The sequence below is a fragment of the Labrenzia sp. VG12 genome, from assembly GCF_002237595.1.
Classification (GTDB): Bacteria; Pseudomonadota; Alphaproteobacteria; order Rhizobiales; family Stappiaceae; genus Roseibium.
Genome location: NZ_CP022529.1, coordinates 4,600,687 through 4,658,072, shown reverse-complemented (window position 1 = coordinate 4,658,072; position 57,386 = coordinate 4,600,687). Strand labels below are relative to the sequence as shown.

At 58.3% G+C, this 57,386-nt stretch carries 53 protein-coding genes and 1 tRNA gene (1 of these 54 running past the window's edge); 23 read left to right on the top strand and 31 right to left on the bottom strand.

All coding sequences use genetic code 11. The annotated features are described in order from the left end of the window. Positions 1-101: 101 nt before the first annotated feature. The 20 genes from metK to dnaK form a co-directional block, all read right to left on the bottom strand. The gene (gene metK, locus CHH27_RS21575; protein WP_094073421.1) at positions 102-1,274 is read right to left on the bottom strand and encodes a methionine adenosyltransferase; all 1,173 of its coding nucleotides are present in this window, start codon (positions 1,272-1,274) and stop codon (positions 102-104) included. Between the two features lie 113 nt (positions 1,275-1,387). Next, positions 1,388-1,792: a helix-turn-helix domain-containing protein gene (locus CHH27_RS21570; RefSeq protein WP_094073420.1), complete on the bottom strand. Its 405-nt coding sequence runs from the start codon at positions 1,790-1,792 to the stop codon at positions 1,388-1,390. Positions 1,793-1,981: 189 nt separating this feature from the next. Beyond that, a complete protein-coding gene (lnt, locus tag CHH27_RS21565) occupies positions 1,982-3,595 on the bottom strand; it encodes an apolipoprotein N-acyltransferase (RefSeq protein WP_208988320.1) in 1,614 nt (537 codons plus the stop codon). A gap of 105 nt (positions 3,596-3,700) precedes the next feature. Continuing rightward, a complete protein-coding gene (locus CHH27_RS21560) occupies positions 3,701-4,900 on the bottom strand; it encodes a CBS domain-containing protein (protein ID WP_094073419.1) in 1,200 nt (399 codons plus the stop codon). 35 nt (positions 4,901-4,935) lie between these two features. Beyond that, a complete protein-coding gene (gene ybeY / locus CHH27_RS21555) occupies positions 4,936-5,448 on the bottom strand; it encodes an rRNA maturation RNase YbeY (protein ID WP_094073418.1) in 513 nt (170 codons plus the stop codon). 15 nt (positions 5,449-5,463) lie between these two features. After that, positions 5,464-6,525 carry a PhoH family protein gene (locus CHH27_RS21550; RefSeq protein ID WP_094074923.1) on the bottom strand — a complete coding sequence of 354 codons (1,062 nt, stop codon included), beginning with the start codon at positions 6,523-6,525 and terminating at the stop codon, positions 5,464-5,466. An 88-nt stretch (positions 6,526-6,613) separates the two neighbouring features. Continuing rightward, a complete protein-coding gene (miaB, locus tag CHH27_RS21545; RefSeq protein WP_094074922.1) occupies positions 6,614-8,080 on the bottom strand; it encodes a tRNA (N6-isopentenyl adenosine(37)-C2)-methylthiotransferase MiaB in 1,467 nt (488 codons plus the stop codon). 123 nt (positions 8,081-8,203) lie between these two features. Beyond that, on the bottom strand, positions 8,204-9,070 hold the full coding sequence (locus CHH27_RS21540; RefSeq protein ID WP_094073417.1) for a 1-acyl-sn-glycerol-3-phosphate acyltransferase: 867 nt from the start codon (positions 9,068-9,070) through the stop codon (positions 8,204-8,206). After that, positions 9,063-9,512, bottom strand: a complete 450-nt coding sequence (locus CHH27_RS21535; protein ID WP_094073416.1) for a Fur family transcriptional regulator — start codon at positions 9,510-9,512, stop codon at positions 9,063-9,065. The genes CHH27_RS21540 and CHH27_RS21535 overlap by 8 nt, the downstream gene beginning before the upstream one ends. Before the next feature lie 44 nt (positions 9,513-9,556). Then, positions 9,557-10,045: a ribosomal protein S18-alanine N-acetyltransferase gene (gene rimI, locus CHH27_RS21530; protein ID WP_094073415.1), complete on the bottom strand. Its 489-nt coding sequence runs from the start codon at positions 10,043-10,045 to the stop codon at positions 9,557-9,559. Next, positions 10,042-10,719 carry a tRNA (adenosine(37)-N6)-threonylcarbamoyltransferase complex dimerization subunit type 1 TsaB gene (tsaB, locus tag CHH27_RS21525; protein WP_094073414.1) on the bottom strand — a complete coding sequence of 226 codons (678 nt, stop codon included), beginning with the start codon at positions 10,717-10,719 and terminating at the stop codon, positions 10,042-10,044. Before tsaB ends, rimI begins: the two co-directional genes overlap by 4 nt. Positions 10,720-11,093: 374 nt before the next feature. After that, positions 11,094-11,651, bottom strand: a complete 558-nt coding sequence (locus CHH27_RS21520) for a NifU family protein (RefSeq protein ID WP_094073413.1) — start codon at positions 11,649-11,651, stop codon at positions 11,094-11,096. A 206-nt stretch (positions 11,652-11,857) separates the two neighbouring features. Beyond that, on the bottom strand, positions 11,858-12,352 hold the full coding sequence (locus tag CHH27_RS21515; RefSeq protein ID WP_094073412.1) for a universal stress protein: 495 nt from the start codon (positions 12,350-12,352) through the stop codon (positions 11,858-11,860). Positions 12,353-12,442: 90 nt separating this feature from the next. Further along, positions 12,443-13,747: an ATP-dependent protease ATPase subunit HslU gene (gene hslU, locus CHH27_RS21510; protein WP_094073411.1), complete on the bottom strand. Its 1,305-nt coding sequence runs from the start codon at positions 13,745-13,747 to the stop codon at positions 12,443-12,445. A 3-nt stretch (positions 13,748-13,750) separates the two neighbouring features. Then, the gene (locus CHH27_RS21505) at positions 13,751-14,269 is read right to left on the bottom strand and encodes a GNAT family N-acetyltransferase (RefSeq protein WP_094073410.1); all 519 of its coding nucleotides are present in this window, start codon (positions 14,267-14,269) and stop codon (positions 13,751-13,753) included. A 6-nt stretch (positions 14,270-14,275) separates the two neighbouring features. Continuing rightward, a complete protein-coding gene (gene hslV, locus CHH27_RS21500) occupies positions 14,276-14,836 on the bottom strand; it encodes an ATP-dependent protease subunit HslV (RefSeq protein WP_094073409.1) in 561 nt (186 codons plus the stop codon). A gap of 108 nt (positions 14,837-14,944) precedes the next feature. After that, positions 14,945-15,523 carry an NADPH-dependent FMN reductase gene (locus CHH27_RS21495; protein WP_094073408.1) on the bottom strand — a complete coding sequence of 193 codons (579 nt, stop codon included), beginning with the start codon at positions 15,521-15,523 and terminating at the stop codon, positions 14,945-14,947. A 429-nt stretch (positions 15,524-15,952) separates the two neighbouring features. Beyond that, the gene (locus CHH27_RS21490) at positions 15,953-16,615 is read right to left on the bottom strand and encodes a class I SAM-dependent methyltransferase (RefSeq protein WP_094073407.1); all 663 of its coding nucleotides are present in this window, start codon (positions 16,613-16,615) and stop codon (positions 15,953-15,955) included. 127 nt (positions 16,616-16,742) lie between these two features. Beyond that, the gene (gene dnaJ / locus CHH27_RS21485) at positions 16,743-17,873 is read right to left on the bottom strand and encodes a molecular chaperone DnaJ (RefSeq protein ID WP_094073406.1); all 1,131 of its coding nucleotides are present in this window, start codon (positions 17,871-17,873) and stop codon (positions 16,743-16,745) included. 160 nt (positions 17,874-18,033) lie between these two features. Continuing rightward, positions 18,034-19,953 carry a molecular chaperone DnaK gene (gene dnaK / locus CHH27_RS21480; protein ID WP_094073405.1) on the bottom strand — a complete coding sequence of 640 codons (1,920 nt, stop codon included), beginning with the start codon at positions 19,951-19,953 and terminating at the stop codon, positions 18,034-18,036. A gap of 291 nt (positions 19,954-20,244) precedes the next feature. Here dnaK and CHH27_RS21475 point away from each other — a divergent pair, with 291 nt between their 5' ends. The 3 genes from CHH27_RS21475 (at position 20,245) to CHH27_RS21465 (ending at position 22,148) form a co-directional block, all read left to right on the top strand. Next, positions 20,245-21,117: a hypothetical protein gene (locus tag CHH27_RS21475; RefSeq protein ID WP_208988319.1), complete on the top strand. Its 873-nt coding sequence runs from the start codon at positions 20,245-20,247 to the stop codon at positions 21,115-21,117. Between the two features lie 21 nt (positions 21,118-21,138). Next, positions 21,139-21,762, top strand: coding sequence for an alpha-ketoglutarate-dependent dioxygenase AlkB (locus tag CHH27_RS21470; protein WP_094073404.1), 624 nt, complete (start codon positions 21,139-21,141; stop codon positions 21,760-21,762). Positions 21,763-21,878: 116 nt separating this feature from the next. Continuing rightward, entirely contained in the window at positions 21,879-22,148 is a 270-nt protein-coding gene (locus tag CHH27_RS21465; RefSeq protein WP_157739031.1) for a hypothetical protein, read from the top strand. 105 nt (positions 22,149-22,253) lie between these two features. Here the strand turns inward: CHH27_RS21465 and CHH27_RS21460 are convergent, their stop codons facing one another. Both CHH27_RS21460 and CHH27_RS21455 read right to left on the bottom strand, forming a co-directional pair. Continuing rightward, on the bottom strand, positions 22,254-22,856 hold the full coding sequence (locus tag CHH27_RS21460) for a hypothetical protein (RefSeq protein WP_094073402.1): 603 nt from the start codon (positions 22,854-22,856) through the stop codon (positions 22,254-22,256). Between the two features lie 121 nt (positions 22,857-22,977). Continuing rightward, on the bottom strand, positions 22,978-23,448 hold the full coding sequence (locus tag CHH27_RS21455; protein WP_094073401.1) for an OsmC family protein: 471 nt from the start codon (positions 23,446-23,448) through the stop codon (positions 22,978-22,980). A gap of 87 nt (positions 23,449-23,535) precedes the next feature. Between CHH27_RS21455 and CHH27_RS21450 the strand changes: the two genes are divergently transcribed. Then, complete coding sequence (locus CHH27_RS21450) at positions 23,536-24,168, top strand: GntR family transcriptional regulator (protein ID WP_094073400.1); 633 nt, start codon at positions 23,536-23,538, stop codon at positions 24,166-24,168. A gap of 53 nt (positions 24,169-24,221) precedes the next feature. On the opposite strand, the gene ubiB is transcribed toward CHH27_RS21450, so the two are convergent. Continuing rightward, positions 24,222-25,802, bottom strand: coding sequence for a 2-polyprenylphenol 6-hydroxylase (gene ubiB, locus CHH27_RS21445; protein ID WP_094073399.1), 1,581 nt, complete (start codon positions 25,800-25,802; stop codon positions 24,222-24,224). 3 nt (positions 25,803-25,805) lie between these two features. Then, complete coding sequence (ubiE, locus tag CHH27_RS21440) at positions 25,806-26,555, bottom strand: bifunctional demethylmenaquinone methyltransferase/2-methoxy-6-polyprenyl-1,4-benzoquinol methylase UbiE (RefSeq protein WP_208988999.1); 750 nt, start codon at positions 26,553-26,555, stop codon at positions 25,806-25,808. Between the two features lie 229 nt (positions 26,556-26,784). Here ubiE and mutM point away from each other — a divergent pair, with 229 nt between their 5' ends. The 3 genes from mutM (at position 26,785) to rpsT (ending at position 29,033) form a co-directional block, all read left to right on the top strand. Continuing rightward, positions 26,785-27,678 (top strand): bifunctional DNA-formamidopyrimidine glycosylase/DNA-(apurinic or apyrimidinic site) lyase, encoded by an 894-nt coding sequence (gene mutM / locus CHH27_RS21435; RefSeq protein WP_094073398.1) that lies wholly within the window; start codon positions 26,785-26,787, stop codon positions 27,676-27,678. Between the two features lie 139 nt (positions 27,679-27,817). Continuing rightward, positions 27,818-28,591 carry an enoyl-CoA hydratase gene (locus CHH27_RS21430; protein ID WP_094073397.1) on the top strand — a complete coding sequence of 258 codons (774 nt, stop codon included), beginning with the start codon at positions 27,818-27,820 and terminating at the stop codon, positions 28,589-28,591. Positions 28,592-28,766: 175 nt separating this feature from the next. Then, complete coding sequence (rpsT, locus tag CHH27_RS21425) at positions 28,767-29,033, top strand: 30S ribosomal protein S20 (protein WP_094073396.1); 267 nt, start codon at positions 28,767-28,769, stop codon at positions 29,031-29,033. 151 nt (positions 29,034-29,184) lie between these two features. Here rpsT and CHH27_RS27775 read toward each other — a convergent pair whose 3' ends face one another. Then, on the bottom strand, positions 29,185-29,415 hold the full coding sequence (locus tag CHH27_RS27775) for a hypothetical protein (protein ID WP_157739030.1): 231 nt from the start codon (positions 29,413-29,415) through the stop codon (positions 29,185-29,187). A 263-nt stretch (positions 29,416-29,678) separates the two neighbouring features. On the opposite strand from CHH27_RS27775, the gene CHH27_RS21420 reads away from it, so the two are divergent. The 5 genes from CHH27_RS21420 (at position 29,679) to gyrB (ending at position 36,814) form a co-directional block, all read left to right on the top strand. Continuing rightward, entirely contained in the window at positions 29,679-30,119 is a 441-nt protein-coding gene (locus CHH27_RS21420) for a rhodanese-like domain-containing protein (protein WP_208988318.1), read from the top strand. A 154-nt stretch (positions 30,120-30,273) separates the two neighbouring features. Continuing rightward, positions 30,274-31,755, top strand: coding sequence for a chromosomal replication initiator protein DnaA (gene dnaA, locus CHH27_RS21415; RefSeq protein WP_094073395.1), 1,482 nt, complete (start codon positions 30,274-30,276; stop codon positions 31,753-31,755). Positions 31,756-31,923: 168 nt separating this feature from the next. Beyond that, complete coding sequence (gene dnaN / locus CHH27_RS21410) at positions 31,924-33,042, top strand: DNA polymerase III subunit beta (RefSeq protein WP_094073394.1); 1,119 nt, start codon at positions 31,924-31,926, stop codon at positions 33,040-33,042. Between the two features lie 37 nt (positions 33,043-33,079). Next, on the top strand, positions 33,080-34,228 hold the full coding sequence (gene recF / locus CHH27_RS21405; protein ID WP_094073393.1) for a DNA replication/repair protein RecF: 1,149 nt from the start codon (positions 33,080-33,082) through the stop codon (positions 34,226-34,228). A gap of 132 nt (positions 34,229-34,360) precedes the next feature. Next, complete coding sequence (gyrB, locus tag CHH27_RS21400) at positions 34,361-36,814, top strand: DNA topoisomerase (ATP-hydrolyzing) subunit B (protein WP_198338267.1); 2,454 nt, start codon at positions 34,361-34,363, stop codon at positions 36,812-36,814. Between the two features lie 324 nt (positions 36,815-37,138). Here gyrB and CHH27_RS21395 read toward each other — a convergent pair whose 3' ends face one another. Then, positions 37,139-38,035 carry a DMT family transporter gene (locus CHH27_RS21395; protein WP_094073392.1) on the bottom strand — a complete coding sequence of 299 codons (897 nt, stop codon included), beginning with the start codon at positions 38,033-38,035 and terminating at the stop codon, positions 37,139-37,141. A 111-nt stretch (positions 38,036-38,146) separates the two neighbouring features. Here CHH27_RS21395 and CHH27_RS21390 point away from each other — a divergent pair, with 111 nt between their 5' ends. After that, entirely contained in the window at positions 38,147-38,719 is a 573-nt protein-coding gene (locus tag CHH27_RS21390; RefSeq protein WP_094073391.1) for a TetR/AcrR family transcriptional regulator, read from the top strand. 740 nt (positions 38,720-39,459) lie between these two features. Beyond that, positions 39,460-40,185 carry a GGDEF domain-containing protein gene (locus tag CHH27_RS21385; protein WP_094073390.1) on the top strand — a complete coding sequence of 242 codons (726 nt, stop codon included), beginning with the start codon at positions 39,460-39,462 and terminating at the stop codon, positions 40,183-40,185. 64 nt (positions 40,186-40,249) lie between these two features. On the opposite strand, the gene CHH27_RS21380 is transcribed toward CHH27_RS21385, so the two are convergent. Beyond that, positions 40,250-40,774 carry a flavodoxin domain-containing protein gene (locus CHH27_RS21380; protein WP_094073389.1) on the bottom strand — a complete coding sequence of 175 codons (525 nt, stop codon included), beginning with the start codon at positions 40,772-40,774 and terminating at the stop codon, positions 40,250-40,252. Positions 40,775-41,373: 599 nt separating this feature from the next. Between CHH27_RS21380 and CHH27_RS21375 the strand changes: the two genes are divergently transcribed. Further along, complete coding sequence (locus CHH27_RS21375) at positions 41,374-42,567, top strand: pitrilysin family protein (RefSeq protein ID WP_208988317.1); 1,194 nt, start codon at positions 41,374-41,376, stop codon at positions 42,565-42,567. 1 nt (position 42,568) lies between these two features. Then, positions 42,569-43,948: a hypothetical protein gene (locus CHH27_RS28145; protein WP_208988316.1), complete on the top strand. Its 1,380-nt coding sequence runs from the start codon at positions 42,569-42,571 to the stop codon at positions 43,946-43,948. A 156-nt stretch (positions 43,949-44,104) separates the two neighbouring features. Here CHH27_RS28145 and CHH27_RS21365 read toward each other — a convergent pair whose 3' ends face one another. Next, entirely contained in the window at positions 44,105-46,198 is a 2,094-nt protein-coding gene (locus tag CHH27_RS21365; RefSeq protein WP_208988315.1) for a GGDEF and EAL domain-containing protein, read from the bottom strand. A 344-nt stretch (positions 46,199-46,542) separates the two neighbouring features. Between CHH27_RS21365 and CHH27_RS21360 the strand changes: the two genes are divergently transcribed. After that, on the top strand, positions 46,543-46,962 hold the full coding sequence (locus CHH27_RS21360; RefSeq protein WP_094073387.1) for a septal ring lytic transglycosylase RlpA family protein: 420 nt from the start codon (positions 46,543-46,545) through the stop codon (positions 46,960-46,962). Between the two features lie 362 nt (positions 46,963-47,324). Here CHH27_RS21360 and CHH27_RS21355 read toward each other — a convergent pair whose 3' ends face one another. Next, positions 47,325-48,881: a cryptochrome/photolyase family protein gene (locus tag CHH27_RS21355; RefSeq protein ID WP_094073386.1), complete on the bottom strand. Its 1,557-nt coding sequence runs from the start codon at positions 48,879-48,881 to the stop codon at positions 47,325-47,327. Positions 48,882-49,320: 439 nt separating this feature from the next. Here CHH27_RS21355 and CHH27_RS21350 point away from each other — a divergent pair. The 3 genes from CHH27_RS21350 to CHH27_RS21340 all read left to right on the top strand — a co-directional run bounded on the left by CHH27_RS21350 (position 49,321) and on the right by CHH27_RS21340 (position 51,020). Beyond that, positions 49,321-49,397: transfer RNA gene (locus tag CHH27_RS21350), tRNA-Arg, on the top strand. A gap of 98 nt (positions 49,398-49,495) precedes the next feature. Continuing rightward, positions 49,496-50,503, top strand: coding sequence for a site-specific integrase (locus tag CHH27_RS21345; protein WP_094073385.1), 1,008 nt, complete (start codon positions 49,496-49,498; stop codon positions 50,501-50,503). Between the two features lie 79 nt (positions 50,504-50,582). Continuing rightward, entirely contained in the window at positions 50,583-51,020 is a 438-nt protein-coding gene (locus CHH27_RS21340; protein ID WP_157739029.1) for a hypothetical protein, read from the top strand. Between the two features lie 2,070 nt (positions 51,021-53,090). Here CHH27_RS21340 and CHH27_RS21330 read toward each other — a convergent pair. Both CHH27_RS21330 and CHH27_RS27770 read right to left on the bottom strand, forming a co-directional pair. Further along, on the bottom strand, positions 53,091-53,573 hold the full coding sequence (locus CHH27_RS21330) for a thermonuclease family protein (protein WP_371681761.1): 483 nt from the start codon (positions 53,571-53,573) through the stop codon (positions 53,091-53,093). A gap of 222 nt (positions 53,574-53,795) precedes the next feature. Next, positions 53,796-54,683, bottom strand: a complete 888-nt coding sequence (locus CHH27_RS27770) for a hypothetical protein (protein ID WP_157739028.1) — start codon at positions 54,681-54,683, stop codon at positions 53,796-53,798. A gap of 141 nt (positions 54,684-54,824) precedes the next feature. Here CHH27_RS27770 and CHH27_RS28665 point away from each other — a divergent pair, with 141 nt between their 5' ends. The 3 genes from CHH27_RS28665 to CHH27_RS21315 all read left to right on the top strand — a co-directional run. Beyond that, positions 54,825-55,031, top strand: a complete 207-nt coding sequence (locus tag CHH27_RS28665; RefSeq protein ID WP_094073382.1) for a YDG/SRA domain-containing protein — start codon at positions 54,825-54,827, stop codon at positions 55,029-55,031. Between the two features lie 270 nt (positions 55,032-55,301). Further along, positions 55,302-56,822 carry a hypothetical protein gene (locus tag CHH27_RS21320; RefSeq protein ID WP_094073381.1) on the top strand — a complete coding sequence of 507 codons (1,521 nt, stop codon included), beginning with the start codon at positions 55,302-55,304 and terminating at the stop codon, positions 56,820-56,822. A 198-nt stretch (positions 56,823-57,020) separates the two neighbouring features. Beyond that, positions 57,021-57,386, top strand: the start of a protein-coding gene (locus CHH27_RS21315; RefSeq protein ID WP_094073380.1) for a hypothetical protein. The gene runs 780 nt beyond the window's last position; only the first 366 of its 1,146 coding nucleotides appear in the window; the start codon lies at positions 57,021-57,023; its stop codon lies off the right edge, out of view.

The window sequence follows — 57,386 nt, the reverse complement described above, 5'->3', positions numbered from 1 at the left end:
CTAGATTGAGCGGACATGCTCTAGCTACTTCAAAACAAAAGATCGCCGGCGCTGAGCCGGCGATCTGACTTTTTTACGGGAACAGCGTTCTGAAGCCGAGCTTATCCCGCAAGCGGGCGCAGCTCGTCAACCAGGTCGATCTTTTCCCAGGTGAAACCACCGTCGGCGTCCGGCTCACGGCCGAAGTGGCCATAGGCAGCGGTACGCTCGTAGATCGGATTGTTGAGCTTCAGGTGCTCGCGGATGCCGCGCGGGCTCAGGCCCATGACGTCGCGCAGCGCTGATTCCAGCTTGGCTTCGTCGCAGCGGCCCGTGCCGTGCAGGTCGACATAAACCGACAGCGGGTCGGAAACGCCGATCGCGTAACTGAGCTGGATCGTACAGCGGTCGGCAAGATCCGCAGCAACGACGTTTTTCGCGAGATAGCGTGCAGCATAGGCTGCAGAGCGGTCCACCTTGGTCGGGTCCTTGCCGGAGAAGGCACCGCCGCCATGGGGCGCAGCACCGCCATAGGTGTCGACGATGATCTTGCGGCCGGTCAGGCCGGCATCGCCGTCCGGACCACCGATGACAAAGGCGCCGGTTGGGTTGACGTGCCACACGGTCTCGTCGGTGATCCAGCCGTCCGGCAGCGCATCGGTGATGTAGGGCGCGACGATCTTGCGAACGTCTTCGGAGGTCAGGGCCGGATCGAGGTGCTGGGTCGACAGCACGATCGATGTGGCCGCGACCGGCTTGCCGTCTTCATAGCGGACGGTAACCTGGCTCTTTGCGTCGGGGCCGAGCACCGGCTCCTTGCCGGATTTGCGGGCTTCGGCGAGCAGGCGCAGAATCTTGTGAGAATAGAGAATCGGAGCCGGCATCAGCTCTTCGGTTTCGCGGCAGGCATAGCCGAACATGATGCCCTGGTCGCCGGCACCTTCATCCTTGTTGCCGCCGGCATCCACGCCCTGTGCGATGTGCGCGGACTGGGCATGCAGGTGAACCGCGATGTCGCAGTTCTCCCAATGGAACCCGTCCTGCTCATAACCGATGTCCTTGATGGCCATGCGGGCAAGATGGGCGAGATATTCATTTGTGATATTGGCCGGGCCGCGGGTTTCGCCGGCAATGACGATGCGGTTGGTGGTTGCCAGCGTTTCACAGGCAACACGCGCTTCCGGCATCTCGCGAAGATAAGCATCAACCACAGCGTCGGAGATGCGGTCGCAAACTTTATCCGGGTGCCCTTCGGAAACGGACTCGGATGTGAACAGGTAATTCTGACGTGCCATTGGCGATCGTCCTTCTGGGAATGAATATGACAGAAGCGGCGAATGTCATCGCCGCTTCTGGTGCATCAATCTTAGAAGTTATCCGCCACGTCAAGCTTGGCGCGCCATTTTTATCACTCGTCTCCGGCCAGGGAACGCACAAGGTCGACGATACGGCGACGGACCTTTGGGTCTTCAATGCGCACAAACGCCTTGTTCAGGGACAGGCCTTCAGAGGACGAGAGGAAGTCGACGACGTAGGACGTCGGCTGGGTTTCGCCAAATCCTTCTGCTTCTTCAGGGGTTCCCGGCGCATCTTCGAAGAAGAAGGAGACCGGCACCTTGAGGATCGTCGCGATGTGCTGCAGCCGGCTGGCACCGATGCGATTGGTGCCTTTTTCGTATTTCTGGATCTGCTGGAAGGTGATGCCCAGGGCTTCGCCGAGCTTTTCCTGACTCATGCCGAGCATCATGCGCCGCAACCGCACGCGGCTGCCGACGTGAATGTCAATTGGATTCGGTGACTTTTTACTGGGCATCTGCGTCGCTCTTTCTTTTTGTGGCGGCGAAAGTCCGCTCGTTTTTGTTAGTACAAGCTCCCCTGAAATCCCCCACAGGCTCAGGAAATCGAAGTGTGCCCGCAACCCTTCACTTGTACACGTGATAACCTTCAATCGGCTATTTCACGGTTGTATCACACTTCCTTCACTCAACTCAAATAAAAAAACTCAATTTTTGCGCGAATCGCGGTTGTATTGCCTAATACTGGCAAATACTACAAGGATTATCGAAACAATCAGCACAGGCAGATCGCCTGTAATGCTGTAGAGAGTATTGCCTATCCTCTGCGGAAGCCGACCGTCGATCAGTCCCGTTTCAAAAACACCAAGGCGCGCAACAACGGAGCCTCGGCCGTCAATAATCGCGGAAATGCCGGTGTTTGCGGCCCTGATCAACGGCAATCCCGTCTCGATGGCCCTGAGGCGGGCCTGACTGAAATGCTGATAGGGACCCGGCGTTTGCCCAAACCAGGCATCATTTGTCACGTTCAGAAGAAAGGACGGCTGACCTGCGGCATCACCAGGCAGGCCCGGAAAAATTGCCTCGTAGCAGATCATGGGTAGAAAACTAAAACTTTCAGAGACGCTCAGCACACGCGGCTGATAACCGGCCTCAAACCCTTCCAGAGGACCCGCCAGGTTTGTAATGCCAAGCGTTTCCAGCAATGGTTTAAAAGGAACGTATTCACCGAAGGGAACCAGACGAACCTTGTCGTAGATCCCCTGCACCGTGCCGTCACTGCCCAGAACATAGACACTGTTGTAATAGGACGTCCCAACCGCCCCGGGCTCGCTGCGCACGGCTCCGGTGACGAGTTCTGAAGAACTGCCAAGCGCCTTGCCGATGCGAAACAAGGCGCCCGGCTCCTGCGTCAGCAGGAAGGGCACCGCCGATTCCGGCCAGACGATCAGTCGCTTCTGGCCGACACGCGCCGCTCCGCCCAGGGGAGCCTCCGACATGTCCAGCAAGGTCTGAAAAATCTCATCTCTCAGGTCAGGCCGCCACTTGTCCTCCTGGGCGATGGCCGGCTGTACGATCCGTATATCGAGGTCGGTTGCCGGCGGGGCGGGCTGCCAAAGCCGCACCATGCCAAAGACCGCCATCGCGCACAGAACGAAGACAGCGCTGCCGACCGCCTTCAAACGCTGGCCCAACGGCCTGACATCCGCGAGAAGGGCAGGGGTGGAGGCAAGTGCGACGGCCAGAAAGCTGAGGCCATAAAGACCGACAAGACTGGCGGTTTGAGACAAAACCTCGAACCGTGCGATCCCATATCCGAAGCTGTTCCAGGGAAACCCTGTCAACACGTGACCACGCACCCAGTCCGCCAACGTCAGGCAGGCTGCGAGAAGCAGGACCCGTCGAAACCGGTCCGACCAGAACAGGGCAGCCAGCGCCACCCCCAGGCCCGTGAAAAGGGCAAGGCCCAGCGGCATGGCCAGAACGGCGAGCGGCATCAGCCAGGCAAACCGATCGGCTTCGACAAGGAAAGCCGCGCCAATCCACCACAGGCCGGCCAGAAAATAGCCGACGCCGAACATCCAGCCGATCGCAAATCCGCGACGCAGCTTTTCACGCCAGGTGGAGCCGGGTTCGAGAGCACCGTCCAGCAGCCAGACGAGACCGGGAAAACTCAACAGCAGAACAAAAGATGCTTCCAGGGGCGGTAGCGACAGGGCGGTCAGCGCCCCGCAGAGCACACACAGGACCCGTCGCTGCCAGCCCCAAGCCAACAGGAAAGTGTTTGGCAGGACCGACAGGCGGTGTGACAACCAGTGCATGTGTGATCTTTCCCGTTCCGGATCTTTCGCGGACAGGAGGTTTGTCGGCTCAAACAGGCACGGTCAAGGCCAAAAATGGTTCGCGCCCCGCACAGACGCCGCTACTCAGCCATTTCCGCCAGATGCTGCGACCTTGGCTGAGGGCACTTCCGGGTCTTGCTTTGCATCGCCCTGCGCCGCCGGCTCCGGCCGTTTTGTCCGCCGGCGCAGTTCCTGTGGCCGCACTTCAGTGCGACGGCGCCGGATCTTGAGACGCTTGATGCGCCTCGGGTCTGCATCCAGGACTTCAAACTCGAAACCAGGAACCTCTTCCGGGACGAACAGCAACTCGCCGCGCACCGGCACACGACCGACCGTGACATAAAGCAGACCGCCCAACGTATCGACGTCTTCCGAAATCTCACCACCTGTCAGGCGCGTCCCGAGCACCGTGTCGAGATCTTCCAATGGCAGACGCGGATCGGCGATCCAGACCCCTTCCCCGTCCGCGACGAGCATGGCTTCCTCGTCTTCGTCGTGTTCGTCTTCAATGTCGCCGACGACTTCCTCGACAAGGTCTTCCAGAGATACCAGTCCGTCCGTGCCGCCATATTCATCGATGACAAGCGCCATCTGGATCCGATCGGCCTTCATCTTGGTCATCAGATCGGTTGCCGGCATCGATGGGGGCACGAACAGGAGGTTTCTGACCAGATCGGTCTCCTCCAGCGTCACCGACAGGTCAACACAGGACAGATCCAGATCCGGCTGGTTGTGGCCGTTGCGGGCCGCGCCGTTGTGAGAGCCTGGTTGCAATTCGGTTGCATCGGCCGCGTTTTCCACAGCAGTTGCAGGCCGGCGGGACGCACCCCTTTCGGCGATGAAGGCCATCAAGTCCTTGATGTGAACCATGCCACGCGGGTCGTCCAGAGTTTCCTCATAGACCGGCATGCGGGAATGGCCGCTTTTTTGAAAGAGCTCCATCACCCGGCTGAGACTGGTGTCCAGATCGACCGCGTCAATGTCAGCCCGCGGGATCATGACGTCATCCACCCTGAGTTCACGAAGTCTCAGAATGTTGCCAAGCAACATGCGCTCTTCGGGAGAAAACGCGGCATCGCCGCCTTCGCGGGCGAGTTCGTCCTCGAGATTTTCACGCAGGCTCGACGATTGTCGCCCCAAGCGCAGCACACGTTTGAGCTGGTTCAGAAACGCCGCAGATCGCTGCGGCTTCGTCTGTTGCGGGTCTTCCCCGTCCTGGGATTGTCCGGGTTCAGCGGCTTTTTCGCCACTTGCCGGACTTTGCGGTTCAACTGCGCTCATCATCCATCAATCAAGAACGTCTCGTTCAATCATGCCACTTAATGCTCGTCCGCCACAAGGGGCCGGTCCGCATAAGGGTCTTCTATGCCTATAGAGGCCAATATGGCTTTCTCAAGGCTTTCCATCAGTTCTGCTTCATCATTTTCCTGATGATCATAGTCGAAAAGATGAAGCAATCCATGAACAATCAAATGGGAAAGGTGATCGGAGAAATCAATTCCCATATCCTCTGCTTCGCGGACAACGGTTTCATAGGCAAACACGATGTCCCCCAGAAGCGGGCCGTATACGTCGCCGTCCGGATCGGATCCGGGAAAGGAGAGAACGTTCGTCGGCTTGTCCTTCTCGCGCCACTGTGCATTCAGCTTCCGGATGGCGGTGTCGTCTGTAAAAAGCAGCGAAACCTCGGTGTTCTCCATCACTTCCAGGTCGGCAATGCCAAAGGCTGCAGAGATGGCACGCTCCGAAAGCACCATCAAGACGGCCTCGTCCCAGTTTCCGGCTTCGATAGAGAGATCGATCTGGAAGCCGTCGGGCAGGATGTCAGGCATGGTCCACGGCCCCTGCTACGACACTGCTCTTTCACGGCCACGAGGTGTCGTCTCCTCGAGATCCGTGTTGCGCTGGCGCTCGTTGAACCGCCGCTCCCGGGCGACAGCCTCTTCACGCGAGGCATTGTCATAGGCGGTGACGATCCGGCCGACCAGTTCGTGACGGACAACGTCCGTTTCCGTGAAACGGATGTGAGACACGTCCTGAATGTCGGTCAGCAGGCCAAGCGCTTCCCGCAGACCGGATTTCTGGCCGGACGGCAGGTCGATCTGGCTCGGATCGCCGGTGACGATCATCTTCGATCCCTCGCCAAGGCGGGTCAGGAACATCTTCATCTGCATGGAGGTTGTGTTCTGTGCTTCATCAAGCAGAACGACCGCATTTGATAGCGTCCGACCGCGCATGAAGGCGAGCGGCGCGACCTCGATCATGCCGGACTGCAGGCCACGATCGACCTTCTCCGCCGGCATCATCTCGTAAAGCGCGTCATAGATCGGCCGCAGATACGGATCGACCTTGTCCTTCATCTCACCCGGCAGAAAGCCGAGGCGCTCACCGGCTTCCACTGCCGGCCGCGACAGGATCAGCCGCGCAACGTCTCCACGTTCCAGAAGCGCTGCGGCATAGGCCACGGCCAGGAAGGTCTTGCCGGTCCCGGCAGGACCGGTGCCGAAAATGAGATCCGCGCGGTCCATGGCCCGGATATAGGCGTCCTGGGTCGGTGTGCGCGCAACTATCGTCTTGCGGCGCGTTGCGATCTGGGCGAAGGCCAGCCGGGACTTCGGCTCGAGCGTCGGCAATGGCAACTGGGCCTCGGCGGCGGCGGCCATACGCAGGGCGCCGTCCACGTCGCCCGGGTGAATCTCATGACCTTGCAGAAGACGCTGATAAAGACCTTCCAGCGCGGTCCGCGCCTGGGCGCAGCCGGCCTGGGACCCTTTCAGCGTGACCTGGTTGCCGCGGGCGATGGCATCGACCCCCAGGCGCTGCTCGATCAGCGCCAGGTTCTGATCGAACTGACCGAACAGGTCACCAATCAGCCGGTTGTCTTCAAAGGCAAGGACGATATGGGTCATGTCGGTGGCCGAATTGGCCGCAGGAGATTGATCCGAAGGCTTGCGGGAAGAAGATTGGCTGTCGCGCGTCAAATGACGTCTCCTGTACTCAACCGGCCTGGCTTTCGAGAGCCGCCGCGGCTCCGGCCGTGTCAGTAGTATCTTGCCCCGCATTCAGCCGTCCGAACAGCGAATTGGACCCGATGTCAACGATTTCCACCGCTTGTATGGTGCCGATCAGGCTTTCCGGAGCGTCCAGCTGGACGGGCTGCAACCAGGGCGATTTACCGACCAGCTGACCCGGATTGCGACCTGTCTTTTCCAGAAGGACATCACAGACCATGCCAAGCCGCGACGCGTTGAACGCTTTCTGCTGCGCGCTGACAAGCGCCTGCAGCTCCGCAAGACGGGCGGATTTCACGTCTTCTGGCACCTGGTCCTCCATGGTCGCGCCGGGAGTGCCCGGACGTTGACTGTACTTGAAGGAGAAGGCGGAGCCGTATTCCACGCGGCGGATCAGATCCATCGTGTCTTCGAAATCCTGGTCCGTTTCGCCCGGGAAACCGACAATGAAATCGCCGGAGAGGGCGAGGTCCGGGGCAGCGGCGCGAATGCGGTCGAGCAGACGGAAGTAATCGTCACGGGTATGACGACGATTCATGGCCTTCAGGATCTTGTCCGATCCCGACTGCACCGGCAGGTGCAGATAGGGCATCAGGCTTTTCAGCTCCGCATGGGCGGCGATGAGATCATCATCCATGTCGCGCGGATGGCTTGTGGTGTAGCGCAGCCGGTCCAGGCCGTCGATGTCTGCCAGACGGCGCAGCAACCGGCCAAGTCCCCAGGTCGACCCATCCGCAGCCTCGCCGTGATAGGCGTTGACATTCTGACCAAGCAGCGTGACTTCGCGCACGCCTGCCGCCGCCATGCGTTCGGCTTCTTCGACGATCTGCTGAACAGAGCGGGACACTTCCGCACCGCGCGTATAGGGGACGACGCAGAAGGTGCAGAACTTGTCGCAGCCTTCCTGAACCGTCAGAAATGCAGAAGGGGCACGTTTCAAAGCCGGCTTTTCAACCCGTTCCGACAGGTGGTCGAATTTGGCGTCGATGTCGAACTCGGTCTCGACGACCTTCTTGCCCTGGCGCGCCTTTTCCAGCAACGACGGCAGCTGGTGATAGCTTTGCGGGCCGACGACCATGTCGACGATCGGCGCCCGGCGGGATATTTCCTCGCCCTCGGCCTGGGCCACGCAGCCGGCCACGCCCACCATCATGTCCTTGCCTGATTTCGCCCGCTCTTCCTTCACCTTGCGGATCCGGCCAAGCTCCGAATAGACCTTTTCGGCGGCCTTTTCACGAATGTGACAGGTGTTCAGGATGACAAGGTCCGCGTCTTCCAGGTCCTCGGTGGTCTCGAACCCTTCCGGCGCCAGAACATCGGTCATGCGCTCGCTGTCGTAAACATTCATCTGGCAGCCATAGGTGCGCACGAACACCTTGCGCTGGTTGCCCTTGGCACCTGGCGTCTCGTCAGATGGGGTCACGGCAATTTGGTCTTCCGGGCGGCTTGTCATTCGCTCCTCATGGCCGTTGTCATCGGCCGGCATGTCTTGGGTCATGGTGCCTGGGTCGGAAACCGTCTGCCCGACGCGCCTTGTCACCCGCTCTTCCGTTCGAACGGGAGGCACCTGAAAAAATCAGGCGCCAGCTTTAGCGGTTTTTTCCGCGTTTGAGAAGAAGCCGAAGGGTTCAAGATCGCTGATTTCTTGGCTTTCGACGGGCTTTTGCATCAGCGAGGCCACCGTCATCGCCCGGACATCAGCTTCCAGCTGCCGGGTCAGGGCCTTCCGGTCGGTGCCGCCATCGACCAGAACCGGCTCGCCCCAACGTACCACAACGTCCAGAGCGCCCCTTGAAAAGATGCCCCAGAGATGGCCAGCAAGCTCCATGTCGCCATACCAGGCAACGTGAGGCCGGTGGGCACGGCCCATGGGCAGGCCATAAAAGCCCTGATAGGCAACAGACAGCGGCTGAACCCAGACGTCACCTGTGTCGCCATCGCCCACGGCGCGGGTGGCTGCGCCCAGAAGCGCCGATCGAAAGGGCAAAACGCAATTGCCGTCGTTGGAGGTGCCTTCGGCAAACAGCACCATGGCGTCGCCCTCCGCCATCCGTCCGGCGATGGCATCGGCAACCTGCGCGGTTTCCGAGCGCCGGGTCCGGTTGACGAAGACGGTGCGCTGAAGCTTGGCGAAGAGACCGAAAATGGGCCAGCCCGAGACTTCGGACTTGGCAATGAAACTGAGCGGCATCAGGGTACCGATCACAGTGATGTCCACCCAGGACGCGTGGTTGGCGGTGATCAGCAGCGGCCGGTCGCTTGCGGGCGCGCCGATCTGGCTGATCTTGATACCGACAAGCCGGGTGGCGATCCGGTGCCAGAGGTGCGGCAGATGCTTGCGCATCGGCCATTTGAATTTCACCGCCAGCCATTGCAGCGGGATCAGAACCAGCGAGACAAGTGTCAGGACAAAGATGATCAGTCCGGCCTTGATCTCAGCCATTGCCGTCTTCGTCCTTTGCATCTTCCAGGGGAACGCCATAAAGCTCCAGCCGGTGGTCGACCAGCTTGTAGCCGAGCTTGCGCGCAATGAATTCCTGCAGGGCTTCGATGTCCTCGTTGCGGAATTCGATCACCTGACCCGAGCGGAGGTCGATCAGATGGTCATGATGCTCGTCGGGCACGGTTTCGTAGCGCGAGCGGCCGTCCCGGAAATCGTGACGTTCGATCATGCCGGCATCTTCGAACAGCTTCACCGTGCGATAGACGGTGGAGATGGAAATGCCCGGGTCGATCGCCACGGAACGGCGGTAGAGCTCTTCCACATCCGGGTGCTCCTCGGATGCGTCCTCGATGACCGAGGCGATGACGCGGCGCTGTTCGGTCATGCGCATGCCCTTGGCAATGCACATATCCGCAAGCGTCGATAGTTTGTCTTCCGCCATCTGGATGCCGTCCGTTTCCCGTGTGTCCTTCTCCGGCTATGCGCTTAGCGAAGATCGACCCGCATGACAAGCGCCGTGCCGTCTCCTCCACTGTCGCCATAATAGCCCTTGCGCTGCCCGACTTCCTTGAAACCAAGACCACGATAGAGCAGCAAGGCCGACTCGTTGGCCGCATCAACCTCGAGAAACACGGACTTGCATCTTTCGCCATAAAGCCGGAACAGACCGGCCTCCATCAGCTGCTTGCCGATCCCGCGGCCACGCTGACGCGGATGAACGGCAATGGTGATGACTTCAGCTTCATCCGCCGCCGTTCTCAGGACGAGGAAACCAAGCGGTGCACGTGTGCCATAGGGGCTCGCCCGCCGGGCAACCAGGATGGTGGTTCCCGACTGCGCTTTCATGCGGGCGAATTCCTCAATATTCCAGTTGTGCTTGAACGAAGCGTCGTGGATTTCGGCAATCTTCGGCAGATCCTCGTCCAGCGCCTCTTCAATGACCGGCGGCTGGGTCCAGAACCACCAAAAACTCATTGCCGTTCAATCCTTCCCTTGCGCTGCGGCGTTGCATCCGGCGGCCGTAGATAGAGCGGCGACGGCGACGAAACCACCGGATCGGCGGTCAGCCCGAGTTCTGCCACATCCCGGATGCCGGGAAAACCGCTCGTCGACAGAATTCTGTCAGCCGGCAGGCCCAGCACGTCCGCCAGCTTTTCAGCTGCCGATCCGGCCAATCTTATGTCTTCGGGCAAGGAGGCTGCAAGATCGGACAGGGTGCGGACACCGGCTTCGCTCAATGGCCAGCCACCGTCGTCAAACTGCTGGCAATAGACCTCGTCGCCCTTGCCTGTCAGCGCCACCAGCACGGACCCCCGACCATCCTCGCGCGCTGCCGCCCGGGCGATTGCCGCCAACGTGGTGATGCCCACCACCGGCTTGCCAAGCACAAGGCCGAAACCGCGCGCGACCGACAACCCGACCCGGAGCCCGGTGAAACTGCCCGGCCCGACCGTGACCACGACCCGGTCGAGATCGGAAAACGCGGTTGACGTTTCCGCCATGACTTCGCCGATCATGTCCATCAGCCGCTCGGCGTGACCGCGGCCGATTTCCTCGCCGAAGGCACCGAAACAGGCGGTCTCCGCGCCGTTGTCGAGGACAGCGGCGGCACAATTGGCAAGGGCGGTATCGATGGCAAGAACGCGCATTCGGTCTCGGCTCAAACGGTTTTTCTCCCCTTTGCCAGTACCTTGCCGGACGTCATGAGTCGAGCGGGGCTTTGGACCTAAGCCCAAAGGCGGGCTTGCCTTCCACAGGGAATGAGAGTCGGAAATATTAATGGTTCTGTCTCGGCCGGAGATCCCTCCCGGGCTCTCAACAGTCATCCCGCCCGGGCGAAACGCTTGCCCGGACCTGAGTGCCCAACTGCGGCCGTTTCTTCCTGTTTTTCTTGGTCCGGCCCCGCTTCCCCGCTCCCGGATCTTCGCTGCGTTGTATTCAGGATGGCAACTTGACGGGGCCGGAAAACACAAGAGCCCGGCCAGTTGGCCGGGCTCCTAAACCTCGTTCACGGCGAGTTGCCTCAGATCGGGCGGACTTCCTCGACTTCCGGGACAAAATGGCGCAGCAGGTTCTGGATGCCGTGCTGGAGCGTTGCCGTCGAGGACGGGCAGCCTGCACAGGCGCCGCGCATGGACAGATAGACCACGCCTTCCTTGAAGCCCTTGAAGGTGATGTCGCCACCATCCTGGGCAACGGCCGGTCGCACGCGGGTTTCAAGAAGTTCCTTGATCGTGTCGACGGTCTGCTGATCGCCTTCCTCGAAGAACTCGCCTTCTTCGGTGTCTTCCGCGCCACCTGATGTCATCACCGGCTGACCGGACATGAACTGTTCCATGATCACGCCGAGAATGGCCGGTTTCATGTGCTGCCAGTCGGTGTCGTCCTTGGTGACCGTGACAAAGTCATGCCCAAAGAAGACGGCGGCGACACCCGGCACGTCGAACAGCTTTTCGGCGAGCGGCGAGACGCCGGCATCCGCCTTGGAGCGGAAATCATAAGTGCCTTCCGGCAGGACGACCCGTCCGGGCAGGAATTTCAGCGTGGCCGGGTTCGGCGTGGCTTCGGTTTGAATGAACATTGCTCTTGTCCTTGCGCTTTTCTCGCGCCCAGTTGTCCGCAGTGCCTTGCGCCTCTCCATTAATCGCAAAACACCGATGAGTCCTTCTAGACCATCTTACCGCAGTTTGGAACCTTTAAAAACTAGATAGGTACATATCCTGACCGATCAAGCACGAAAAGATGCGATCCGGAGGAAGACGCCCGCACCCGGGTCATTGGCCGGGGCTATGCAAGGGCAGAAATGGAATCATCATCCAGATTGCCCGGCACGATCGTGACCGGTATCGGAAAGGTATCTGCCGACTTCCCGGCAATCGAGGAGACAAGCGGTCCCGGTCCTTCCGAACCGGTGCTGGCTGCCAGGATCATGATGGCAATGTCCGCATCGGTCTCGATCAGATCCATGATTTCTTCCGACTTGGACCCCTCGCGCACAACGGTTTCCGGTTCGGTCCGGGCAACGGACCGCACCCGTTCCGCAGCCTTGGCCAGCGCGGCCTCGGCCTCTTCCTGGGCTTCGGCACGCATGATGTCCTCAACCCCCAGCCAGTGCTGGAAATCGCCCGGCGCAATGATGAAGACAAGTGTCACCACCCCCCCGGTGCGCGCCGCGCGCTTGGCGGCATAAACGATCGCGCGGTCGCATTCGGGCGTTTCGTCGACCACAACCAGAAACTTCCGGCGGTGGCCTTCCTCGTTGCTTTTTCTGATGGCTACCATGCGCGCATGCTGCCACCGGTCCGGGCACATCGCAAGCGGTGATATCACCGCTTGCACGTCTTGCTGACAGGGTCCTTGCCCCTTGTGCCTCTACAGGATGAACTTCGACAGATCGACATTCTTGGCAAGGTCGCCGATATTCTCCTTGACGAAGTCGGCGGTGATCTCGACCTCTTCCCCCGACCGGTCAGGTGCGGTGAAGGAGATTTCGTCGAGGATCCGCTCCATCACGGTCTGAAGACGGCGCGCCCCGATGTTCTCCACGGACGCATTGAGATCCACCGCCACGGAGGCGATTTCCTCAATGGCATCTTCGCTGAAGGACAGCGTGACGTTTTCGGTCTCCATCAGGGCCACATATTGCTTGATCAGGCTGGCTTCCGGTTCGGTCAGGATCGCCCGGAAGTCTTCCTTGTTGAGCGCCCGCAGTTCCACCCGGATCGGCAGACGACCCTGAAGTTCGGGCAAAAGATCTGACGGCTTGGCGACATGGAACGCGCCGGAGGCAATGAAGAGGATATGGTCGGTCTTGACCGGTCCGTGCTTGGTGGACACCACCGTGCCCTCGATCAGGGGCAGAAGGTCGCGCTGCACACCTTCGCGGGACACATCGGCCCCGGCCCGGCCTTCGCGGGCGCAGATCTTGTCGATCTCGTCCAGGAAGACGATGCCGGAATTTTCCACCAGTGAAATGGCCTCTTCGACCACCTTGTCCTCGTCAAGCAGCTTGTCCGATTCCTCGTTGACCAGGAGATCGTGGCTGTCGCGGACTGTTGTGCGCTTGGTCTTGGTCTGACCGCCAAAGGCCTTGCCGAGCAGGTCGGACATGTTCATGACGCCGACGCTGGCGCCGGGCATGCCGGGCAGCTCGAAGCTCGGCATCTGGGCCTGGGCCCGCACCTCGACCTCGATTTCCTTGTCGTCCATCTCGCCGTTGCGCAGCTTTGCGCGGAAACTGTCGCGGGTGGCCGGGCTGGCATTCTTGCCAACCAGCGCATCAAGCACGCGCTCTTCGGCCAACACATGCGCCTTGGCCTTCACCTCTTCCCGCTTCTGGTCGCGCACCAGGGTGATGCCCGCTTCCACCAGGTCGCGGACAATCTGTTCCACGTCGCGGCCGACATAGCCGACCTCGGTGAACTTGGTTGCCTCCACCTTGGTAAAGGGCGCGTTGGCCAGCCTGGCCAGACGCCGGGAAATCTCGGTCTTGCCGACACCGGTCGGACCGATCATTAGGATGTTTTTCGGCAGCACCTCTTCGCGCATCTGCCCCTGAAGCTGCTGGCGGCGCCAGCGATTGCGCAGCGCGATGGCAACCGCGCGCTTGGCATCCTTCTGGCCGACAATGTAGCGGTCGAGTTCTGAGACGATCTCACGCGGAGAAAAATCGGACATTTTTTAAGACACGCCTTCCGTCACTTTGTGTTCCATCAGCAGGCTGTCGCCCGTGCGGCCCAGGAGATCTTCCATCTCCCTGAAGCCGGCCTTTCTGTAGGCCTTCACGGCGCGCAGGTTTGCCGGATCCGGATCGATCAGGATCCTCTTGTGGCCATCCTGCTGCAATTTGCGGACAAATGCCTGCAATACCTTCGTTCCAAGTCCCCTGGAGAGGTTTCCGCCGTCGGCAATCGACAGGTCAACTCCAACCGCGTCCAGCGGCAGCAGAACCACCCAGGGATATTCAGCGACGACGTCGGGGCCTTGCTGGTCCTTCACGAACCAGACCTGAATATAGCCCGCCGCGCGGCCGTCAATTTCAAAGATGAAGGGCTGCGTCGTGTCGCGCCCTTCAATCATGTCTCGGATGTAGCCAAGCTCCTTAGCCGGGTTTCCCCACCACTCACGCCAGTGCGGGCGTGCCATCCAATCCGCCAGAAGCGACAGATCTTCAGCTGAAACGGGGCGAAACGACACCATGGAGGATTACTCGGCCGTGTCCAGGGATTCCACTGTCACACTGGCATTGGTGTAGACACAGATTTCCGCGGCAACCGCCATGGCCTTGCGGGCAATGGTTTCCGCGTCAAAATCCGTATCGGCCAGAGCCCGTCCCGCGGCCAGCGCATAGTTTCCGCCCGACCCGATGCCCATGACGCCGCCCTCCGGTTCAAGCACGTCTCCGGTGCCGGTCAGGACCAGGGAGACATTCTTGTCGGCGACCAGCATCATCGCTTCCAGCCTGCGCAGGTACCGGTCCGTGCGCCAGTCCTTGGCCAGCTCCACGCAGGCGCGCATCAGCTGACCCGGATACTGTTCCAGCTTGGCCTCTAGGCGTTCGAACAGGGTGAAGGCATCCGCGGTTGCCCCGGCAAAACCGGCAATCACCTCGCCCTTTGCCAACAGGCGCACCTTGCGCGCGGAGTGTTTGATCACCGTCTGGCCCAGGGACACCTGGCCGTCGCCGGCGATCACCACCTTGCCGCCCTTGCGCACCATCATGATCGTCGTCCCGTGCCACTGGGCCGGTTCGCGCCTCTCGCTCATGCAGTCCTCACAACAGTTTTCTTTGCTGCCGCCCTATGTAAGCGGCAATCACGGCTTTTCCAAGCGGTCAAAAGAGGGATCACCGATCAGCCCGAGCCAACTGGCCGACTATCCGTTCGTCATCTCGATGCGCGTTGCCCGCATCAGCGCATCGACCAGCTTGTCCAGCTGACCGGCCACGCGTTCCTCGGTCAGGTCACCCTTGTCGTCAAATGCCCCACTGGCGCGCGGCACGGAAACCATCTGCGGCAGGACCATCGCCCCCAGCCCGACCTCCAGGATCGTGCGCATGCCGATCAGGCCGCGCATGCCACCGAACCCGCCCGGAGACGCCGCGCCAAGTGCAAACACCTTGTTCCGGTAGGGCTCCCCGGGCTCCTTGACCCGGCTGATCCAGTCGAGCGTGTTTTTCAGGAGCGGGGTAATGCCGGCGTTGTATTCCGGGCAGGTAAGGAAAATGCCATCCTGCGCCTGGAAGTGCTTGTGGAGCTTGCGCGCATTTTCCGGCACGCCTTCAACCTCTTCCAGGTCACCATCATAGATCGGCAAGGGATAGTCCTTCAGCGACAGATGAGTGACCTCGGCGTCGAGGATCGCAAGCTTTTTCGCGGCCAGCGCGGCGAGTTTTGCATTCAAAGAAGCACTCCGGCTCGAACCGGAACAGACAAGAATTTTCGGTGTACGCATGGATAGTCTCTAACCAGGGATTCGTGCGAAGAAACCTAGTGCAGACAGCACGTGCAGAAAAGGTGTCGCACACCAATGGTATCAGAACGCAAAAGGCCGGGCAGAAACCCATCATGAAACGACTTGCAGCTGCCCTTCTTTTCCTGACCAGCGTCGGCACGGCCTGGGCTCAACAGGTCTACAGCCCGCGAGAACTGCGGCAGGTCGCCGAAATGGCGGTTCTGGCGACCCATTGCGGCATGCCGGATGCCAGGCGGACTATGGACCGGTATGCAAAGCTACGACCGCGTCGTTGCAAGCATGACCGCGGAGCTCGCATCCGGCAGAAAACCAGACGGCGACGCCTGCACGCTCGGGAAAAATATCATGCCTGGCGTCTTGCGTGGCCTGAAGGCCAATCCGCCACTCCGGTAATCCGGAGAACCGGTCTCAGTGCCCCTTGCGGTAGACCCAGACCCTGGCCGGCGGCAGGTTTTTCCAGACCCATTCGGAACTGTAGACAGAAATGCCCCGGCCCGCCGGTTTGACCGGAGCGACCAGCCCGTAGGAAAACTGGATGAACGGTGCACCGGGTTTCAGCAGTTCGAGCGCTTCGGCAAGCAGAGCCTTGCGGGCCGGTTCAGGCCGGGTCAGCAAGGGCAGTGACGACACAATGCCATCAAGGGAATGGCGGCCGTCCGACTTGCCTTCCGGAAGCCGGTTTGCGGCGGACAGCGTGCCCCGCAGCGCATAGGCATCGCCCTGCACCACGTTGAGCCCCGGGTAACGGCGCGTCAGAAGTTCACAGAATTCCGGGCAATATTCGATGAGTGTCAGCTGCGAATGGGCATAGCCCCGGTCAAACAGTGCCTTGGTGACGACACCGGTTCCAGGGCCCAGCTCGACAACCGATGCATTCGGACGCGGTGCCAGATAAGAGGCCATCTTCGCTGCCAGTTCAGGCCCGGATGGTGTGACCGCGCCTGTCCTGAGCGGGTTCTGCGCCCAGGAGCGAATGAATTTCACTTCATCCAGCACCTTCGCCCGCACGGCATTGGCCTTTTCAAACTTCTCCCAAAGGGCATCCCGACGGCTGAAATTGCGTTTCTGCATCTGTCCTCACTCACCCATGAGCTGGGAATATAGGAACGATTGCAAGGAGATGCTATGGGCAAGCGCACACAATGCGCGCCTTTACCCTGCTAAATTGCACAAGGTTCCTTGAATGCGGTGTGCGCAATCAGGCGCCGAGATTGTCGATGAAGTCCTTGACCTTCGAAAAGAAGCCAGCGGATTCCGGATGATTTTCTCCGGAGGATTCCTTCTCGAACTCCGCCAGGAGCTCGCGCTGGCGGCGGGTCAGGTTGGTCGGTGTTTCCACCGTCACCTGGATATACATGTCGCCATGCTGGCTGGAACGCATGATCGGCATGCCCTTGCCGCGCAGCCGGAACTGTTTGCCGGTCTGCGTGCCTTCCGGCACCTTGACCCGGCTTGTGGCCCCCTCGACGGTCGGAACGTCGAACTGGCCGCCAAGCGTTGCCGTCGACATGGAGATCGGCACGCGGCAGTAAAGATCGGCACCGTCACGCTGGAAAAGATCGTGCGGCCTGATCGACAGGAAGATGTAAAGGTCACCCGCCGGGCCGCCACGCACGCCGGCTTCCCCTTCGCCGGCCAGCCGGATGCGGGTGCCGTCTTCAATACCCGCCGGAATGTTGACGGAGAGCGTACGCTCCTGGGTCTTGCGCCCGGCGCCGCCGCAATCCTCACAAGGATCGGTGATGACCTGACCACGTCCCTGACAGCTCGGACAGGTCCGCTCCAGCGTGAAAAAGCCCTGGGCCGCACGCACGCGGCCGGAGCCGCCACAGGTGCGGCAGGTGGTCGGGCTGGTGCCCGGCTTGGCGCCGGAACCGGTGCACGTGTCGCAGGTGACGCTGGTCGGAACTTCGATTTCCACCGTCTTGCCGGCGAAGGCGTCTTCCAGCGTTATGTCGAGATTGTAGCGCAGGTCGGCACCGCGCTCGCGGCCACCGGACCGGCGGCCGCCACCGCCCATGCCGAAGAACTCTTCGAAGATGTCCGACATGGTGGAGGAGAAATCATGGGCGCCGGCCCCGCCACCGCCGCCAAAGCCGCCATTTTCAAAGGCAGCATGACCAAAACGGTCATAGGCGGCTCGCTTCTGGCCGTCCTTCAGCGTGTCATAGGCTTCGTTGACTTCCTTGAACCGGGCCTCGGCCTCTGCATCGCCCGGATTGCGGTCCGGGTGGTATTGCATGGCCATCTTGCGGTAGGCGCTTTTCAGCGCCTTTTCGTCCGCTTCGCGCGAAACACCCAGCACCTCGTAGAAATCGCGTTTCGACATCAAGATCTCTCGGTCTTGTTGTTGCACCGCTGGCAGCCCTGCCTGAGCCGGCGCCAATTACGGCGAAGGCGCCGGGCACTTGTGCCCTTGTCATCAGGCAATCAGCAGCCGGCGCCGGGATAAGGACAGCCAGCCGGAAACCGGCTGGCTGATACGTTTGTTATGCGGACTTCTTGTCGTCGTCTTCCTTGACTTCCTCGAAGTCAGCATCGACGACATCGTCGTCTTCCTTCTTGGCTTCGGCCTCTTCGCCGCCTTCGGCTTCCGCATCGGCCTGAGCCGCCTGATACATGGCTTCGCCAAGTTTCATGGACGCTTCGGCCAGAGCCTGGGTCTTGGCCTTGATGTCCTCAAGGTCTTCGCCCTCAAGCGCGGACTTCAGAGCTTCCAGAGCGCTTTCGATCGCGGACTTGTCGTCTTCGGTGACCTTGTCACCATAGTCCTTGAGCGATTTCTCGGTGGAATGGACCAGGGATTCGCCCTGGTTCTTGGCTTCCACCAACTCCTTACGCTTCTTGTCCTCGTCGGCGTGGGATTCAGCGTCCTTGATCATCTGGTCGATGTCGCTGTCGCTGAGGCCACCGGAGGCCTGGATGCGGATCTGCTGTTCCTTGCCCGTGCCCTTGTCCTTGGCCGACACGTTGACGATGCCGTTGGCGTCGATGTCGAAGGTGACCTCGATCTGCGGCACGCCGCGCGGTGCCGGCGGCAGGCCAACCAGGTCGAACTGACCGAGGACCTTGTTGTCGGCAGCCATTTCACGCTCACCCTGGAAGACACGGATGGTCACGGCCGTCTGATTGTCTTCAGCGGTCGAGAACACCTGGCTCTTCTTGGTCGGGATCGTCGTGTTGCGGTCGATCAGGCGGGTGAAGACACCACCGAGGGTCTCGATGCCGAGCGACAGCGGGGTCACGTCGAGCAGGAGAACGTCCTTGACGTCGCCCTGCAGAACGCCGGCCTGGATCGCGGCACCCATGGCCACAACTTCATCCGGGTTCACACCCTTGTGCGGCTCCTTGCCGAAGAAGGTGTTCACGGTTTCCTGGATCTTCGGCATGCGGGTCATGCCGCCGACCAGAACCACTTCGTCGATTTCACCGGGCGCAAGACCGGCATCCTTCAGAGCGGCTTTCATCGGTGCGATGGTGCGCTTGACCAGGTCTTCGACCAGCGACTCGAATTTCGCCCGGGTCAGTTTCAGGGTCAGGTGCTTCGGACCGGAAGCGTCTGCCGTGATGAAGGGCAGGTTGATCTCGGTCTGGGACGAGGACGACAGTTCGATCTTGGCCTTTTCGGCAGCTTCCTTGAGGCGCTGCAGAGCCAGCTTGTCGTTCTTCAGATCGATGCCCTGGTCCTTCTTGAATTCGGACGCCAGGTAGTCGACCAGGACCATGTCGAAGTCTTCACCACCGAGGAAGGTGTCGCCGTTGGTGGACTTCACTTCGAAGACACCGTCGCCGATTTCCAGGACGGACACGTCGAATGTACCGCCGCCAAGGTCGTAGACGGCGATGGTCTTGCCGTCGTTCTTGTCGAGGCCGTATGCCAGCGCAGCCGCGGTCGGCTCGTTGATGATGCGCAGGACTTCAAGACCAGCGATCTTGCCGGCGTCCTTGGTCGCCTGCCGCTGAGCATCGTTGAAGTAGGCCGGAACGGTGATAACCGCCTGGGTTACGCTCTCGCCAAGATAGCTTTCAGCGGTTTCCTTCATTTTCTGAAGGATGAACGCGGAGACCTGCGACGGGGAGTATTTTTCACCGCTCGCTTCCACCCATGCGTCGCCATTGTCCGCCTTGACGATTTCGAACGGAACCAGCTTCTGGTCCTTCGCAACGGTCGGATCGTCGAAACGACGGCCGATCAGGCGCTTGACTGCAAAAAGGGTGTTGGTCGGGTTCGTGACCGCCTGGCGTTTCGCCGGCTGGCCAACAAGACGCTCTCCGTCGTCGGAGAATGCCACCATGGAAGGGGTGGTGCGGGCGCCTTCTGCGTTTTCGATAACTTTGGAATCTTTACCGTCCATGACGGCGACGCACGAGTTCGTCGTGCCGAGGTCGATACCAATGACCTTTGCCATATCTGCCTCTCTTTCTAGCAAACCGGAGGGACCCATGAAGGCGTCAATCCGGCTCCTCTCACTTGGGTTCCGGGAGTTGCCCGGACATCGCGCCGGAGGTTGCCCTCAGGATTTGGCGCGAAGCTTGACCGCTATATAGGTGGAGGAAACTTTGCCTGCAAGCCATCTCTGGCTCACGGAACGCAATCAGAGCGTTTCTTCGGAAGTTCTTTGGAAATGGTTACCGGCACCAGGCCTTTCCACAAGCCGGTGAACACAGCGGACCAAACCGTTTCGCATTTCGGAAAGGCTTTGCCGGTAGCCTTCAAGTTCATATCAATCGACACCCAGACCGAGGAGGCTGTTTTGAGAGAGCCCGCGTTGTGGAGCCGGATCGCGGCATGTCATCCGGACGTCGTTGACGCTGACCTTCCCTTCTCGCACCGGCTTGCCCGCGACAATGGCTGGACGGTGCCGTTCGCGCAGCAGGTAATCACCGAATACCAGCGTTTTGCCTATCTAAGCCGTCTCGGACAAGGCATGGTCACGCCCAGTGATGAAGTCGATCAGGCCTGGCACCTGCACCTGACCTATACCCGGCACTACTGGGGGCCTTTCAAGGACGCGCTTGGCGGCGCGCTGCATCACATGCCAACCAAGGGCGGGCCGGACCAGGCAAGACTGTTCAGACAGACCTATGCGCAGACGCTAAATCTCTACCGGGCCGAATTCGGCGAGCCACCAGATGACATCTGGCCCGACGAAACAATCCGCTTCGGCCGGGCTCCGCATTTCAGGCGGGTGAATGTCCGGGATGTCTGGCTGTTGCCAAAGCCAGGATGGCCGGTTTTCGCCAGAGCTGGATTTCGACAACTGGCAAAGGTTCCCCTGCGGGTTTATGGAGCGGTTCTTGCGCTTGCCGCCGCCCTGTTCGGCACGGGGCTGGCGATGGCGCACGGCACTCCGGAAGGTGATACCTATCTGGAAATGGCCAACAGCATGGTCTGGCACTGGGCGCTTGAACACACTTTCTGGTTCGCCGTCGGTGTCTTCATCATTGCGGCCGTTCTGGCCGCCCTCCTCAACAAGGCCGCCGGCAAGTCCTCCGGTTGCGGATCAGGGTGCGGCGGCGGTGGAGATGGCGGGTCAGGGTGCGGATCCGGCTGCGGGGGCTGCGGCAGCTGAACATTCGCGCTACAAGGCCTGATGCAGGACATCACGTTCAACGACCATTCCGGTCTTCGCTATCTGCCGGAGTATTTCGCCCGGGCTTCCCAGGAAGCGCTTCTTGAAGCTGTGCGGTCGGTGGTTGCCGAGGCGCCGCTCTATCAACCCGCCATGCCGCGGACGGGCAAACCGTTTTCGGTGAAGATGAGCAATTGCGGCCCGCTCGGATGGGTGTCGGACATCAAAGGCTACCGCTACCAGCCGCTGCATCCGGACACCGGTCGTCCCTGGCCTGCCATGCCGGATCAGCTGAAAGACCTCTGGTCGACCTTGGCGCCGGACGCACCGCCGGCCGAAGCCTGCCTGATCAATTTTTACCAAGCCAGCGCCCGCATGGGCCAGCACCAGGACCGGGACGAGGACATGTTCGATGCGCCGGTGATTTCCGTCTCACTCGGCGACACCGCCACGTTCCGCGTCGGTGGCACGAACCGCAAGGACCCGACCCGCTCGTTCCGGCTGAACTCCGGCGACGTGGTCGTGCTTGGCGGCGAGGCCCGTCTTGCCTATCACGGCATCGACCGGGTGCTTGCTGGCACGTCCACACTCCTGAAAAACGGTGGCCGGATCAATCTGACCCTGCGGCGGGTGACAGCGGCCTGAGGAAAAGGGGCATCTCAAGCTGACAGATCGCACAGAAAAGTGTTTCCGCCAGAACCTCCCTCGGCACGGGCGCAGGATTTCGCCCGGTTCCAATTTCATTCGGAATGCAGGACCTTGTGAGCAAGTCTATCGCAACTCTCAAGACCATGAAGCCTGTACCACCGGAAGACCTGGAGAAACTCCATACCGGCAGCCTGCTCACCCGCCTGCAGGGCTTGAGAAGCTTGCATGCCTCATTTGAGACAAGTGACTGGTCGCCTGAAGCGCGCGACGCCGTCGAAGCAGCCGGCCTCGTTGCCTTTAAAGACACCGAAATCTGGCAGACCGCCTTCCAGAACCTGAAACAACGGCTCTCCCGGCGCGAACACTTTCCACGCGCCGGCTAAAAGCAGAGACAGGCAGTGGCGCAAGCAAAACAGAAATTTTCCGGACGGAACGTTCCTGGGCACTTTCAGCGCGCTCAACATGCCACCACCGGCCCAGGCAACGTCCTAGTTCAAGGCACGCCGGTGCAAAATTTTCAGATCGCGGTATCCAAACTTCTGTGCAGCGGTCTGCACAATAAGGGTCGTGTCCTCATCCCAGTCGTCAAACGCTGTGCCATACGGATCCTCGAGTTGGTTCGTCAGGTCGAGGATGTTCACAAAAACCGAGCGGACGGATCTGCGGCAGCTGTCTTCCAGGTTACAAAGTACGTCGACAAGATAGCGCCCCAATTCATTGTCCTCGAACCCTGCAAAATACTCAGCCGCCAACTGGATGGCGGCCATACGACGGTCGCCGTCCAGCTCCGTCTCCTGCATCCAGAGGCGCAGCAGGGGACGGTACCGATCAACCAGCCCGAGGTAACAGCACAAGGCCTTCAGTGCATATTCGGCATAGATGTTGTTTTCGTCCCCGTGCAAATAGCTTTCCAGAAGCGCCGCATCGCCTTTGTTGCCGCTCAGACCGACGACATAGATCGCTCCAACGATATCTCCCTCCCGGCCTCGCAGGAGATTTCGAGCAAACTCGACCTCCTCGGGTGCGACCGGGCCAGGCTCCAGTCCCTTTGCCCGAAGGCATATTTGTTCAATATCAAAAAAGTCGACCATGTCCGGTAAGGTAGCAAACCTCTAGTCATGTTACGCAAGGCTGATGCGCGCAACTGCCACAGATCAATTGCCTCACCGGTATTTGTCAACCAACTCCGGCAAGGCTTCTCTACCAGCGTCCTCAATCAGTCAAATAGCTTGCCTCAAAGCTCACCGGAAAACTCACTGACCGGGCGATGAAGCAGACCTTGTGAATCTCGTGATGGATGGCGTCGGCCCTGGCCAGGTCGGCCCCGGCGGGCACGGTGATCGTCGGCTTCAGCACAGCTTTCAAGAACCGTCCGGCGCCCGATTGTTCCGTCTCCCCGATACCGACCGGTCGGTCTTCATAAGACTGAACGGCAATACCGGCAGTGCTGGCCAGATGCAGGTACCAGAGCATGTGACAGCTGGAAAGCGCGGCCAGCAACAGGTCTTCCGGATTGTGCAGCGCCGGATCGCCGCCGAGCAATGGATCGTTGGAACAGGCGACCGGCGGTTTTCCGGGCGTCCGGATCTCCCAGGTCCGATCGTAACCGCGATAGGTTCTTGTGCCCTCACCGCGGTTGCCGGTCCAGGTGATCTGAGAGGTGTAGCTGTGTTCGGCCGTCATTGCAGTCTCCAAAATGTATACATTTATACATTTTTCATTTGCACGCTCCTGTCAAGCCGCTTATAGGCGGACGGGGAAGGAGCCCTCATGTCCGCTGAGACCATCGCTGCCGCCGTCGAGGCGGATATCCTGAACGGGGTCTTCAAACCCGGCGAAGACCTGAAGCAGGGAGACATCGCCGTACGGTTTGCCGTCAGCCGGATCCCGGTGCGCGATGCACTGCAGCTGCTGGCCTCAAGAGGACTGATCGAGCATGTCCCCAACCGGCGCGCCCGCATCATTTGCCTGAACCGGAAAGAGATTGACGAGGTTTTCGATCTGCGCCTGCTTCTGGAGACCGACTGCCTGAGACAAGCCATCGGCCACCTCACACCGGCTGATCTGGACCGCATTGACGCGGCCCTTGCGCATTCCAATGTCGATGCGGGTGGAAGCTGCTGGGCCGAGGGCGACTGGCTCTTTCACCGGACGCTCTATCTGCCGGCCGGGCGGATGCGGCAGCTTGCCATGATTGAGGATCTGCGCCGCACGTGCCGCATTCACATTGCCGGTTACGGCATCCTGCCGTCGCGAACGGGAAAATGGCTGCAGGACCACGAAAAGATTGTCGCAGCCTGTCACGCACGATCGGTCGACACCGCCGTGGCTTTGCTGTCAGACCATATCGAAGGCGCACGCCAGACACTTGTGTCGGCCCTGCCCGGAGACCCCGGCACCTGACTGTGACGTGCCGTCTCCGGGGCCGGACACGGATCTGAGCGGCCAGACCTTCGTCAAGCCAGCAGGTAGACCGAGGCAACTGCGCAGGCTGCGATGACCCACAAGGCCAGCCGTCCGGACCGGCTGTGATGCGCTTCCGCCTTGCCGATGGCTTCGGCCGTCTGCGCGTCGAAGCGAAGGCCGCTCATCGTCATCTTTTCCAGCTCTTCGGACATGCGGCCGATGCGGTCGGCGAAAAACGGCAGGTCGTTGGCAATCCGGGCCAGTGCCCCCAGCGCGTCTCCGGCGTCGCGCAACTTGCCGACAGGACCGAGATTGTCCTTGATCCAAGACCCGACAACCGGCTCGGCTGTCCTCCACATGTCGAGGTTCGGATTGAGCGAGCGCGCAACACCCTCGACCACCACCATGGTCTTCTGCAGCATGATCAACTGGGTCTGGGTGCGCATTTCGAAGAGTTCGGTGACTTCGAACAACTGGGTCAGCAGACGCGCCATGGAGATTTCGCTGGCATCGTGACCGTGGATCGGCTCACCAATAGCGCGGATGGCCTGGGCGAACATGTCGACGTCCTGGTCAGCGGGCACATAACCGGCCTCGAAATGCACTTCGGCGACGCGTTTATAGTTGCGGGTGATGAAGCCGAACAGGATCTCGGCCAGGAACCGGCGTTCGCGGGTGTTCAGCCGGCCGGTGATACCGAAGTCGACGGCCACAAGCGTTCCGTCAGGTTCGACGAACAGATTGCCCTGGTGCATGTCGGCATGAAAAAAGCCGTCCCGGAGCGTGTGCCGCAGGAAGCTCTGAATGACGGCGGCGCCAAGCGCCTCCAGATCATGGCCGTCGGCTTCCAGGCCCTCGACGTCGGACATCTTCCGGCCGTCGATCCATTCCATGGTGAGCACCCCTTTGGAGGTGCGGATCCAGTCGACTTGCGGGACCCGGAACCCGGGATCTTCGGCAATGTTCTCACCCATCTCCGAAAGAGCGGCTGCCTCGAGCCGGAAGTCCATTTCAATTGCGACGGACTGGGCCAGCGTGTCGACCACGGCGACCGGTCGCAGCCGCCGCGAGGGCGGATGGAACCGCTCTGCAAGCCGCGCAACCAGATAATAGCTTTCAAGATCGCGCTTGAACCGGCGTGACACGCCGGGCCGCAAAACCTTGACCGCGACCTTGTGCTCGTTGCCGTCCCGGTCGCGCACGACTGCCGGATGCACCTGGGCAATGGAAGCGGCGGCCACGGCTTCGCCAAACTCGACAAAGATCTCGTCGACCGGCCGGCCCAGCTGCTCCGCCACCGCCGACCTGGCGGCCTCGTGATCGAACGCCGGCAGCCGGTCCTGCAGGGCAGACAGTTCACGTGCGGCTTCCTTGCCAACCACGTCCGCCCGGGTTGCCAGGAACTGGCCCAGCTTGACGTAGGAGGGCCCCAGCTTGTTGAGCGCGTCGGAGAGGCGCAGATCGGCGCTCTTGGCCTTGACCGACCGACGCTCCAGAAGCCGGGCCATGGCAATCGCCATGCGCGGTGCGGCCGGCAGGTCCGGCAGATGCACCAGGCCGAACACACCCTCGCGCGCCATGACGAAACCTGCCCGGACGAGGCGGAGAAAAGGCATCACCGGAAGCGCCATCGATCAGAACTTCCAACCGTAATGCAGGGCGGCAATGCCGCCGGAGTAGTTTCTGAAGCCAACCCGCTCAAATCCGGCCTCGCGGATCATGTCGGCAAAGCGTTCCTGGTTCGGAAACTTGCGGATCGATTCCACCAGATACTGGTAAGGGTCGCCGTCCCCGGTGACCCAGCGGCCCATGGCCGGGATCGCGCCAAAAGAAAACGTGTCATAGACCTTGTCCAGCACCGGCACGTCGACCTCGGAAAACTCCAGGCACAGGAACCGGCCGCCACGTTTCAGAACCCGGCGCGCTTCGCGCAGGGCTTTCGGGATGTCCGGCACGTTGCGAATGCCGAAGGCGATCGTGTAGGCGTCAAAGCTCTTGTCCGGAAAGGGCAGTTCTTCGGCATTTCCTTGCGAAAAGGTGATCAGGTCGGACAATCCGGCCTTTTCGGCACGGTCGCGCCCCACCTGAAGCATGGAATTGTTGATGTCGCAGACCGTTGCCTTGACGGTATCGCCGGAGCGATTGACGACACGCGTCGCGATGTCGCCGGTGCCGCCGGCGACGTCCAGCAGCCTCCAGTCGGAGGTCGGGGCTTTCGGCGGCGCCAGGAACGACACCATCGCATCCTTCCACACCCGGTGAAAGCCGCCCGACATCATGTCGTTCATCAGGTCGTAGCGCTCTGCCACCTTGTGAAAGACATCGTCCACAAGGGCCTGTTTCCGCCCCTCGGCAACCCTGGTGAAGCCAAAGCTGGTCGGCATGTCCTCAGGTGCCCGGCCGGCCGTGCCCGATTGTCCCTGCGCCTGCTGCGTCATCAATGCGTCTCCGGATCCCGCCACCTTGAACCGGCTGCACGGGTCATCGTGAATATCTGTCGTAAAAGTGGCCGGACCATAGTACAAGCGCCCGGCGAGCGCTATCTTTGCCGGCGACCAAAACCTATATGCCGCAGGCCTATAGCCTGCCCCAAGCGCGGATACCAGATCTCAGATGCCCGAATTGCCGGAAGTTGAAACCGTCAGGCGCGGTCTTGCGCCCACCTTTGAGGGCGCACTCATCACCCGGGTGGACCAGAACCGGGCGGATCTGCGCTTCCCCTTTCCGGAAAACTTCGTCGATCGCCTGACAGGCCGCAGGCTGACCGCGCTGTCCCGTCGGTCCAAATATCTGCTCGGCGATATCGATAGCGGCGACGTGCTGGTGATGCATCTGGGCATGTCCGGCTCTTTCCGGATCGAAAGCGGTGAGCTGGGAGAGGTGCCCGGCAACTTCGCGCATGATCGCAGCAAGGACCCCAAACACGATCATGTCGTGTTCCATCTGGAAACGGAAACCGGCACACAGGCCCGTATACTCTACAATGACCCACGCCGCTTCGGCTTCATCGATCTGATTGCCCGGCCCTCGCTCGCGGAGCACCCGTTCTTCCGCGACCTTGGCATGGAACCACTCGGCAATGACCTCAGCGGCCAGACGCTGGCCAATCTCTTTGCCGGTCGCAAGAGCAACCTGAAGGCGGCGCTTCTCAATCAGAAACTGATAGCGGGCCTGGGCAATATATATGTCTGTGAAGCGCTCTGGCGCACCGGGCTCAGCCCGGAGCGTGCGGCCGGGTCCCTGGTCACCAAATCAGGCCGGCCGACCAAAAAGGCCGAGGCCCTTGCCGCCAACATCCGGGAAACGCTGCAGGACGCCATCCGTGCAGGTGGATCCTCCTTGCGTGACCACACCCAGGCGGACGGCACACTCGGCTATTTCCAGCATTCCTTCGCGGTTTACGACCGGGAAGGCGAACCATGCCGCACGCCGGGATGCGGCGGCACGATCCAGCGTCTGGTCCAGTCCAACCGGTCGACCTTCCATTGCCCCGGCTGCCAGACCTGACCGTTCGGCCAAGCTTGCGGACCTGCCGTTGGTCGGCTAGGCATGACGCATCAAATTCAGTTATTCGGGGACCTCGCCGTGTCACGTCCGCATACTGCGGTCCTGATGGTCCAAGGGCCCCACTATTGGGAGCGGGCGAATGGGATATGAGAACATCCGTGTTGAAAAGCGCGGCAAAGTCGGACTGATCACGCTGGACCGGCCAAAGGCCCTGAATGCGCTGAACTCGGACCTGATTGCCGAGCTCGGCACGGCCCTTGACGGTTTCGACGCAGATGACCGGATCGGCTGCGTGGTCATCACCGGCTCGGAAAAGGCCTTTGCCGCGGGCGCCGACATCAAGGAGATGCAGCCCCATAATTTCGCCACGGCCTACCAGACCGACCTGATCACGCCCTTCGACCGGGTGTCGCGCAACCGCAAGCCGATCATTGCCGCTGTTGCAGGTTATGCACTTGGTGGTGGCTGCGAGCTGGCCATGCTTTGCGATTTCATCATTGCTGCGGACACGGCCAAGTTCGGCCAGCCGGAGATCACGCTCGGTGTTATTCCGGGTGCGGGCGGCACGCAGCGGCTGACCCGTTTTGTCGGCAAGTCCAAAGCCATGGAAATGGTTCTGACCGGGCGCATGATGGATGCCGAAGAAGCCGAGCGCAGCGGGCTCGTCAGCCGGATCGTTCCCGCAGACGATCTGCTGGAAGAAGCGCTCAAGGCGGCGGACAAGATCGCAGATTTCTCGCTCCCGGTCGTCTTGATGGCCAAGGAGAGCGTCGACAGGGCCTATGAAACGACCCTTGCCGAAGGTGTCCGCTTCGAGCGGCGCGTCTTCCAGGCCCTGTTTGCGCTGGAAGATCAGAATGAAGGCATGACCGCCTTTACCGAGAAGCGTTCCCCGGATTTCCGGAACAAATAATATCGGTCAAACAGCGACAAAGCCGTTGACGACAGGCGCAGGCGCGATTATAAGCAGCGCCCAATCGGTGGCGGATTTCCGCCGCCGTTGTTTTTTGATCGGGTCTTGCTGCCCTCGTGCCTTGGTCCCGATCGCCACCGGACACTAGTCCCAATTACCGATCAGGATTGAGCCCATGGCCAACACACCATCGGCCAAGAAGGCGGCCCGCAAGATTGCCCGCCAGACGGCCACGAACAAGAACCGCCGCAGCCGCGTGCGCACCTACCTGCGCAAGGTTGAAGAGGCGATTGCCTCCGGCGACCAGGCTGTTGCCAATGAAGCCTTCAAGGCTGCACAGCCGGAAATCATGCGCGCTGCCTCCAAGGGCGTGATGCATGCAAACACGGCGTCCCGGAAGGTTTCCCGTCTCAATGCCCGTATCAAGGCACTTGGCGCGTAACCCAACCGTCACATGAGCGTTAAAAAGACCCGGCCAGCGTGCCGGGTTTTTTTTAGCCACGCAATTTTGTGGATGATCAAATCCGGCAACCTAAACGGGCAATATTGCGATTTCTACCGAGTATTATGCTGTCATAAAAAACGCTTGTTTTTCAGCCTCTTACAAACATGTAGGCCGAAGCAAAGCCGATCAAACCGGATTCGATACGAGTCAAGGTATCTGTTCCGAAATTTTTTTTGAAAAGGTGGTTTTTTAAATGTGACAAAGCCGCCGAGGGCAAAAAGTCATTGCCGTAAAAAGCATTTGCTCTCTCGCCGGTCAGAAGGCAAAACGCCTCAACATGGGCACCAAAACCGCCACTTCCCGGCAATCGCCAAAACACGCGGTTGCCCCGCCGGTCGCGGTCTGTATATTAACAATACGGCTGGCACGAAAGACCAGCGAACAACCTAAAAACGGTGCTTGGATCAAAATGAATAAGTTTAATCGAAAAATAGCTAAGCACATGGCGTATAGACCGTGGGATGAATACATTAACGTATTCATTTCCGACGGTGTCTAGCATCCCGCTGGACTGAATTTTTCTTCCCGAAAACTTGATAACTATTATTCAACAATAGCACTTCGCTATTGTAGGGGGCGGCTGTGCAAATCGACGGTGGATACGCTGGCAATGTGACCGTGCAGGAGGCTTTCGAAAAGCTTTCCGGGCAGGAACACTCTGTTCTTGTCGACGTGCGGACCCAGGCGGAATGGGCCTTTGTCGGACTTCCGGACCTGCGTCCGCTCGACAAGGAACCGGTGCTGGTGGAATGGCAGAGCTTTCCGTCTTCCGGCCCGAACCCGGAATTTGCAAAGTCCGTTTCGGACCTGTTGGTCAAAAAAGGACTTGACCAGAGCGCGCCGATCTATTTTCTGTGCCGCTCCGGAGCGCGGAGCCAGGCGGCAGCGATCGCCCTGACACAGGCCGGCTTCGAAAAGTGCTTTAATATCTCAGACGGTTTCGAAGGCCCCCTTGACGAGGCGGGCCACCGTGGAACCCGGTCCGGTTGGAAGGCCGCCGGACTGCCCTGGATTCAAAGTTAGTTTCCCCGCACTAAAAGCGGGGCAGGCAATGGGACCACTCCCTTTGCCAACCCAATAACCGTCCCAAAAGGGACATTATAAAGCTGCAAAAGCAGCAAGGCGTCGAAGAACGGCTGTGGCGGACTGTTCTTCATATGTACAGGAGGCAGATGACATGCAGGTTCAGGAGGCAGGCGGCTCCGAACAATGGAAACGGGTCAAGAAACAGCTCCGCGCGGAGCTGGGCGACGATGTTTTTACCAGCTGGTTCGCACGCGTTGATCTGGAAGAGCATCAGGACGGCACAGTGCGTCTTTCCGTTCCGACCCGGTTTTTGAAGCAGTGGATCCAGAACAATTACAATGACCAGCTGATGGGTCTGTGGCAGCGCGAATGCGACAATGTACACCGCATCGAACTGACCGTTCGCGGTGCGATCCGTCCGCGTCAGGCACCGGTGGCAAAACCGAGCCTGGCCGGCCCGGACGGCGCGAAGGCAGCTGCTGACGAAGTCCAGCGCGAAACGCTGGCCGATGCGGCTCATGTGACCCGTGCCCAGGCGGCGACTGCCGCTGTCGCGCTCGGCCGCGGCGATGCCGGCTCCGACAGCACCCGGGATGTGCTGCAGGGTGCGGCGCTCGACCCGAAATATACGTTCGAGACGTTTGTTGAAGGGGAATCCAACAACCTGGCCCTGGCCGCTGCCCGTCAGGTCGCAGCCGGCGGCGCGGTGACGTTCAACCCGCTTTACCTGCATGCGTCCGTGGGTCTCGGCAAAACCCATCTGATGCAGGCCGTGGCCTCGAAAGCCCGTGCGAGCGGCCGCAAGGTGCTCTACCTGACGGCCGAGCACTTCATGTACAAGTTCGTGACGGCGCTGAAGTCCCAGTCCGCGCTTGCGTTCAAGGAAAACCTCCGGACCATCGACCTGCTGCTGATCGACGACATGCAGTTTCTGCACGGCAAACAGGTCCAGCAGGAATTCTGCCATACGCTGAATGCGCTGATCGACGGCGCGCGCCAGGTGATCGTTGCGGCCGACAGGGCTCCATCCGAACTGGACACCCTGGACGACCGGGTCCGGTCGCGCCTGTCCGGCGGTCTCGTGGTCGGCATCCAGGAACCGGATTTCGTGCTTCGGCGCAATATCCTGGTGTCCCGCGTGGAAGCGGCCCGCAAGGCCTATCCGCAATTCGACGTGCCCGACAGCGTTCTCGACTATGTTGCCCGTCACGTGGCCTCCTCGGGCCGCGACCTGGAAGGCGCCCTCAACCGCCTGATCGCACACAATCAGCTGACCAATCAGCCGATCACGCAGGAAATGGCGGAAATGACACTGCGCGACCTGGTTCGCTCCAGCGAACCGCGCCGGGTCAAGATCGAGGACATCCAGCGGGTGGTGTCGAAACACTACAACGTCACCAAGGCCGATCTGCTGTCGGCCCGGCGCACCCGCACCATCGTGCGTCCACGTCAGATTGCCATGTATCTCGCCAAGGTGATGACCCCGCGCTCGCTGCCGGAAATCGGCCGCCGCTTCGGCAACAGGGATCACACGACAGTGTTGCACGCGGTGCGGAAAATCGAGGAAATGGCCCGCGCAGACTATTCTCTGGCGCAGGAGCTCGAACTGCTGAAACGCATGCTCGACGCCTGAGGGTTAAATTCCCCGATATTCAACTTAAATTGGGGGCGTTCCGGCGGAACGCCCCCTTGCTTTTGCACCAAGTTAAGGGCAGTGTCTTCCCCCCGCTCCTCACCGGAGCCAGCAAATCCAGTTACGCCGGACCGTCCGTCCGGCTTTTCATGAGTACGGAACGAGTGAATGAAAGCGACCCTCGAGCGGACCGACCTCCTCAAGTCCTTGACCCATGTTCACCGGGTGGTCGAGCGCCGAAACACCATTCCCATCCTGTCCAATGTCCTGCTGCGGGCTGACGGCGGCGCCATCAATCTGAAGGCAACCGACCTCGACCTCGAAATCGTCGAAACCGTGCCCGCCATGATCGAAATGCCGGGCGCCACCACGGTGCCGGCGCACATGTTCTACGACATCGTGCGCAAGCTGCCCGAAGGCTCGCAGGTGGTTCTGGAGACCACCGGCGACAACGCCACGCTGGAAATCCGGGCCGGCCGTTCGAAATTCACGCTGCAGATGTTGCCGGAAGCGGATTTCCCGGACCTGACGGCCGGCGATTTCAGTCATGGCTTTGCTCTGACGGCCGCCGATATCCGCAAGCTGATCGACACCACCCAGTTTGCGATCTCGACTGAGGAAACCCGCTATTACCTGAACGGGATCTACCTGCACACGGTCGACGCGGCCAATGGCCAGCAGTTCCGTGCCGTTGCCACCGACGGCCACCGTCTGGCCCAGGCTGAAGTGCCTGCCCCGTCGGGATCTGCCGGCATGCCGGGCATCATCGTGCCGCGCAAGACGGTAGGTGAGATCCAGAAACTGCTGGAAGACCCGGAAGCCAACGTTCAGATCGAACTGTCCGACACCAAGATCCGGTTGACCACCGGTTCCGTCATCCTGACATCCAAACTGATCGACGGCACCTTCCCGGATTACGGCCGGGTGATCCCGCAGGGCAACGACAAGGAAATGCGCGTCGACCGGGACGAGTTCAAGGAAGCCGTCGACCGCGTCTCGACAATTTCCTCCGAGCGCGGCCGGGCCGTGAAGATCTCGCTGAGCGATAGCCGCATGGTGCTCACCGTGAACAACCCGGATTCGGGCAGCGCGACGGAAGAACTGGCCGTCGAGTATGACGCGGAAGACCTGGAAATCGGCTTCAACTCGCGGTACCTGCTCGATATTGCCAATCAGCTGTCAAGCGACACGGCCCTGTTCCGGCTGGCCGACAGCGGCTCGCCAACCCTGATCCAGGACAACACCGTCGATGACTGCCTGTTCGTTCTGATGCCGATGCGGGTCTGACCCGGACCGGTGACATTCTGAAGGCGGAAACACGGTCATGACAGAATTCAGGACGGCGCGGCTGACCCGTCTGTCCCTGACCGGTTTCCGCAATTACGAGACCCTTTCGCTGGGTCTCGCCGCCAAACTGGTCGCCTTTGTCGGCGCCAACGGCGCCGGCAAGACCAATATCCTGGAAGCCATCTCGTTCCTGACAGCCGGGCGCGGTCTGCGCCGGGCGACACTTGCCGACATTGCCCGCAAGGAGGGTGACGGCAGCTGGAGCGTGGCTGCCACCGTTCTGCTGGACGGCCTGGAAACCAGGATCGGAACCGGGCTGGCCACCGGCGGCACCGGGCGCAAGGTGCGGATTGACGGTGAAGACGTGCGTGGTTCGGAAAGCCTGCTCGACTATATGCGGGTGCTCTGGCTGGTCCCGTCCATGGACGGCCTTTTCACCGGTGCGGCCTCCGAGCGGCGCCGGTTTCTCGACCGGCTGACGCTGGCCATCGATCCGGCACACGGGCGCCGGGTCAGCGATTTTGAAAACGCGCTGCGCCAACGCAACCGGCTGCTCGACCAGGGCGGCAGCGACGCCTTCCTGTCCGCACTGGAATTGCAGGTGGCAGAACTCGGCACCGCGGTCTCCATCGCACGTGGCGACACGGTCGGCCTGCTCTCCGGCATGATTGCCGAACAGGCCGCGCAGGGCTTGCCCTTTCCCCACGCAGGCATCGCGCTCGAAGGCGCCTTTGAAGCCGAGACCCTCGGCCTCAGTGCATCGGACCGGGAAGACCATTACCGGCTGCTCCTGAAGGAAGGCCGTCCGCGCGACCGCGCCGCCGGCCGGACCCTGAACGGTCCGCACCTGAGCGACCTGAAAGTGACCCATGCGGCCAAGTCGATGCCGGCGGCTCAATCCTCCACCGGAGAGCAGAAGGCGCTTCTGATCGGTCTGGTTCTGGCGCATGCCGAACTGACGTCCAAGGTCTCCGGAATGACGCCGGTCCTCTTGCTCGACGAAGTCGCTGCGCACCTGGATCCGGACCGCCGGGCCGCCCTGTTCGCCAAGCTGAATTCCTTAGGCGGGCAAGTTTTCATGACCGGGACGGACGAGGGTCTTTTCAGCGCCCTGCCCGAGGATGCCCAGGTGTTTGAAATCCGGGACCATCATGGCCATCTTCTAAAGGGACCGACAGGCCCTTAAATCCGCCGAAATCTTATGGTTTTCCACCATTATCCCTTCGCTGGCTTGTCAGCGGCTCCGGCGTGGTTGAACCCCCGCCGGAACCCCGTATAACGGGGTTAGAAAAGATAGAATGACTGGTGATTGATTCGCATGAGCGACATGTCCACATCCGAGCCGATTGAGACCCCCGAAAACGAAGGCGGTGCCGAATATGGCGCTGACAGCATCAAGGTCCTGAAAGGCCTCGACGCGGTCCGTAAACGGCCCGGAATGTATATCGGCGACACCGATGACGGTTCCGGCCTGCACCACATGGTCTACGAAGTCGTGGACAACGCCATCGACGAAGCCCTGGCCGGCCACGCCGACCATGTCACCGTGACGCTGAACCCGGATGGCTCCGTGACCGTCTCCGACAACGGCCGCGGCATCCCGACCGACCTGCACCCGGAAGAAGGCGTTTCCGCCGCCGAGGTCATCATGACCCAGCTGCATGCGGGCGGAAAGTTCGACCAGAATTCCTACAAGGTGTCCGGTGGCCTGCACGGCGTCGGTGTCTCGGTCGTGAATGCCCTGTCGACCAAGCTGGAGCTGCGCATCTGGCGGAACGACCAGGAACACCACATGACCTTCGCGCATGGGGATTCCCAGGGCCCGCTGGAAGTGGTCGGTCCGGCCAACGGCCAGAAGGGCACCGAAGTCACCTTCCTGCCGTCCCCGGAAACCTTCAGCAAGACCGAGTTCGATTTCAACACGCTGGAACACCGCCTGCGGGAACTCGCCTTCCTCAATTCCGGCGTACGCATCATCCTGACCGACAAGCGCGGCGTGGAAGATGTTGTCGAGGAACTCTACTACGAAGGCGGCCTTGAAGCTTTCGTGCGCTATCTGGACCGGGCCAAGCATCCGTTGATCGAGGACCCGGTCACGATGAGCGCGGAGAAAGACGGCATCACGGTCGAGGCGGCCATGTGGTGGAACGACAGCTATCACGAGCATGTGCTGTGTTTCACCAACAACATTCCCCAGCGGGACGGCGGCACGCACCTGGCCGGCTTCCGGGCAGCCCTGACCCGTCAGGTGACCGGCTATGCCGAAGCCACGGGCCTGATGAAAAAGGAAAAGGTCTCGCTCTCCGGCGACGATTGCCGCGAAGGCCTGACCTGCGTTCTGTCGGTCAAGGTGCCGGATCCGAAATTCTCCTCCCAGACCAAGGACAAGCTGGTCTCCTCCGAGGTGCGCCCGGTCGTCGAGAACCTGATTTCCCAGACCCTGAGCGAGTGGCTGGAAGAGAACCCGGCGCCGGCCAAGGCCATCGTCTCCAAGGTGGTGGAAGCAGCTTCTGCCCGCGAAGCTGCCCGCAAGGCGCGTGAACTGACCCGGCGCAAAGGTGCGCTGGATATCGCCTCGCTGCCCGGAAAACTCGCCGATTGCCAGGAACGCGATGCCTCCAAGGCCGAACTCTTCCTGGTGGAGGGTGATTCCGCAGGCGGCTCGGCCAAGCAGGGCCGGCACCGGGAGAACCAGGCCGTGCTGCCGCTGCGCGGCAAGATCCTGAACGTGGAACGGGCCCGGTTCGACAAGATGCTGTCTTCCAACGAGATCGGCACCCTGATCACCGCGCTCGGCACCGGGATCGGCAAGGAAGAATTCAACATCGAGAAGCTGCGCTACCACAAGATCATCATCATGACCGATGCTGACGTGGACGGTGCCCACATTCGGACCCTGCTTCTGACCTTCTTCTTCCGGCAGATGCCGGAACTGATCGAAAACGGCTATGTCTATATCGCGCAGCCGCCGCTCTACAAGGTCAAGCGCGGTCAGTCAGAACAATACCTGAAGGACCAGCTGGCGCTGGAAGACTATCTGATCGGCCAGGGCCTCGGGGACACCACGCTTGAGCTGGCGAATGGTGAGGTTCGCTCCGGCCAGGACCTGCTCACGGTGGTGGAAACGGCCAGGACCATCTCTGACATTTTCGACGGCCTGCATTCGCGCTACAACCGCGATGTGGTCGAACAGGCGGCCATTGCCGGCGCGCTCAACACCGACATCCTGGAAGATCGTGCCAAGGCTGAAGAGGCCGCGGCCTATATCGCCCGGCGCATGGACATTCTGGCGGACGAATTCGAACGCGGCTGGACCGGCGAGGCCCTGGAAGACGGTAGTCTGGTGTTCAAGCGCACCGTTCGCGGCGTTGAAGAAGCCGCCACGATCGATCCGGCTCTGCTCGGATCCACGGATGCCCGCCGGTTGGCCGCCCATGCGGCCCATCTGAATGAAGTCTATGGCAAGGCGGCCCTGCTGCGCCGCAAGGACGTTCCGACCGAAATTCGCGGTCCGCGTGCATTGCTGGCCAATGTCTACGCCCTGGGGCAAAAAGGCATTTCGCTGCAGCGCTACAAAGGTCTCGGCGAGATGAACCCGGAACAGCTCTGGGAAACGACACTCGATCCGAATGTCCGCTCCCTGCTGCAGGTCAAGGTGAAAGAGGCGGACGACGCCGACGACATCTTCACCAAGCTGATGGGCGATGAAGTCGACCCGCGGCGCGAGTTCATCCAGGACAACGCGCTCGCCGTGGCGAACCTGGATATCTGACGGAGCGTAGGGAAGCCCATAAAGTTGCGCCGGGCGCATACAATTTCGCGAAGAGGCGGGATGACATAAACCTGTCTTCATAAATTACAACAACTTAGGCGGAAACTAATACACTGCCTGAGTTGTTGTGACATGAGTTTCCCCTCACCCTGAAATGTGTTTTCGGATTACGAGTCGATCCGGAAAATCATGCCCTGCATTGCCGACCATTCGTTGATCAAGGACCTATTTCGGCCCGAAGCCGACGCTGTGAGCGTGTGCGGTGAACGTCGGCTCCGAGCCCTCACCTCCCAAATGATGGGGTTTGCCTGGATGTCCGTTCTTTCAGGTTCTACCGCGGTACCAGTTTAGAACCGGTTCAAAGATTCCGGCAGCAGAAATCAAGATGACCCCTGCCAATTCCCTAAACCCAAATGGTTCGCCCGCCCAGATTGCAGCCGTTATCGCGGCAGCACTGATTTCTGTCATGAAAAGGATTGCGATCAGACCGGGGCTAAGAACCGTTGCACCCCACATTATCGCGAATGCAGGGGGAATAACCAAAAGGAGTGTCACCGGGACCATCCAAAGTAAAACGCTTCGCATCGTTTCCCAATCCGGTATTTCCCCAGTGCCATCCAATGGGACGATGAGCAAAAGGAGCGCCGCGACACTCCCCCAGGCAAAATAGGACAGCGTGAAATCGATTCCGTTTCCGTCTTTGTCTGATTTCATGACCACCGCGGCGGCGGCCCAGATGAGCCCCCCGGCAATCCCCATCCAGTCGCCAGCGCTAAGACCACCGCTGATCCCTTTGTCGGCTCTCACGATGATCAAGAGCCCCAGCAAACCCAAGCCAATGGTTGCCCAACGGGGCATTGTAATGGGCTCCCTCAGCACAATTCGCGCCAACACTGTGCTCCAGATTGGTGTCAGATAGAAAAACAGCGTTGCTCGGACGACCTCGGTGAAGATGAGAGCTCCCGCGTAGCAAACGAGTGCGACACCCGCGAGCATCCCGGCGACTTGCAAAGGCCAGCCACCGACCACGATTTGACGGTGGCGAAGGAAAATGATGGGCAATAGCAGAAGCGCGGGCAGCACGTAGAAAAAGACAACGGCCCAGGCTCCGACGACTCCTGCGTCATCCAGCGCTCTCAATGGGATCCAGAAAATGCCCCATGCAACACCTGCTGCTGCGACTGACACCATCGCGAACGTTTCGGTAGTTGATTGTTTCATCGGCACTCACATTGCCTATCAAGTACTTGATAGACAATTTCCTATCCGCTTGACCCGCCCCCAATCAAGCCCCTATCAAATACTTGATGGAAGTCTTGGGCTGACGGACTGATGGGAAACGAAAAAGCATCTGAGATACTGCTCGTTGCCCGCAGAGTTATGATGGAGCGGGGCTATAACGGGTTTAGCTTCCGCGACATTGCCGCCGAAGTAGGCATTAAGAGCGCGAGTATTCATTACCACTATCCAACCAAGGGAGATTTAGCCGAGGCCGCTGCAAAGGATTACCGAGAGTGGTGCTTAACGGCTTTGGCGGATTTGTCGGCACCAGACGCGCCTGGGCTCCTCGCAGCCTACGGCAACCTGTTTGTTGCCATGCTCAAAGACAAGGGAAGCGTCTGTCTGGGCGGTGTCCTCGCATCGGATGCCGCAACGCTCCCACCGTCGATCAATGCCGAAGTCGAAAAGTTCTTTCTGGGGCATCATGAATGGCTAAGTGCGGTTCTCCAAACAGGACAGCAAAACGGCGAGATTAGACCCGACCTTGACCCAATTGCATTCGCGAAGACGTTTGTGTCCAGCATGGAAGGAGCCATGATGGTCTCGCGCGCCACTGGTAACCCAAACCATTTATCTGAGACAATTGATCAACTCATCCATTTGGCGCGACCGTTGTCGCGATAGAACTTAGATGAAGCGAGGCCCGATGTTTGGGCTCTGACTTTGAAAATCCGTTGAGTCCGCAGTACGGATATTCGTTCAACCCGCAGCAAACGTCCGCTTCCCGCTCATATTATGAATTCATTGCATTACACATTTACTCCCATTGTAAGCACCCATTTTCCAATTTTCTGTGCTTGAGGCTCGGAGAGCCAAGTATTAATCTCCTGGATTAGCCTTTAACGGTGCGTACGCGATTTTATTTGCGCCAGGCTCTCGAAAACAACTTCGAATAAAACACTCTCCAACCAACTAATTTTACTACAGCTAAAACGAAACATTACACGCTCACCTACAGGAGTGTGGAAACACATATTGCGCCTCGCACCCATACACCTTCACGAAGGACTACGGCTCGGACAGGCACCAGCAGCCTGCCTGACGTGGTGGCAGGTTGCGGGTCTTGTCGGACCCTGGAAGCCTGACTTCTCCTGCCGGTCTTACCCTTCCAGGCAGACGCCGCCAGTGCGGCGGTCTGTGCCACCTCCCCCGCGCGGACGTCGCCCACCGAACAACCAGCCGGGTCCTGTCGGTTTCCGGATCGGATCTAAAGCCCATGAGTTTGCGCTGCCCAGATCGCCATCCATTGCGCGGTTAGCGATTTTTAAATGTTGCGGCGGGACAGTCCAACTGACGCAGACCATGGCTCCATCGCCGTGGCGCGCCAATGATGGCCACAACACTTTCGAGCAGAAGTCCGGAAAATGCGGGTCAGGAGCGAAAAGGAAAAATGGGCGCAGGTCGTGCTCGTCTCCGCTGCATCCGTGTTGGTGTCGCTGGTGGCCACGCATTTTGTGTCGCCGGCCGGCCTCAACTGGGTCAGCGTGTGGCCCGCGACACTCGTGCCCCTGATGATCGCTCCCTTTGCGTCGCTCTGGGCCGGCAACATGATACTGGCCCTGCACCGATCCAACCTCCGGCTCGAACATCTGCTGCTTCATGACAGCATGACCGGACTCCTGAACCGGACCGCGTTCTTCGACCTGTTCGAAGCCCGCCAACAGAATGTCGGCGGAACCGTGTTGATGCTGGATATCGACAGTTTCAAATCGATCAACGACACCTACGGTCACCAGGTTGGCGATTCCGTCATCAGGCTGGTGACGGACGTCATGTCGGAGACAGCCAGACCCTTTGGCGAAATCGCAAGGCTCGGCGGCGAGGAATTCGCCATGTTCTTTCCGAACCTGCCCGTCACAAAAGGGCGTGATGTTGCGGAGACCATACGCTGCGCGATCGAAAAGACCGCGCTTGATGCCGGCCCCGATACGATCAGCTGCACCATTTCAATCGGCGTCGGCTATCGTCACGACAACGAACCGATTGATGCTGCGCTGAACCGGGCAGACAAGGCGCTTTACCGCGCCAAAAGCAAGGGCCGCAACCGCGTCGAGGTCAGCGAAACACAGCCGTCCGAGCCAGCCTCATGACCTGTGTCCGCAGTGCCTGAAAGTAACTGGCATCGGCGAGACTGCCGGTTTGTCTCGTTCGCCGTCAGGCACCGGCAAATGCCGTCACCTTCTGCTTCAGATCCTCCCAGTCGGTGAATTCCTTCGTGCCGCTGAGGTCCTCGTCAAGATGGGCCGCCAGATCGCCCTCGAGCAGGGCTGACTGCTGAAACCAGTCATAGATACCCGGCTTCACCGCACCGGCAACCAGGGCTGTTTGCGTCGGTTGCCACTGTGCGGCCTCCAGAAACGTTCCAACATAGCCCCCGGCTTCCTCTGCGGTGTCCGGAAAGGCTGCTGCGAGACTGACCGACACCAGCAGGCCGGGCATGTCGCTCAGCCGGTTCCGGTTTGCAAAGACAAACAGCTGAAGGTCGGGCTGGTGTTTTCCCGAATGCACGGACCCGGCGACAATCACCTTGTCATAGTCGCTGACGGTGAGCCTGCCGGATGGGTCGCTGACATTGTGTAACTGGACCTGGTGACCGGCTTCCGACAGGATTACCTCGATGAATTTGGCGATCTTTTGCGTCTGTCCTTCAGTGGTCGCATAGGCAATCAGAACATTCATACGTGGCCCCACCTGCTTTCACTCGATGAGGTCACGCTAGCACAGGACTTTGCTGTCATTCGTCCGCATTTCCACGTGTTACACTTGTCGGAATTCGGAAAACGACCGATTTTCCTGCCTATTATTTGGTCACATGGAGCCCGGCCCGAGGCCCCATAAGTCCCTGGCAGCAATGTCACCTTGCGCCGCCAGGATGGATGTTCCGCCCCGGGCCGCAGGCGTTGTCTGGACAGGTGGCGAGCTGAGAAGACCGGGCGTCCGGAGCACCACAAGCGGCCCCCGGTCGCGTCAGCATTTTCAGCGAGGTCTGTTTGTCATGGGCACAGAGAAAATAGGCAGCCCACATGTCTTCGACCGCAGTTGAACACGGGGCGACCCGTTTTCATTGAGCTGTTTGAAACAATTCCTATATCCTGTATGCGTTTCTAAAATCAGGGGCCTTCCACAAAGAGTCTCTGAGCAACTTTTATTTCTGGTTCAAAAGACATATTCAAAGGCTTGGAATGCACATATTCGGATTTGTTTTATCATTTTTCTTTCTGATCTTGGCGGGAGCCGTTCAGGCTCAGGATGTAACACCGCTCCCGGAAAAAGGCGGATTGCACGCTGCCTATGTTGTGCCGACGGACGCGTTCGAGCGCGTCGATGTGCAGCTGATCGTTCTTTCCGGATCCTTCGATGACCCGGATCCATCCGGAACGGCGCATCTGACAGAGCACCTTGCCGCGTTCTCGTCAGACGCAACCATATTCAGAAATCCGAGAGTGCGTGATATCCACGCCACGACCTACAATGTGTCGACGACTTACACGAATTCCGGCGCGCCTTCCGAACTCGAGATGCTGCTAAGACTGTCACGTGCCGTTCTGGACACGCCAAGTCTGCCGGAAGGTTTTGCGGAAAGTGAAATCGACATTCTTCAGCGCGAAACCCTGCTTCGCGAAAGGCAATCGCCGCACCGCTGGATGCGACGCATTGCGCTGCAAAATCTTTATGGCACCCTGCGCGGCCGTGCGAACAACACCATTGCAGACCTGCCCAGGCTGAGCCTCGAACAGGCCTACCGGTTTCACAAGGAGCATTATGTCCCGTCCAATGTTTCCCTGATCGTTTCGGGAAAAGTCGACCCGGACACCGTCGCAGATCTGGTTGCGCAGGTATTTGGCGACACGGAACCGTCAGCGGTACCTGCCAAGCCCTGGCTCGACCAGAAACCGGATCCGGCGCTCAGATCGGTCGAATACATTGAATCGAACAGGCTGATGCGCGACACGCTGCAACTTGTAAAGTTCGTGGATTTTGCGGACCGCACGAGCAGCATGGACATGCAGGGCGCCTTTTTCATTACAACAGCCATTCTGATCAACAGGTTGGACAAGGCCCTGTATTTTGAGGACGAGCGGTTTCTCGAGACCAGCTCGGACTGGCATTTTGTCAAGAATGCCGATCTTGAACTTTTCCTGGATGTGCAATTGATGCCCGGCTTCGACCTGGACACGGCACATGACAGTCTGAAGAAGACGCTGGCCAACCTGTTGAGCGAACCCATCAGCCGCGAAGAGATCGACGAGGCGCGTCAGAAAGAGGTGACATATGCCCGGAATGTCATGCGTCGTCCCGCTGACTTTCTGTCCTTCCTGCATAATGTTGCTGCAGACGGCTACCCGCCTGTCAGTCCTTCCGTCTTCGCTGACATGTTGAGCAAGACAACAGATCAGGAAGTCATCGATTTTGCGACCGAGGTTATGAAACCGTCGGCAACGTCGGTCGTTCTGGCCAAAAAAGTAGATTAAGATGCATTCATTCAGACATTTTCTTTTCGTTGCTCTCCTGATGTTTCTCTGCCTGGTGTCATCGCAACCGGTGCGTGCAGATCTCGTTGCTGCTGCGAATGCCACCAAGATCGTTTCTCTTACGCCACTTCGCAACGGCGTCTCCGCGATCACGCTCGTCTGGCCCATAAACCCGCCGACACAGGATCGTGTCGGCGAACTGATGGCGGGTCTTTCCAGCGTGATCTCGGGCGGGACATCCGAGCACTCGCCAAATGACATCGACGCTCTCCTGCGCATAAAGGGGATCGAGAACAACATCACCATCAACGGGCGGGATCTGCTCCTCACCGTCTCTGCAGCAGACGACGTTTTTCCAGAAGCGCTTGCCCATTTGGAAAACGTTCTATTCGAACCGGAATATACAAGTGGCTGGTATGCAAGGGAGCTGCAGGAACTCAAGCTCAGAATCTCAAGCAACACTGGGCGCCCTTCCGACGTTCTGAATGAAGCCGGTTATTTTGTCCTGTACGATCCTCGAGGCGAAACCACCGCCAGAAACGATGGCCGTTTTCGTTTCGGGCGCCCCAGCCAGGTCATCCTGAGATCCGCAGACGAGGAGGCCGGACGCCGTGCCATCCGGATGATCAAGGCGCTGCCCGAGGCGCAGTGGACACTGCCCTTTGCAAGATGGGCAAAAGCATTGACTGGCCAGGATAAGCAAGCGTTTGCCCTGCCAGCCGGTACCATTCATTTCGCGGACCCCGACTCAACCGAGATGCTGATCCTTTTCGTCAAGGCCGAGGAGTTTGAAGACGAGGTTGACCAGATTGGCGCCAATCTTCTGATGGACTATGTCGGCGGAAATCAGGGATCGGAATTGTTCCGGATCATCCGGCAGGAAATGCGAGCCGCTTACGACCCGCGCACGGACTTCATTGTCATGGGCAAGAACAGGGCGATCGTCTCGTTGAGCGCGACGGTGGAAGCGCAAATATGGCCCGAGATTCACGAAAAAATGCGGGCAATCTACGAAGGCGCACGCACAGGAAAAATCAGCCTGTCAGGGCTGGACATACAGCATGACCGCTTGAACAGACGCTATGCAGGCCGATTTTTCAGCGATCCCGTCTGGGGCGCGCGGCATTACCTGAATGAGTATCCCGCCGGGGCCAGTGGCACGATCAACCTCCCGCTGCTTACCGCGCTTGAAACGGTCCCTCTTGAGGAGGTCATCGCAAGTTCGCAAACCCATTTGCCGCCTTTGGATGACTTTCTGCTCATCCTGATCGGGGGAGGCCCCGCGCCGGCGGAAGCGCTCAAGACCAGGGGCTATTGTGCATTGCCGAAGAACGCCCCGTTGCATTATTGCCTGGAGGAGCTTTCGAATACGCTGAATTGAGACAAGCGGTTCCGCCCCTCAACCAGGCGTCCCAAATTGACCGCACCCAACGCAGCAGGATCTCCTTCGCCGTAAAGGCGTTTGGACGCGATGCGGTTCAGTTTGGAAAAGAAAAGAGCGGCTGCCCGGCCGCTCTTTTTTGGTGTTGATGTGCCTTTACCCGCCTGGCCAGGGCTCGGGCCGGCCAAAATAGAAGCCTTGCGCCGCTTCGATGTTGAGTTCGCGCAGCAGCTTGGCCTCTTCGGCCGTTTCCACATGCTTCGCAATTACCTTGATGCCGAGTTCATGCGCCGCCCGGACGAGGCCGTTCAGGATCGCCGCCTTGGCCGGTTCCTCGACAACCTGCTGTGTCAGGCCGGCCTCCAGTTTCAGCCATTCGACCCGCAGGCTGGTCAGGCGCGAGAGCACCGGCCAGTGACCGGCGAAATCGTCGATTGCCGTCTGGCAGCCGAGCTCGGTGACGAACTTGAAGAAGGATTCCACCGTTGCCGGTTCGCGCAGGTAGTCCCGTTCGGCAATTTCCAGGCAGAGTTTCGACGCCAGAAGCGGATTGACCGAAAGACGGTGATAAAGACCGTCCCGGAAATTCGGATCTCGCGCGGACTCCGCGGAGACATTCATGGTCAGGATCGACCTTCCCGGATTGCGCTCGGCGGCATCCAGCACCTTGTCCAGCGTCCAGGCATCAACCTGCGCGATGAAACCGGACCGCTCTGCGGCGGAAATCCAGGCCCTGGAGGACAGACCGCGTGCCCGGTCTCCCTGGAGCCGCAGCAACACTTCCGACCCGCAGATCTTGTTGCGCTTGAGGCACATGATCGGCATGGCATAGAGCGTCAGCTCATTGCCACGGAAACTGCCCGGCTCGGGCAATTCGACCTTCTCAACGCCGGTCGCCTGACATTCGGTGGATTCCACACAGTGGATCTGCACCGAACTGCCGCCAAACCGCTTGCCGCGCAGGCAGGCCCTGTCCGCCAAACCGAGCAGAACCGCCGCATCTGCATCGCGCAAGGACAGGCCACTTTCAACAAAGGCAACGCCGATGGACCCACCGATGGTAAACACCCGGTCGCCGACCTCCAGCCGGATCCGGTCGAAGCCTTCCAGGATCTTCTCGGCAATGTCGAGGGCGCCTTCTTCGTTGGCAGCCGGAACCATGCCGGCAAATTCGTCACCGCCGATCCGGGCCGCTGTTCCGAATTCGCCCAGCGTTAGCCGGAGGCAGGCCGCCACGCGCAGGAGCATGTCGTCACCGGCATCATGGCCACCGAGGTCATTGACCTTCTTGAACTCGTCGAGATCGATGTAATAGACCGCAAGCCCGGTTTCCTTGTCGGAGGCCAGGCGGCCGAGTTCCCGCTTCAGCGCCCGGGTGAAGGCCCGCCGGTTTTCCAATCCGGTCAACGGATCGAGATAGGCAAGGCGCCGGTTCTCGGCAATTTCCTGCGGGCAATCCACATTGCGGCGAATGATCGCCATTGTCGTCCCGCTCACAGCTTCTGCCGACGTGCCTTCCGGCAGCGGTACGAGACGAACTTCACACATCTGCCGGTCAGTGGTGTAGCCGGCCGTCTCGAGGCTGCGGTTTTCCGGAATGAACAGGCTTTGCGCACCTTCGCTATCGATTGTCTGCAAGGCCTCAACCAACAGCCCGATGTCGTAGTCGCTGTTGATTGTCTCTAGCAGCCTGATGGCCTTTTGCTCTGCGCTGTCCACGCTATCGAACACCAGAACATCGTCCGGAAAATGTTCCAGGAAACCGGCCTCACCTTCCGAACGTGCCGGCTTCCTTGCCGCCGGTACGGGTGAAGGTATCTTGGCGAGCGCATCCTGCGCGCTGTCTTCCATGTCGAACTGGACCAGGACGGCCTGCCGCTCTCCCGAGAGGGAAACGAAAGACGTGCAGATCATGTGGTGACAAAAGGGAGTGCCGGAGCGCAGCAGGATCGTTCCGCTGGCCTGGGCCGGCACGCCACTGAACGCGGCTGAAAGCACCGCCTCGCAGCGTTTCCAGCTGCCTTCGGTCAACAGGTCCTGCAGGCCGCCGGGCACGGGAAACACGCCCTTGGCTGCACAGTTGGTTTTCATGTGTTTGTTGTGAACGAGGATGCTGCCATCCTGTGCGACATAAGCAGCAGCATGCGGGAGCACTTCCAGCAGGGAAGTGTGAAATCCTGTGAGCGTATTGCTTTCTGCACGACCGGATTGCTCCAGCCGGTCATCAATAAACCGTTGGCTGACTTGCACCAGACCGCCCTTTCAGTATTGCCGTTCCAATGGCGCAAACTCAAACACACACTGCGCCGCCCCTGTGTCAAAATTACTAGCACAGTTCAGTTCTCAAAACTGAAACAGAAAAAATACTCACAACTCTTAGAATTTTTATAGTAAACGAAATGTTTATGATCGATATTCAAAAATATATAAAATTTTATTCTTATTTTATATTAATGCCGATGACCTTCTGAAAACGCGCCACAATTTCATCACGCTCTCGACGCAAAGGTGCCGCAGCGGAATGTTACCGCCCCCGGTATCGCGGCGACGCGGAATTCTGTCTAAAATGTGGCAAAGGCACTGGAAAAACCCTCATGGCGCGTATTTTCTCGAACACTCCTCTTTTGCGCGCATCGCTTTTGGTGCTGTTTCCGCTGTTGGCACTGCCGCTTTCAGCGCCGGTGCAGGCCAACGGGTTCAAACAATGCGGCAAGGCCTCCTGGTACAAACTGGGTGGCAAGACAGCTAGCGGAGAAAGCGCCGATCCGAGTGGTCTCACCGCCGCGCATCGCACTCTTCCCTTCGGCACCATTGTCGAAGTGACAAATCTGTCGAACGGCAAGTCCGTCAAGGTGCGGATCAATGATCGTGGACCGTTCGCCAAGGGGCGCGTGATCGACGTCACGCTGGCAGCCGCCAGGGAGCTTGGCTTCGTCAACAAGGGCGTTACCCGTGTCGAAGTAACCGGTACAAGCCCGGATCTGCGCCCCAACACTACGCAAAAGTGCCAATAACGCGTCGGAAAAACACACGTGCTCCCGACCGCTGAGCAACGATCAAAAATTGCACGACAAATATAAAACGCTGAATCTAGTGAATGAATCGAGACGTTACATTGTTTCACGAATGACTCAGTATGAATAACGATCAGTCGCATAAAGGTGAATCAAAAAATAAAATATTTTACGGTAATGACAATCGCGAAAGATGTCGCTAGAGTTGCCGCCGTGGTCGATGGGGCCACGTGCACAGTAACTTTATTCGCGCAGTCTTACCGGCTGCGCGTTTTTTTTAAGTCCCTGAAAATGCTGAGGCAAAGCGGCTCAGGCCTGACTGGCACAAGACGCCGGATGCCCACATGACGAAAACGGAAGGGCTAGACCCTTTCGTTTGCGGCAAGCTTGCGCCGGATTTCCCCTGCGTGTCGCCGCATCGCCCCCTGTTTCTCCGTGTCCATTCGCTTCCAGCTGGAATATGGCTGCGCCAATCGCGGGTTTGAAGAAAGCACGTCTGCGTTGCGGTCCAGAAAATCCCAATAGAGTGCATTGAAGGGACAGGCCTTGTCGCCAGTCCGTTGCCGGACGTCGTAGCTGCAGGCACCGCAGTAGTCGGACATCTTGTTGATGTAGTTGCCGCTCGACATATAGGGCTTGGACCCCAGGAGGCCGCCATCGGCAAACTGGCTCATGCCCAGCGTGTTCGGCAACTCGACCCATTCATAGGCATCGGCATAGACAGCCAGGTACCATTCATGCACTTCGGCCGGATCAACCCCTGCCAGCAGCGCAAAGTTGCCCGTGATCATCAGGCGCTGGATGTGATGGGCATAGGCCTCGTCGATGGTCTGGCCGACCGCCTCGGAAAGGCACAACATGTCGGTCTCGCCGGTCCAGTAGAATGCCGGTAGCGGCGCTGTTGCGCCAAGCGCGTTTTCCATGACATAGCCTGGCATCTTCAGCCAATAGATGCCCCGCACATATTCGCGCCAACCAAGGATCTGCCGGATGAACCCCTCCGCCGCATTCAGCGGCGCGCGCCCCTCGCGATAGGCCGCTTCCACCTTCCGGCACAAATCCAGCGGGTCGAGCAGGCCGGCGTTGAGATAGGCCGACAGAACCGAATGAAAGAGGAATTTCTCGCCGCGCAGCATTGCATCCTGATAAGTGCCGAAACCGGCGAGGGCGGTTTCCAGAAAATGAGCGAAGGCCTCCTCGGCCTCTGACCGGGTGACGGCAAACCAGAACGGCTCCAGCGTGCCGATATTGTCGGGAAAGGACCTGCCGACCAGGTCCAGCACCTCTTGCGTGATCCGGTCGGGTGCAAACCGTTTCGGGCTGGGCAGGAAGAGATCCGGTTTGGCCGGCTTGCGATTGTCGGTGTCGAAGTTCCACTTGCCACCTGCCGGCTTGTCCCCCTCCATGAGCAGGCCCGTCCTGCGGCGCATCTCGCGGTAGAAATATTCCATGCGCAACTGCTTGCGACCCGAGGCCCAGGCGCGAAAGCTTGCAGGGTCGCACAGGAACCGCGTGTCGGTGAGAATATCGACCGGCACCCGCAGCGCCCGCGCCCAGTCTTTCATGTCGTCCAGAACACGCCATTCACCGGGCTCGGTGACGACGACCCGTGCGGGGCCCAGCCGTTTCACCGCGCGTGCAACCTCGCCCCGGAAGCTGCCCGAATTGCCAGCTGCATCAAGGGTCACATAATCAACCGTCCAGCCTGCCTCGCGCAGATCTTCGGCGAAGTGACGCATGGCGGAGAACAGGAAGGCGATCTTCTTCCTGTGATGGCGCACATAGCTGGCCTCGTCCATCACCTCGACCATCAGAACCCGGTCACGTTCAGGGTCCGACCTGACAAGACTGGAAAGCCCAGGCGTCAACTGGTCCCCAAGGACCAGAACAAGATTGCGGCACGTCGTTTTTTCGGTCATCGGTCTCGGCCGTCAAAGCGGTGTTGCTGCTCTCTACGCAGAAAGTGCGAGGGCCTATCACTTTCGGCTGCAATTTTGTCTGATGGTCTGGCGGCCTCCCACCATCAGCCACGCAGCCCGTCGACTTCCCGCAATGCCCGATGAATTTGCGCCCTATTCTCCACCACCCCAGCGCCTTGCCGGGCAGCCCACTCATGTGGTGACCGCCAGCGCCGGCGCGCGCACCAATCACTTGGCGTTTGCGACATTCGAGGCCGGCACACCGAGACGCCTGAACAGCCTCACCTGCTTCCACGGTCACGGCCTGGCCAGCTCCGCCCGGCCGGGTTGCCGGTCGCCGGCATATCTTGTCCAAATTTTCAGAAAGCCATTGCCGAGACCGGCCGGATCTAGTATCAGACCCCTCTATCCGCCGCGCAGGTCTCTCTGCCGGCCAGAAGCACCCGTAGCTCAGCTGGATAGAGCGCTGCCCTCCGAAGGCAGAGGCCAGAGGTTCGAATCCTCTCGGGTGCGCCATATAACGCGTTGAGTTAATTGTCTAATTAGCTCCCCTCCCAGATGCAAAATTCCGATTGGACAGCTGCTGGCACAACACTGGCACAGCGGGATCCATTATGGCGACCATTCGCAAGCGGAACAGCAAGTATCACGTTCAAATCAGACGACAGGGCATCCCTTCGCAGACAAAGACTTTCCATCAATTGAAGGAGGCGCAGGAATGGGCTCGGCATATGGAGGTCAAGGCAGACCAAGGTGAGCTGCCACAGAAAAGAACATCCCTCAAATCTAAAACGCTTGCCGACCTAGTTGTCCTCTACAAGAAGGAAGTCACGCCGACTAAACGCGGCTCAAAGGCAGAAGAGTGCGTCCTTACGGCTTTCCTTCGTAATCCCATCTGCAACATTCGCCTCGATAAGCTTACAACCGCAGACTTTGCGAGATACCGGGACGAGCGCCTTCAACAGGTCAGCCCCACGACACTAAAGCGACAGCTCAATATCATCCGGCACATGTTCAACATCGCCAAGACAGAGTGGGACATCCCTATCACGGTCAATCCGGTTCACGGCCTCAGACTGGTAGCAAAAGATGTAAGGCGGGAACGAAGGCTACGGGAGGGTGAATTCGAAAAGCTCATTCAAGCGGCAAGAACAAGGCGAAATCCGCTGATTGAAAGGATCGTCATTATCGCCATTGAGACTGGCATGCGGCGAGGTGAAATCCTCGGGCTACATTGGGACCAAGTGGACCTCAAACGACGCTCTGTCGCCATCCTAGAGTCCAAAAACGGTTACTCACGAACGATACCATTGACGACAAAAGCTTATGAGACGCTCCAGGCTACACCCAAAGCAGATGATAGGGTTTTTCCTTTAGAAGCTGATGCCCTTCGTCATGCTTGGAAGAGAATGCTTCGGGACACGGAAATGGCAGATCTACACTTCCACGACCTAAGACACGAAGCGATTAGTAGGCTCTTCGAGATGGGTTTAACGGTTCCTGAAGTAGCTTCTATCAGCGGACACAGGGACATGAAAATGTTGATGCGATACGCGCACGCTGATGCAAAAAAGTTGGTACTGAAGCTCTCTAGGCAGACAAACGAGGTTCAGGGTCCATAGCGGCTGACACTGTATCGTCTTTTAAAGGCCTTAGGGCAAAGAGGTTGTAAGCTGAAATGAATGGTTGGGAGCGAAGCAAATGATTAGAAACGCTGGATTGGTGGGCTTTGTAATAGCCCTGCTTGGTACATGTGGAACAGCAACAGCCCTGCCGTTTCCCGAAGGATGCAGGACACCTGGTGGTGTAGTGACCGAGATTTATGGGTTGGACACCGAAAAAGCGACCATGACTGGCAAACACACGTTACCCGACATAATTTGGTCCTGCACTGAGGGGCACGTGCACCAGAGCACAATGGAAATTGATGAGTGCGTCGAGTTTTACAAAGCTGAGGGCATTCTCGATGGCCCCACGCTCAGCGCTCAGGCAAATTGCCCGAAAGGGGCCGTTACAGTCACAGGAAACCTCACTGTTTTTCCAATCTATCCATCCTGCGCGAATGGTGGGTTCCAAGCGATAGAGGCTTTCAAACTGCTTTGCCCAAATGCAAGGATAAAGCTGCAGCAAGGCGAGTAATCAGGCCCATCTCGCATCTTACAATGGTTACCCGTCAAGGCATTCTTTTGATTGAATACGAGGTTAGACAATGTAGCAGCCATAGACGCTTAGGGCGACTTGGAACGCATCTTTGTAAGCGTTATTCAGTGGTCACATATTAATGAGAATGCTACCTCGCTATCTGCAATAAGGCCTTGCGAGAAAATGTTATCGCAGAAGCTAGCTTGACACTCAATTCTGGACTAAGATTATGAGATATATAATACTTTTTACCCTTATCTTTTTTGTTACACCTCATGCTCACGCGGAGAGTTGCGGGTCTTTGCGAGTGAAGTATAAAGCTTTTCGTGCACCTGATATGTCTTGCAACCGTGCTCGGGCATTGTGCAAAAGCATGTTGCCGACTGGCTCAAGACCAAACTCAGGGGCAAGGCACTATCCAGACAAGTTTGTTACCAATTGCACCACATTCGGAAACCAAGTTAATTGCGAGACACGTCCGGGTAACGATGGCGGCTTTGCAAGCGGTTTTGCGAAAGGGCTGCAGAACGGTATGAGGCGTGGCTCAAACCACCAATCCGAAAAAGCTCACATGGAAGCGTGCATGGGGAAACTTGGTTACACCGTCTGTATTTGGGGAAGGTGCAATTGAACGCTTTTAACCTCTCAAAGCTTGACAGACTGGCCGTATGAAAGTGTGGGCGCGTCTTTGTTTTCGCCAAAGCGATCATCAGGTTCTTTGAGATGGGGTTGACCGTTCCTCAGGTGGCTTCGATTTCTGGGCACTGTGATATGAAAATGTTGATGCGGTAGACACATGCTGACACGAGAAAGCTCGGAGCGGACTAGTGCCGCTGAGCAAGTCGGCCAGAGTTAGTTTTTTCATTGCCGAAGGTTCTCAAGTAGAAGCTCAATAATCTCTGTTGATTGACGGCAACTGTAAGTGTGGCTCTCACCCCACTGTCCATAGAACATACCCATAACTACCATGTAGTTAGTAAAACTCTTTAATTCTAAGTCGCTGCCAACCAAATTACCGTATAAAACTCTGTGTAACTCCTCATACTCGTAGCCTTGTGGAGCGCAAAAAATTTCGTGGTAGATCAGATGAGTAGCTGCAGAAACGAGATGGCGAACTTTCTCGGAGGGCTGGGCTATGGTTGGGTTGTTTGCGGCGAAAAAAACCAAAATCGAAAAAAATAACAAACACCTTAGCTTCATCCAATGCACCTCGCCTACTGACTTCGGTATTTATGTGTGCCCACCAAGCAGATTTCGATTTGGCCGAACTCAAATTTTTTTTTGGGGGCACCGAAAGCCACTCATTTGCAATAGCGATGTAGCATGTTTGACACCGCCGCTCAAAACCAATGCAACAGCGCGATTACAGTGGATTTGGCCTCTATGACATTAGCCAGAAATGTTTCGATTTCAGAGCTTCAAAGTCTAGCTTTCACTCAAGTCAACAAGATGTTTCTCACTGCAGGAAATTTCTAAACACTGGGCACCCAACACTATGTCTCCGCACCAAAGATTCTTCGGGAGCTTCGATTTGCAATGGACAAGCTGCAGCAGAGCAACCTTTACAATGAGCTGCTGACCTAACTGCCGCCCTAAAGACCAAACCCCTCATCTGGGAAAAGCAATTGACTTTTTGAGGCAGAACTTGGTGGCTTAGGCTGGCCGCTGATTGTCCAAGAACTTACAAATCTCTATGAAAGGGAACTCGCCTCAATAGAAAAAACCACTCCGACCAGTGACCGAAAAAGCTGCCCACTATTCCTAAAGTCAGTGGCAATGGTAGGGCTTACTTCCGGCGTGGCAACATTGCCCCCGAGGACTGTCTTTCCGGCAACCACCACCATGTGCATATGCATTTGTTATCAGCGCCGTTGTCATCAATGCAAAAACCAATGAATACAAAACCTTATTTTTAAACACCACCAAACCTCTGACTACTTTTTTGACCTTAACAGCTGGAGTGTAGCTAGACTGCAACGTGATGTACAATTTAAAATTGACATTACGGAGAACTACCTACCAAAAGAAGAGGCAGCGGTCAGTCAACGGCCGATAGTTAGATTGAGTTCAATCACACCAATTTGCCCGATACCCCTTGAACCACTTTTGGGCCAATCCCTCGGACAAAAGAACAGATCCAGCACGCTTACCACTTGGAAGGACGACCCAGACCAGAGGCCGCTTATATCTATCTCGTTGCCCAGAATCGAACACCTTTACTCCTGGCTGGTTCAACAACTCCTGCATACGTGCCTTTGCTGCCCTACCCAACTCGAGTTCTTGCTGGCATTTGGGACGAATAATCTCGGGAGTGTCATACCCTGAAACGAAGGGCTTTCCTGGCCCCATGTCCCGCATGTTCACGCCGTCGCATTTGACTGTGTCGCCATCGACCGCTGTTAGAGTGCTGCAGGTCAATAAGTTCGTATCGTCAGACTTCGATTCCTGATTCCAGAAATTGGCAACTTCATACAGCATTCCATCTTTAGGCAAATGCTCTCTGGAAACGAAAAACACTGAAATGATCAGAATGAACAAGAAGGGAATCAAGAATTTTCTCCGCCGCCGGGGTCGAAACTGAACCACGTTGGCAATCAATCGTTTTCTCAATTGAAGCAGAATCCCAAATAAGCGCTGGCGTAGCCTTTGAAAGCTATTGAAGTGGCCTCAATCGGCGGAAACCGGCACGTGATGATTATGCTGCTCCTGTACATACGATTTCCGCCCCCTCTAAAGCACCTCCATCTACCCTATTCGAAAGCATAAATTCTACTATTCCTCAAAAGATACCGGAGAAAATACTTCGTCAGCCGCTTCGAATAGATCATGATTTGGCATATATACTGCGGTTTCTAGCCCTACTTTCCATTTTATGAGCAATTTAAATACTTCACTTGGATACCCTTTTTCGTCAAACAATACGAGCTGATCATTGATTCCGACTTTGGCAAGGTCCTTGTTGTCCCGCAGTTCGTTGATTCCTGTCAGCCAATATTTCGCAATTTTGTTCGGACAATTGCATGAATCACATTGTTCACGGCTGGGCTTGGCTGCCAGCGCAGGCTTTTGGCAAAGAGGCCCATTAAATTCTACCGGAGGCTTCCTTCCGCCTTGGCAGGTTCGGCCCCACTCCTCACCATAGGTATAACCAACCTTGGTCCCAGCCGAGCCAATCGTATCGCACCACGGCGCATAGATTTCAGCGAGTTCTAGAACGGTAAGATTTTTTTTACCTCCCATTGTGTTCCGTTCAAACCATTGATACGCAGCGATAATTGACCATTTTGGATGCTCGAACACCGCATGACCATTGCCGGTACCAGCACCATCGTGCGCTCCGTTTTCACCCGATGGACCGGGAGTTCCGGACCAATTTCTTGGGTAGCGTTCATCGCCCGTTCGTTGCCAGAGGCAGCCGTAGTTGTTCATCTTCACACAACGCAAAAGATGGATATCTTTGGACCTAGAAAACGGCCTACGTTTCTCCAATTTTGAATATTGGTATCCGCCGCCAACCTTCTCAACATGTTTATAGACTTCTAGAAAGCTCTCGGCGTTCGTCTGCCAATTCTCACCTTCTGGAGGGGAAATTACCGTCCGATCTGCCATTGCAAATTCGATACAAAAAAGCAGGGCAAACGACGCCAACAAAAATCTCATGACACGCTCCTTGGCTGAGCAACAAATAAACTAAACCCTATGTAAGCATGTAACAGAACATCAATTTTTGATTGGGTAAAGGGGTAGTGGGTGGCTGATGGACGGCAAGGACGGTTGGGACAGCCCAAATAGGAGGTGCGTATGCCGATAGGTGAAATTGAAGGTGTGAACGTTGGTCAGGTATTTGATGATAGGCGCGCTCTCTTCGATGCCGGGGTTCATCGTCAACTGCAGGCTGGAATCGTTGGCAGAGTAAATGAAGGTGCAGAACGCATTTTTCTGTCCGGTGGAAACGCTGACGACAAAGATCTTGGATTGGATCTAAGGTGCTCAGCGGGAGCTACCTAAACGTGCCTAAGCGACACCATATTGAAGAAGAATTTCTCTCCTATCATCAATATCTTTTGATTTAATTGCATTTTTTAGTTGACAAACACAACCAAATATGCTACTATAAGGTGTAGAGTGACAGTTGCGACTGCTTCACTTTCCATTTTGCCGGGGAGTCCGGCATTTTCCTAAAATCCTATCTGCAAAGCGTCCCAAGCGTCCTAACCGTCCATTTTTTGGCGTTAGGGCCTTTGAGCGTTGCTGCGTATTTTTTTTGAAAGGTGATAGATGTTCACAATCGATCTAAATTCAAACCGGCGTATGGAGCGTCCCTTTTTTCTACACGACGGCATCGGTTATGGCTGCTGTTGGCTGAATGGAACTGATGCTAGAGGACGGCGGACACAAGCCAAGGTGGTTTTCGATGCCACTTTCCAGAACCTATATTCAGATCAGGAAATCGAAGGTCACAAGTTGCTGGAAGAGCTGCCATTCACTCTTGAATTGGCTGGAACGCCTACCCCTGACACCTACCTATCCGCCGAAGGGTACCATGCCCACGTAATCAACAAAAAGCCTCTTCCAAGCTACGCGGAGGTCTTCAGTGATGTCGTGAGGAACCTGGATGCCTTCATTGCCTTCCACGACGCCAGCGGAACACAACAAGAACAGACTGAAATGCTCGCGGCTTATGTCGTCAGCACATATTTGATCAACGAGTTTCATGCTGCCTCGTATCTCTGGTTCGGAGGAGAACGTGGATCAGGAAAAACTCAGGCCTCCATTGCTGCTTCGAAAATGGCCAGCATGGGAGTTTTCACGCAAGGAACATCGACGTTCGCCTCCCTGAGGGAGACAGCGGCTTTAGGCGGATTGATCTTCTGTGATGACTTCGAAAACTGGCGTGGGTTCGAACCGGACAAGAAAAACATGTTTCTATCAGGTACGACGCGCGGCGCTTCAATCTCTCTGAGGCGTCAAGGCCAAAGGGAAGGTGATTGGGTAACTGAACATGTACCAGTCTACTGCCCTAAGGGGTTCTCTGCGATCTCGAGCCCGGATGACGTCCTAGCTTCTCGTTCCATTTTTGTCGAGCTAAGGCGATCTGATGATGGAGAAAGGACAGGACGGTCTCCAACCAACGTGGCGGATTGGCCAGTTGACCCTATGTTGGTTCGGGATTGGCTCTGGCTTCATACGGTTCAACTCCTCCCCAAAGTCGAAAGCGTCAGAAAGGATATTGAAGGAAGAATCGATTTAAGCGGCCGAGACCGAGACAATCTGCTTCCCTTGCTAACCGTAGCGAGGCTAGTCGAACTGAGCAGCGGAAGAGATGGGTTGGTAGACCGGCTGCTAGATCTGGCGAAGCGTAACGCGGATCAACGCGAGTCTTTGATGCCTCCGAGCGAAAATGAAGTTCTGATACGCTGTTTGCAAAGCCTGATGACGACTCGAAATGCAGGTCCAATTCCGACTAGTGACATTCGAGGTGCGTTCGTTAGGTACTGCGAAAATCAGGACATTAGCGAGCATAGCTATCTAGAAATCAGCCCCATGCGCATTGGCCAGATGTTATCCCGTCTAGGTTTCAACCCATCAGCCTCGCACCGGAATAGACGCAGCTGGATGATCTCTGAGACGGATGTGCGGAAGGCTTGTGTAGACCAAGGGATAGTATTTCCTGAAGCGGACGATGCCGAAGTTGAGCAATTGGCACCTAGCTCCACAATTTTTGAGATTTGGAAAACCGACGCCCATTATGATAGCGCGAGCAACATAGCGTCTAAACCCGCCGCACCTTGGGACTAATGTCCTATGTGAATTCCCCCGGGCTGAGCCCGGGGAGTTCAGTCGCACGCAGATCTCATCCAATGACGCTTTTTCGAATTCATTTAAACACTCACGATAGGGCAACTGATTTGTAGGCAATAGGCAGGTTCCAGTTGTCAATTTCGTTTGCTACTCTCGCGTGAGTAAGTTGAGGACGACAACAATAGCGAAAACACGATGCAGGTAATTCTAACAGCCATTTATCTTTTGGTTTTGAGCGGCTTTGCGACACTTCATTTGACTTCAGCCTTTGCAGCTGAGTTCGACAAGATTGACCTCCCTGGCGATTATCCCGATTTCGTCACACTCAAAGGCGAAATTAAACTGGGCGATTCTGAGAGATTTATCGAAGTCATCGGCGACAGTTCCAAAGTGACGGTTATACTGGAAAGCCCCGGCGGTATCGTGAAAGATGCCCTCGAAATTGGGGCAGAGATCCGACTTCGAAATTATGCCACAATGGTTTCTGCTGACACTGGGTGTTACTCGGCCTGCGCCCTAATATGGGTTGCTGGGGCACGAAGATATATGGACCCTAATTCG

Coding starts and splice junctions, on each gene's coding strand:
- CHH27_RS21495 (WP_094073408.1), bottom strand. CDS start 15,523: ATGCGTACACCGAAAATTCTTGTCTGTTCCGGTTCGAGCCGGAGTGCT.
- CHH27_RS21540 (WP_094073417.1), bottom strand. CDS start 9,070: ATGGCTGAGATCAAGGCCGGACTGATCATCTTTGTCCTGACACTTGTC.
- CHH27_RS21340 (WP_157739029.1), top strand. CDS start 50,583: ATGATTAGAAACGCTGGATTGGTGGGCTTTGTAATAGCCCTGCTTGGT.
- ubiB (WP_094073399.1), bottom strand. CDS start 25,802: ATGGCGCTTCCGGTGATGCCTTTTCTCCGCCTCGTCCGGGCAGGTTTC.
- miaB (WP_094074922.1), bottom strand. CDS start 8,080: ATGACAAGCCGCCCGGAAGACCAAATTGCCGTGACCCCATCTGACGAG.
- CHH27_RS21380 (WP_094073389.1), bottom strand. CDS start 40,774: ATGAATGTTCTGATTGCCTATGCGACCACTGAAGGACAGACGCAAAAG.
- ybeY (WP_094073418.1), bottom strand. CDS start 5,448: ATGCCTGACATCCTGCCCGACGGCTTCCAGATCGATCTCTCTATCGAA.
- recF (WP_094073393.1), top strand. CDS start 33,080: ATGACAGAATTCAGGACGGCGCGGCTGACCCGTCTGTCCCTGACCGGT.
- dnaA (WP_094073395.1), top strand. CDS start 30,274: ATGCAGGTTCAGGAGGCAGGCGGCTCCGAACAATGGAAACGGGTCAAG.
- CHH27_RS21345 (WP_094073385.1), top strand. CDS start 49,496: ATGGCGACCATTCGCAAGCGGAACAGCAAGTATCACGTTCAAATCAGA.
- rpsT (WP_094073396.1), top strand. CDS start 28,767: ATGGCCAACACACCATCGGCCAAGAAGGCGGCCCGCAAGATTGCCCGC.
- rimI (WP_094073415.1), bottom strand. CDS start 10,045: ATGAGTTTTTGGTGGTTCTGGACCCAGCCGCCGGTCATTGAAGAGGCG.
- CHH27_RS21515 (WP_094073412.1), bottom strand. CDS start 12,352: ATGGTAGCCATCAGAAAAAGCAACGAGGAAGGCCACCGCCGGAAGTTT.
- CHH27_RS21550 (WP_094074923.1), bottom strand. CDS start 6,525: ATGACCCATATCGTCCTTGCCTTTGAAGACAACCGGCTGATTGGTGAC.
- CHH27_RS21460 (WP_094073402.1), bottom strand. CDS start 22,856: ATGGTCGACTTTTTTGATATTGAACAAATATGCCTTCGGGCAAAGGGA.
- CHH27_RS21360 (WP_094073387.1), top strand. CDS start 46,543: ATGGCGCGTATTTTCTCGAACACTCCTCTTTTGCGCGCATCGCTTTTG.
- CHH27_RS21570 (WP_094073420.1), bottom strand. CDS start 1,792: ATGCCCAGTAAAAAGTCACCGAATCCAATTGACATTCACGTCGGCAGC.
- CHH27_RS21535 (WP_094073416.1), bottom strand. CDS start 9,512: ATGGCGGAAGACAAACTATCGACGCTTGCGGATATGTGCATTGCCAAG.
- dnaN (WP_094073394.1), top strand. CDS start 31,924: ATGAAAGCGACCCTCGAGCGGACCGACCTCCTCAAGTCCTTGACCCAT.
- CHH27_RS21385 (WP_094073390.1), top strand. CDS start 39,460: ATGCGGGTCAGGAGCGAAAAGGAAAAATGGGCGCAGGTCGTGCTCGTC.
- CHH27_RS21450 (WP_094073400.1), top strand. CDS start 23,536: ATGTCCGCTGAGACCATCGCTGCCGCCGTCGAGGCGGATATCCTGAAC.
- CHH27_RS21470 (WP_094073404.1), top strand. CDS start 21,139: ATGCAGGACATCACGTTCAACGACCATTCCGGTCTTCGCTATCTGCCG.
- CHH27_RS21560 (WP_094073419.1), bottom strand. CDS start 4,900: ATGATGAGCGCAGTTGAACCGCAAAGTCCGGCAAGTGGCGAAAAAGCC.
- mutM (WP_094073398.1), top strand. CDS start 26,785: ATGCCCGAATTGCCGGAAGTTGAAACCGTCAGGCGCGGTCTTGCGCCC.
- tsaB (WP_094073414.1), bottom strand. CDS start 10,719: ATGCGCGTTCTTGCCATCGATACCGCCCTTGCCAATTGTGCCGCCGCT.
- CHH27_RS21395 (WP_094073392.1), bottom strand. CDS start 38,035: ATGAAACAATCAACTACCGAAACGTTCGCGATGGTGTCAGTCGCAGCA.
- gyrB (WP_198338267.1), top strand. CDS start 34,361: ATGAGCGACATGTCCACATCCGAGCCGATTGAGACCCCCGAAAACGAA.
- ubiE (WP_208988999.1), bottom strand. CDS start 26,555: ATGCCGACCAGCTTTGGCTTCACCAGGGTTGCCGAGGGGCGGAAACAG.
- lnt (WP_208988320.1), bottom strand. CDS start 3,595: ATGCACTGGTTGTCACACCGCCTGTCGGTCCTGCCAAACACTTTCCTG.
- CHH27_RS21520 (WP_094073413.1), bottom strand. CDS start 11,651: ATGTTCATTCAAACCGAAGCCACGCCGAACCCGGCCACGCTGAAATTC.
- metK (WP_094073421.1), bottom strand. CDS start 1,274: ATGGCACGTCAGAATTACCTGTTCACATCCGAGTCCGTTTCCGAAGGG.
- CHH27_RS21390 (WP_094073391.1), top strand. CDS start 38,147: ATGGGAAACGAAAAAGCATCTGAGATACTGCTCGTTGCCCGCAGAGTT.
- dnaJ (WP_094073406.1), bottom strand. CDS start 17,873: ATGTCGAAACGCGATTTCTACGAGGTGCTGGGTGTTTCGCGCGAAGCG.
- CHH27_RS21455 (WP_094073401.1), bottom strand. CDS start 23,448: ATGACGGCCGAACACAGCTACACCTCTCAGATCACCTGGACCGGCAAC.
- hslU (WP_094073411.1), bottom strand. CDS start 13,747: ATGTCCGATTTTTCTCCGCGTGAGATCGTCTCAGAACTCGACCGCTAC.
- CHH27_RS21430 (WP_094073397.1), top strand. CDS start 27,818: ATGGGATATGAGAACATCCGTGTTGAAAAGCGCGGCAAAGTCGGACTG.
- CHH27_RS28665 (WP_094073382.1), top strand. CDS start 54,825: ATGCCGATAGGTGAAATTGAAGGTGTGAACGTTGGTCAGGTATTTGAT.
- CHH27_RS27770 (WP_157739028.1), bottom strand. CDS start 54,683: ATGAGATTTTTGTTGGCGTCGTTTGCCCTGCTTTTTTGTATCGAATTT.
- CHH27_RS21505 (WP_094073410.1), bottom strand. CDS start 14,269: ATGGTGTCGTTTCGCCCCGTTTCAGCTGAAGATCTGTCGCTTCTGGCG.
- CHH27_RS21490 (WP_094073407.1), bottom strand. CDS start 16,615: ATGCAGAAACGCAATTTCAGCCGTCGGGATGCCCTTTGGGAGAAGTTT.
- CHH27_RS21320 (WP_094073381.1), top strand. CDS start 55,302: ATGTTCACAATCGATCTAAATTCAAACCGGCGTATGGAGCGTCCCTTT.
- CHH27_RS21355 (WP_094073386.1), bottom strand. CDS start 48,881: ATGACCGAAAAAACGACGTGCCGCAATCTTGTTCTGGTCCTTGGGGAC.
- CHH27_RS28145 (WP_208988316.1), top strand. CDS start 42,569: ATGCATTCATTCAGACATTTTCTTTTCGTTGCTCTCCTGATGTTTCTC.
- dnaK (WP_094073405.1), bottom strand. CDS start 19,953: ATGGCAAAGGTCATTGGTATCGACCTCGGCACGACGAACTCGTGCGTC.
- hslV (WP_094073409.1), bottom strand. CDS start 14,836: ATGAGCGAGAGGCGCGAACCGGCCCAGTGGCACGGGACGACGATCATG.